General features: G+C 71.5%; 41 protein-coding genes, 1 pseudogene and 1 riboswitch. Of the genes and pseudogenes, 21 read left to right on the plus strand and 21 right to left on the minus strand.

The window, feature by feature from the left end; all coding sequences use genetic code 11:
- Positions 1–260 precede the first annotated feature (260 nt).
- The gene (locus tag ABGB06_RS37770; protein WP_347599633.1) at positions 261–899 is read right to left on the minus strand and encodes a hypothetical protein; all 639 of its coding nucleotides are present in this window, start codon (positions 897–899) and stop codon (positions 261–263) included.
- Between the two features lie 802 nt (positions 900–1,701).
- Between ABGB06_RS37770 and ABGB06_RS37775 the strand changes: the two genes are divergently transcribed.
- The 3 genes from ABGB06_RS37775 (at position 1,702) to ABGB06_RS37785 (ending at position 3,456) form a co-directional block, all read left to right on the plus strand.
- Positions 1,702–2,493: a hypothetical protein gene (locus tag ABGB06_RS37775; RefSeq protein ID WP_347599636.1), complete on the plus strand. Its 792-nt coding sequence runs from the start codon at positions 1,702–1,704 to the stop codon at positions 2,491–2,493.
- Positions 2,494–2,809: 316 nt separating this feature from the next.
- On the plus strand, positions 2,810–3,202 hold the full coding sequence (locus ABGB06_RS37780) for a hypothetical protein (RefSeq protein ID WP_347599639.1): 393 nt from the start codon (positions 2,810–2,812) through the stop codon (positions 3,200–3,202).
- Positions 3,199–3,456, plus strand: coding sequence for a hypothetical protein (locus ABGB06_RS37785; protein WP_347599641.1), 258 nt, complete (start codon positions 3,199–3,201; stop codon positions 3,454–3,456). Before ABGB06_RS37780 ends, ABGB06_RS37785 begins: the two co-directional genes overlap by 4 nt.
- Positions 3,457–3,703: 247 nt before the next feature.
- Here ABGB06_RS37785 and ABGB06_RS37790 read toward each other — a convergent pair whose 3' ends face one another.
- Positions 3,704–4,231 (minus strand): DUF6233 domain-containing protein, encoded by a 528-nt coding sequence (locus ABGB06_RS37790; RefSeq protein WP_347599643.1) that lies wholly within the window; start codon positions 4,229–4,231, stop codon positions 3,704–3,706.
- Positions 4,232–4,542: 311 nt separating this feature from the next.
- Between ABGB06_RS37790 and ABGB06_RS37795 the strand changes: the two genes are divergently transcribed.
- Positions 4,543–4,932 (plus strand): hypothetical protein, encoded by a 390-nt coding sequence (locus tag ABGB06_RS37795; RefSeq protein ID WP_347599646.1) that lies wholly within the window; start codon positions 4,543–4,545, stop codon positions 4,930–4,932.
- Positions 4,933–5,796: 864 nt separating this feature from the next.
- On the opposite strand, the gene ABGB06_RS37800 is transcribed toward ABGB06_RS37795, so the two are convergent.
- The 7 genes from ABGB06_RS37800 to ABGB06_RS37830 form a co-directional block, all read right to left on the minus strand.
- On the minus strand, positions 5,797–6,405 hold the full coding sequence (locus ABGB06_RS37800; RefSeq protein WP_347599649.1) for a hypothetical protein: 609 nt from the start codon (positions 6,403–6,405) through the stop codon (positions 5,797–5,799).
- On the minus strand, positions 6,384–6,773 hold the full coding sequence (locus tag ABGB06_RS37805) for an ATP-binding protein (protein ID WP_347599651.1): 390 nt from the start codon (positions 6,771–6,773) through the stop codon (positions 6,384–6,386). Before ABGB06_RS37805 ends, ABGB06_RS37800 begins: the two co-directional genes overlap by 22 nt.
- Before the next feature lie 288 nt (positions 6,774–7,061).
- Positions 7,062–8,426 carry a Mu transposase C-terminal domain-containing protein gene (locus ABGB06_RS37810; RefSeq protein WP_347599654.1) on the minus strand — a complete coding sequence of 455 codons (1,365 nt, stop codon included), beginning with the start codon at positions 8,424–8,426 and terminating at the stop codon, positions 7,062–7,064.
- Between the two features lie 134 nt (positions 8,427–8,560).
- A complete protein-coding gene (locus ABGB06_RS37815) occupies positions 8,561–9,850 on the minus strand; it encodes an ATP-binding protein (RefSeq protein ID WP_347599657.1) in 1,290 nt (429 codons plus the stop codon).
- Between the two features lie 927 nt (positions 9,851–10,777).
- A complete protein-coding gene (locus ABGB06_RS37820; protein ID WP_347599660.1) occupies positions 10,778–12,652 on the minus strand; it encodes a condensation domain-containing protein in 1,875 nt (624 codons plus the stop codon).
- A gap of 788 nt (positions 12,653–13,440) precedes the next feature.
- Positions 13,441–14,472: an ATP-dependent DNA ligase gene (locus ABGB06_RS37825; protein WP_347599663.1), complete on the minus strand. Its 1,032-nt coding sequence runs from the start codon at positions 14,470–14,472 to the stop codon at positions 13,441–13,443.
- 543 nt (positions 14,473–15,015) lie between these two features.
- A complete protein-coding gene (locus ABGB06_RS37830; RefSeq protein ID WP_347599666.1) occupies positions 15,016–17,322 on the minus strand; it encodes a hypothetical protein in 2,307 nt (768 codons plus the stop codon).
- Positions 17,323–17,710: 388 nt separating this feature from the next.
- Between ABGB06_RS37830 and ABGB06_RS37835 the strand changes: the two genes are divergently transcribed.
- Both ABGB06_RS37835 and ABGB06_RS37840 read left to right on the plus strand, forming a co-directional pair.
- Positions 17,711–19,528, plus strand: a complete 1,818-nt coding sequence (locus tag ABGB06_RS37835; protein WP_347599669.1) for a C2 family cysteine protease — start codon at positions 17,711–17,713, stop codon at positions 19,526–19,528.
- Positions 19,444–19,845 (plus strand): hypothetical protein, encoded by a 402-nt coding sequence (locus ABGB06_RS37840; RefSeq protein WP_347599672.1) that lies wholly within the window; start codon positions 19,444–19,446, stop codon positions 19,843–19,845. Before ABGB06_RS37835 ends, ABGB06_RS37840 begins: the two co-directional genes overlap by 85 nt.
- Before the next feature lie 71 nt (positions 19,846–19,916).
- On the opposite strand, the gene ABGB06_RS37845 is transcribed toward ABGB06_RS37840, so the two are convergent.
- Positions 19,917–20,660 carry a LysR substrate-binding domain-containing protein gene (locus tag ABGB06_RS37845; protein ID WP_347599675.1) on the minus strand — a complete coding sequence of 248 codons (744 nt, stop codon included), beginning with the start codon at positions 20,658–20,660 and terminating at the stop codon, positions 19,917–19,919.
- 60 nt (positions 20,661–20,720) lie between these two features.
- Between ABGB06_RS37845 and ABGB06_RS37850 the strand changes: the two genes are divergently transcribed.
- A complete protein-coding gene (locus ABGB06_RS37850; RefSeq protein WP_347599678.1) occupies positions 20,721–21,149 on the plus strand; it encodes a DUF5997 family protein in 429 nt (142 codons plus the stop codon).
- Positions 21,150–21,372: 223 nt separating this feature from the next.
- Here the strand turns inward: ABGB06_RS37850 and ABGB06_RS37855 are convergent, their stop codons facing one another.
- On the minus strand, positions 21,373–22,410 hold the full coding sequence (locus tag ABGB06_RS37855) for a WYL domain-containing protein (protein WP_347599681.1): 1,038 nt from the start codon (positions 22,408–22,410) through the stop codon (positions 21,373–21,375).
- A 96-nt stretch (positions 22,411–22,506) separates the two neighbouring features.
- Here ABGB06_RS37855 and ABGB06_RS37860 point away from each other — a divergent pair, with 96 nt between their 5' ends.
- From ABGB06_RS37860 to ABGB06_RS37880, 5 genes and pseudogenes are all read left to right on the plus strand, one after another.
- On the plus strand, positions 22,507–22,908 hold the full coding sequence (locus ABGB06_RS37860; RefSeq protein ID WP_347599747.1) for a Rid family hydrolase: 402 nt from the start codon (positions 22,507–22,509) through the stop codon (positions 22,906–22,908).
- Positions 22,909–23,094: 186 nt separating this feature from the next.
- Positions 23,095–23,643 carry a GNAT family protein gene (locus ABGB06_RS37865; protein ID WP_347599684.1) on the plus strand — a complete coding sequence of 183 codons (549 nt, stop codon included), beginning with the start codon at positions 23,095–23,097 and terminating at the stop codon, positions 23,641–23,643.
- A gap of 674 nt (positions 23,644–24,317) precedes the next feature.
- Entirely contained in the window at positions 24,318–24,533 is a 216-nt protein-coding gene (locus ABGB06_RS37870) for a hypothetical protein (protein ID WP_347599687.1), read from the plus strand.
- A gap of 974 nt (positions 24,534–25,507) precedes the next feature.
- Positions 25,508–25,657, plus strand: a pseudogene (locus ABGB06_RS37875) (GNAT family N-acetyltransferase); the annotation flags it as partial.
- A 281-nt stretch (positions 25,658–25,938) separates the two neighbouring features.
- Positions 25,939–26,001: riboswitch (guanidine-III (ykkC-III) riboswitch) on the plus strand.
- Between the two features lie 9 nt (positions 26,002–26,010).
- Complete coding sequence (locus ABGB06_RS37880; protein ID WP_347599690.1) at positions 26,011–26,325, plus strand: multidrug efflux SMR transporter; 315 nt, start codon at positions 26,011–26,013, stop codon at positions 26,323–26,325.
- A gap of 32 nt (positions 26,326–26,357) precedes the next feature.
- Here the strand turns inward: ABGB06_RS37880 and ABGB06_RS37885 are convergent, their stop codons facing one another.
- The 3 genes from ABGB06_RS37885 to ABGB06_RS37895 form a co-directional block, all read right to left on the minus strand.
- Positions 26,358–27,194: an SAM-dependent methyltransferase gene (locus ABGB06_RS37885; RefSeq protein ID WP_347599693.1), complete on the minus strand. Its 837-nt coding sequence runs from the start codon at positions 27,192–27,194 to the stop codon at positions 26,358–26,360.
- A 267-nt stretch (positions 27,195–27,461) separates the two neighbouring features.
- Positions 27,462–28,265, minus strand: coding sequence for an SAM-dependent methyltransferase (locus ABGB06_RS37890; protein ID WP_347599696.1), 804 nt, complete (start codon positions 28,263–28,265; stop codon positions 27,462–27,464).
- Positions 28,266–28,405: 140 nt separating this feature from the next.
- Positions 28,406–29,881, minus strand: coding sequence for a hypothetical protein (locus ABGB06_RS37895; protein ID WP_347599699.1), 1,476 nt, complete (start codon positions 29,879–29,881; stop codon positions 28,406–28,408).
- Positions 29,882–30,030: 149 nt separating this feature from the next.
- Between ABGB06_RS37895 and ABGB06_RS37900 the strand changes: the two genes are divergently transcribed.
- The 5 genes from ABGB06_RS37900 to ABGB06_RS37920 all read left to right on the plus strand — a co-directional run bounded on the left by ABGB06_RS37900 (position 30,031) and on the right by ABGB06_RS37920 (position 34,512).
- Complete coding sequence (locus ABGB06_RS37900; protein ID WP_347599702.1) at positions 30,031–31,095, plus strand: LacI family DNA-binding transcriptional regulator; 1,065 nt, start codon at positions 30,031–30,033, stop codon at positions 31,093–31,095.
- A 365-nt stretch (positions 31,096–31,460) separates the two neighbouring features.
- Positions 31,461–32,312, plus strand: a complete 852-nt coding sequence (locus tag ABGB06_RS37905) for a caspase family protein (RefSeq protein ID WP_347599705.1) — start codon at positions 31,461–31,463, stop codon at positions 32,310–32,312.
- A 250-nt stretch (positions 32,313–32,562) separates the two neighbouring features.
- Entirely contained in the window at positions 32,563–33,405 is an 843-nt protein-coding gene (locus ABGB06_RS37910; RefSeq protein WP_347599708.1) for an endo alpha-1,4 polygalactosaminidase, read from the plus strand.
- A 298-nt stretch (positions 33,406–33,703) separates the two neighbouring features.
- The gene (locus ABGB06_RS37915) at positions 33,704–33,937 is read left to right on the plus strand and encodes a hypothetical protein (RefSeq protein WP_347599711.1); all 234 of its coding nucleotides are present in this window, start codon (positions 33,704–33,706) and stop codon (positions 33,935–33,937) included.
- Positions 33,938–33,996: 59 nt separating this feature from the next.
- Positions 33,997–34,512: a hemerythrin domain-containing protein gene (locus ABGB06_RS37920; RefSeq protein WP_347599714.1), complete on the plus strand. Its 516-nt coding sequence runs from the start codon at positions 33,997–33,999 to the stop codon at positions 34,510–34,512.
- 59 nt (positions 34,513–34,571) lie between these two features.
- On the opposite strand, the gene ABGB06_RS37925 is transcribed toward ABGB06_RS37920, so the two are convergent.
- On the minus strand, positions 34,572–34,766 hold the full coding sequence (locus ABGB06_RS37925; RefSeq protein ID WP_347599717.1) for a hypothetical protein: 195 nt from the start codon (positions 34,764–34,766) through the stop codon (positions 34,572–34,574).
- A 486-nt stretch (positions 34,767–35,252) separates the two neighbouring features.
- Between ABGB06_RS37925 and ABGB06_RS37930 the strand changes: the two genes are divergently transcribed.
- Both ABGB06_RS37930 and ABGB06_RS37935 read left to right on the plus strand, forming a co-directional pair.
- Positions 35,253–35,396: a hypothetical protein gene (locus ABGB06_RS37930; RefSeq protein ID WP_347599720.1), complete on the plus strand. Its 144-nt coding sequence runs from the start codon at positions 35,253–35,255 to the stop codon at positions 35,394–35,396.
- A gap of 167 nt (positions 35,397–35,563) precedes the next feature.
- Positions 35,564–35,794: a DUF5133 domain-containing protein gene (locus ABGB06_RS37935; protein WP_347599723.1), complete on the plus strand. Its 231-nt coding sequence runs from the start codon at positions 35,564–35,566 to the stop codon at positions 35,792–35,794.
- 468 nt (positions 35,795–36,262) lie between these two features.
- Here the strand turns inward: ABGB06_RS37935 and ABGB06_RS37940 are convergent, their stop codons facing one another.
- The 5 genes from ABGB06_RS37940 to ABGB06_RS37960 form a co-directional block, all read right to left on the minus strand.
- Complete coding sequence (locus ABGB06_RS37940) at positions 36,263–36,847, minus strand: transcriptional regulator (RefSeq protein ID WP_347599726.1); 585 nt, start codon at positions 36,845–36,847, stop codon at positions 36,263–36,265.
- Entirely contained in the window at positions 36,847–38,370 is a 1,524-nt protein-coding gene (locus ABGB06_RS37945) for a hypothetical protein (RefSeq protein WP_347599729.1), read from the minus strand. The genes ABGB06_RS37940 and ABGB06_RS37945 overlap by 1 nt, the downstream gene beginning before the upstream one ends.
- A gap of 232 nt (positions 38,371–38,602) precedes the next feature.
- A complete protein-coding gene (locus ABGB06_RS37950) occupies positions 38,603–39,568 on the minus strand; it encodes a cytochrome c oxidase assembly protein (protein ID WP_347599732.1) in 966 nt (321 codons plus the stop codon).
- Positions 39,569–39,616: 48 nt separating this feature from the next.
- Positions 39,617–40,354, minus strand: a complete 738-nt coding sequence (locus tag ABGB06_RS37955; protein ID WP_347599735.1) for a glutamine amidotransferase — start codon at positions 40,352–40,354, stop codon at positions 39,617–39,619.
- Between the two features lie 31 nt (positions 40,355–40,385).
- Complete coding sequence (locus tag ABGB06_RS37960) at positions 40,386–41,624, minus strand: MurT ligase domain-containing protein (RefSeq protein ID WP_347599738.1); 1,239 nt, start codon at positions 41,622–41,624, stop codon at positions 40,386–40,388.
- Positions 41,625–41,831: 207 nt separating this feature from the next.
- On the opposite strand from ABGB06_RS37960, the gene ABGB06_RS37965 reads away from it, so the two are divergent.
- Positions 41,832–42,026 (plus strand): hypothetical protein, encoded by a 195-nt coding sequence (locus tag ABGB06_RS37965; RefSeq protein ID WP_347599741.1) that lies wholly within the window; start codon positions 41,832–41,834, stop codon positions 42,024–42,026.
- Positions 42,027–42,070: 44 nt separating this feature from the next.
- Here the strand turns inward: ABGB06_RS37965 and ABGB06_RS37970 are convergent, their stop codons facing one another.
- On the minus strand, positions 42,071–43,276 hold the full coding sequence (locus ABGB06_RS37970; RefSeq protein ID WP_347599744.1) for an ROK family protein: 1,206 nt from the start codon (positions 43,274–43,276) through the stop codon (positions 42,071–42,073).
- Between the two features lie 98 nt (positions 43,277–43,374).
- Between ABGB06_RS37970 and ABGB06_RS37975 the strand changes: the two genes are divergently transcribed.
- The gene (locus ABGB06_RS37975) at positions 43,375–44,601 is read left to right on the plus strand and encodes an MFS transporter (protein ID WP_347599750.1); all 1,227 of its coding nucleotides are present in this window, start codon (positions 43,375–43,377) and stop codon (positions 44,599–44,601) included.
- Positions 44,602–44,724: the final 123 nt, after the last annotated feature.

Here is a 44,724-nt window from a genome sequence, read left to right on the forward strand (position 1 = left end):
GTCTCCTCCGGAGACACGACGCGCCGCCCCTACGGGGCGGAGAGCCGCCGGCCGCTCCGCGGCCCGGCTCGGGCGGGCCCGTTCGCTCCGCTCACGGGCGGTGCTCGGTTGGGAGGGCCGGCCTCCGGCCTGGCCCTCCTCGCTGGAGGCCGTGCGGGGTGCCAACTTCGGTGTTGAGCTGGGGCTTTCGGTGGTGGTGCGGGTCGGGCTGGTCGCGCTCCGCGCTTCCAGCCCTCGCCCGTGGTGACGGGGAGTGCTGGCTACGAGGTGGGGGTGCCCGACATGAGACCAGCGTACACCCCGTCAGGGGACGAGCACCAGAACCGACGCCACGTCAGCGCGTGGTCTGTACCTGTAGACCATTTCCAGAATAGGAAAACGCGGTGAAAAGCGATGACGCCCGAAATTGAGATTCGGCACGGAAAAACGGTGATGGAGGAAACTGGGAAGGCGCGATATTCGTGTTGGGAAATCGCCCGACCGGGTTCGCGGGAATGGTAACTGGCGCGATGAATGGTCGGAAAATCGCCGCTGGAATCCACGAGCGCGGCCCGTAGGAAGGGGGGTGATTCGACGCCGAACGCCAACTCGGATGCTACTGAGAACAACTGACGCCCCACCGCTGAAAAACCCACGCCGCCCACCACCAGGGCCACGGCCAGGACGAGGACGTCGACGACGACCAGGACCATGACGCCGGCGACGACCGTGCCGGCGCGCAGCAGCTCGCCCACCACCACGAGCACCACCAGGACGACGTCGACGGCCACCTCGTCGACGTCGTCCACGACGTCCTGGCCGACGTCGACGACCAGGAGCACGAGCACGACCCGCGGGCCGGTGGCGAGCCGGACGAGCCGGCCGGCCCCGCGGCCGCGCACCAGCCACCCGAGAACCACACCAGCCAGACACCACAGCTCCGAGGACCGGGAACCGGCCCCGAGCCCTTCTCACAGACCCTCAACAGCCCACAGCAGCCCGCAACCGCCCCCACCGGCGCCCCTGCCCACCACAGCACGCAGAACCCGCTCCAGGGTGTGCTCAGGGTCTGCTCCCAGGTATGCGCAGGGCCTGCTTCCCCAAGCACACCCCCACCCCACCCCACCCCACCAGCCACAACACCAGCCCAACGACGAGACCAACCCCAAAAACACACCCGAACGAGAAACACCTCGACAAGCACACGGCCAAACCACCCCAAACCGCACACCCACCCATCCCCCCACCCGGAACCCCACCCCACACCACCAGACCCGACGCCAAAAGTGCCAGAGGTGCCTCGGTGCCACCCACTCCGTGGAACGGAGCCAAACCCCCGCCCACCACAGACCCCCACCCAGGAAACACACCCACACCCACCAGACGGGCACAGCCACGACACCAACCACACCCACCAGACAGACCCGGCGACCGACACACAGACACCCACCAGGACAGGCCCAGCCCCGGACCACAGCGGCACCCACGGCGAGCCGACGGCCGAGCCAGCAGACACCGGGCAGACCCGAGCGCGGGCCGCGGGCTCGCGCGCCAGGGAAGCGGCCGGCGGCATGCCTGCGGCCAGGACGAGGCGGCACGGGCGGAGGCGGAGGCGGCCAGGACCGTCGAGACGAGGGCAGGCCGGCGGGGCGACGGGGACGGGCAGGCGCAACACTTGGCTGCATTTCGTGGTCAAATGTCTACAGAAAGTGAACATCTCTGGTGGAGGGAAGGTTCCAGGACACGATGTACTGCGTGTACCGGGACGACACCCAGGATGGCGAGCTGTGGTACGCGGTGAACGCGTCCGACGGCAGCGGCTGGAGCGATCCCATGCGGATCCCCAACCAATCCAGCAAAGCCGCACCGGCCATCGCGGTGTTCAACGACCGCTTGTACTGCCTCTATAAGGCCTCCGACGGCCCCGAGCTGCGCTGCATCAGCTTCGACGGCACCAGCTGGAGCAAGTCCGAGAAGATCCCCGGGCAGAAGACCAGCACCGGGCCCGGTCTGGCGGTGTTCAACGACACCCTGTACTGCGTCTACCAGGCCTCCGACATGGACCCGGAGATGTACTGGACCACCTTCGACGGCGAGTCCTGGAGCGAAGGTCATCTGATGGACGGCAAGCCGGGAAAGTACCAGAAATGCTTCCGCGAGCCCGCGCTCGCGGTCTACCGCGACGAGCTCCACTGCGTCTACCGGACCAACCAGGACTCGCGGGATCTGTACCACACGCGATTCGACGGCACGACCTGGGACGAAGGCTTCAAAATCGAGGGCAAGAACAAATCCGACGACGGCCCCGCACTGGTCGTGTACCGCGACAAGCTCCACTGCGTCTTCCGCTCGTCCGACTCAAGCGAAAACCTCTACCACATGTCCTACGAAGGCACCTGGAGCTACGCCCGGAAGCTCGACCAGGTCAGCGCCCAAGGCCCCGGCCTGATCACCCGCTACGACCCCGACACCGAGGAGGACCAGATCCTCTGCGTACACCGCGGGGGGTCGTAACCCCGACCGGCCGCCGAGGGTCCGGCGAGGCGTCACGCGGCTCGGAGGCGGCCCTCGCGGGGCGCGGCGGGGCCAACGGTGAGGTGGACGGCGGTCGGTCACGGGGGGGCTCCCAGCTGTGGTGTCGTTCGGCGACGCCCGGGCGGGCGCGGCGTGGTGGGCCGGTGGCGAGGTCGGGAGGGGCGTGTGTTGGTTCGTCGTGCTCCGAGGCGTGCACCCACGTGCGGCCCCGATACGGGGTGAGACATGGCCTCGGGGACGGCGTGGCGCGTACCGTAGACGATCCAGAGCGGCTGGAGTCGGAGGTGGTCAGGGGATGTGCGCGCAGCCCGCGGAGCCGGTACGGCCGGCGTGGCCGACCCGCTCGCCGTACCGGATCGAGCCGGACGAAGGGCCGCAGAGCATCGCGGAACTCAAGACCGCGCTGGGGCCCTGGCCCCAGGAGCTCGCGGCGTTCACCGCCCGGCTGGAGGCGGTACCGGTAGTCCAGCATCTGGAGCGGATCCGGGACCTGGTCGCGGAGTACCGCATGGTGTGGCTCTCCCGCACCCACCCCGCCATCCGCGCCGCCGAGAACGCTGCCGCCGAGCGGGACGGGCCGGACCCCGAGGGCGTGTTCTCGGACGAGGTGTGGGCCGACTACGACGACGACTTCGAGCTGCGCCCCGACGCCGTGATCCGCGCCGTTCTCGGTGACCCGACGCGGTGAGCTACAAGGTCACCTACCTCCCGGACGCCCGCCGCGGCATCGGCGCCCTCACCCAGGCGCAGCGCCACGCCGTCATGGCCGCCGAGCGGGGCGTGCTGGCCACCCGCCCCAACCAGGTGGGCGAGGTCATCGAGGGACGCGGCCCGAACGCGCTGCGCCGCCTGGTCTTGGAGAAGGCCCGGGTGTCGATCGGCTACCGCGTCTACGAGGCGGTCGTCCATGTCGAGATCGTCTGGCTGATCGGCCACCCCTGATTCGAGGTCTCCACGGAGACGCCGACGAGGGCGGCCGTCACCGTGATCATCAGCGGGCCTCCGGCCAGGGCCCGGGCCGCCGTGGTGGTAGCGGGTCCGATTCTCAACGATCCCGTATACAGTCGCACCTCGCCCGGCGTGGCGAACCTCGCTTTGACCAGCAGCGACACCGTGGCGAGGGTGGTCCGTTCTTAGTGGAACCACGGAATGGACCACCGATTCGACCACGGAATGAACCACGGAATGGTCAGCCCGGCGCGGGCGGGCGACACACCGCGCAGGCGACCACGCCGCGGGCTTCCCGGGCGCGGCGTACCTGCTCGGCGCTGGCCGGCGTCGTGCGGCCGGTCGCGGCCGCGCAGTCCCCCCGGTGGGCCACCAGCCCGCAGGCGGCGTCGAGGCGTTCCTCCAGCAGCCACGCCGGCCGCCGGCCCGGACGCTCGGTGGGCACTGCGGAGAAGTCCTCGCCACCGATCGGGGTGCAGACCTCCATCGGGACCCAGCAGCGCAGCGGCGCCGGCTCGGCAACCGTCCGGCCGGGCCCGAGCTCGGTCCTCGCGTACAGCGGGAGCTCGATCTCCACCCACCAGCCCTCCGGGAACCGCCTGCGGCGGACCAGGCCGACGTCGAGGGCCGGGCCGGCGTGGTCGTCGTCGAGGTCGTCGCGGTAGCGGGAGCCGGGCTCGGGCCGCCACCCGGTAACCGGCCGGCGCTGGGAGTCGTCGCCGGGGTCGTGGCTGATGCAGGGTCGTTCCGCGCTACGGCGGCGCACCACCTCGTCCCAGGGTTCCGGGAGTCGGTGGGCGCTTCGGCAGTCGGTGCCTCCGCAATGGTTCACGCGCGTGGCCTTTGGTGATCTGCCGCCACCCGGCGCGCGTGGAAGAGGCACGTCGTCATCCGCCGCCTTCACCACCCCATACACCAACCACCGCCCCCCTCCCGCTTCAAAAAGCCCTGCAATCTGACCCATGAATTGATTACCGAATATTCCGGACGGGTACCGATACCCGGGCACAGATGACGTGCCCCGGGCCCGCACCCAAAGTATTGGGCTAGAGACAGATCTGAGCTTAGAGGGAGAGAGCCATGCTGTATTTGGTCGTGTTCTACAACGACACGGATCAAGTGATTCAGTTCAGGAACACGGAGACCCCGGGCGACAACCAAACGGTCCAGCCACGCAGCATGTTCCGAACACAGAACCACTTTGACATCCCCGATTGCAGCGACGAGAAGTACTTCGCCAGCCATCACATGGAGATCACCAATTCGCAAGGTGATTTCCTCTTCAGCTTCTGGGGAGATGACCACAAAAACTACGACCTGTACTACTGCCCCAAACTGGATTATTCCAGTAGGGCGAAGATGCCCGGCGGGGCCGCGGAAGGCGGCAACCACAGGAACGTGGGCATCGTCCTGTCAGGCAACCCCGACGAGTACACGATTCTGGGGCGGCCCGTGCAGAACAACGTGTAGTGAGCGACAACCTCCCCATCCTCTGAGGCAACTCCCCGAAGGGGCAGGGCCCGTCCAGCGGGGCCCCCCCTCCGGGCGGCACACCACCTCGTCCCAGGGTTCCGGCAGGCGGTGGGCGGCACGGCAGTCGGTGCCTCCGCAGTGGCTCACGCGCGTGGGCCTTTCGTGGTCGGCCGCCGGCCCGGGTGCCGGGGCGGACGCCGGCGCGCTGACGCAGAAGCCGCCGATGTGCTGCGGCCGCCCCGCCGCGCGCAGCGGGGTGGGCTGCCCGCACAGCACACGCGCCGCCGCCGGCCCGCGCACCAGTTCCCCGTCGGCCGCACGGTCCGCCTCCAGCTCCACCGCCTCCGACACGGACGGGGACGGTGAGGGCGCGGCCGCGGCGGGTGCGAACGGCCCGTCAGGGGCCGCTGGCGCGCCGGAAACCGGTGCGTCGGCCCCGCGAGCCGGCGGCGCATCGACGGGCGGCTGGAGGGCGGGCTCGCGACTGCCCGGCAGGGCCTGCCGCGGCGCGGCGACCACCGGCCCTCTCGCCGGGTCTCTCGCTGGCCTGGTCGCCAGTCCGGTTTCCGGGGCCGCGGGCACGCCCGAGGCGGTCGCCGTGGTGCCCAGGTGCGCCACCGCGTGCGTCGGACCCGCGAGCAGGTCCAGCGGTCGGATCTCCCAGTGCGCGGCCAGCCGGTCCACATCGCCCAGCGTCCACTCCGCACCCTGTGTCGCGGACAACCGCCGACTGAGCTGGCCCTGACTGATGCCCAGACCCACCGCCAGCTCCCGCTGGCTCTCCCCCGTGTGCGCCCGCACCGCCGCGACCGTCAACCGCAACAACTCCGAAGTCCCCATCAGCACAGCTCTATTCTCTCATCAGTGATGAGTAATGCTCATCACTGATGCCTCCGTACGCCGTCCTCCGGGTCGCCTGGGGCATCTGGTCGGCGGGGCATCTGGTCGGCGGCGTTGAGACGCTCCAGCGGCGGTGCTGCCGTCGCGGTGGCGGGTGGCGCGCCACTCGCACGGCGTGCCGAGGGCCTGCCGGAACCGGTCGTCGCTCCGGGCGCCACGGGCGCCCGGGGGTCCGGAGGTGCCCAGCCGGCTGAAGGCCCAGCGCAGGACCTCCTGGTCGACGCGGGTGCGGCCGATGCGGTCCAGGCCGATGCGGACATGGGCCGTGATCGGGGCCCAGTTGCGGAAGTTGCCGTGGGCGGCGTGCCGGTCGGCGAAGGCGATGTCCTCAGGTTCGGCGTGTTCCCACACACCGTGGAACAGTGGGATGACCTGCAGCACCTCGTCGGGGGTGAGGCGGGAGAAGTGCTGCCAGATGAAGATCCGGGAGGAGAGCATCGGCTCGCGGCGCAGCACGGTGTGGGCGCCGTCGCCGCCGACGAAGACGATCGCGAGTCGGGTGGCGGGCTCGTCCCACAGGTAGCGGAAGTACTCGAATGTTTCCCCGTTCAGCCACTGGGCCTCATCCACGACGACGGTGCGTGGCTGCGTGCGAGAGCGGTCTTGAGTAGGTGGTCGAACTCGCTGGGGTGGCGGGGTGGTTCGCCTGGCAGGTCGAGTGCGGTGAACAGTTCGTGGCGCACTGCGCGGGCGGTGGGGCGGGAGCGGAAGGTGATGCGGCGTACCTCCTCGCCGGTGTCCTCCAGTTCGCGCAGGCTTGCGTTGACCGCCAGGGTCTTGCCCAGGCCGGTTCCTCCGTGGACGCACATCATCGCCCGGGAGGTGATGGTGTCGGTGAGGTTGTCCCGGGCGGCGAGCAGTGCGCGGGTGGCGACGATCTGGGCGCCGGGCAGCGCCAGGTACTGGTCGGCGGCGGGGGACGGGAGCGTGCCGGTCATGTGGTTCCTTCCCCAGTGTTCGGGCCGGTCCGGTGCGGCGTGCGGGTTCCCGGAAGACGGTCCGAGGCTCGGGACGGGGAGGGGTTCGGGGTGCGCCAGGTGGCGGGTGAGGGGTGGGCGGGATCAGATCGGGCAGGGCGAGCGCGGACAGATCGGCCCCCTCCTGCGCCGCCAGTTCGCTGTCCGCCTGCGCCGCGGTGAGCGCGCCCAGGCGCCTGGGCGCGCTGGGGTTGGTGGTGGCGGCGTAGCGGGGGCGGCGTAGTTTCTCGACCGCCTCCAAGTCGGCTTTCAGGCGGCGGGCCCGGGTGGCGCGGGCGCGGCGCACGGCGGTGGTCTGTTCCCCGGTGGCGGCGTCCGCGAGGTGGGCGCTGCCCAGATGGCGGCCGGTGGCCGGGTCGTGACCTCGATGGCGTGGTCGTGGTGGGGCATCCAGCGCACGCGGATCTTCCGGCCGGCCTGGCCGGTCATCCATGCCGCGGCGTAGTCGCGGCCGCGCCAGCGGATTCCGCGTGTGGTGAGTTTCCGCACCCGGCCGTCGTCCTCCAGGGTCAGCGCCCACAGGTCGTCCAGCGGGGTGGGGTCGGCCTGCCACGCCTCCAGCGGTGTGCGCCCGCCCAGGGGGACGGGCCGGTGTTCGGTGTTCCACCACTCCACCCAGCCCAGCAGGTCCGCGGTGAAGGTGGCGAAATCCATCAGCCGGGCGCGGCCCGGGTTCTTGCGGGGGCGCTTGCCCGGGGCGGGAGCGCGGACGTAGCCGGGCAGGGCAACCAGATGCATGCGCTCCACCGACCGGTTCAGCGACTCGACCGTGCCCTTCAGGTGCGGGGTGTACGCGGGAAGGTCATCCTGGGTCGCCTTCAAGGCACCCAGCGCGGCGGTGACAGTCTTCGCCAGGAAGTCTTTCCCCCGATCGATCGGCACCTGCTCGGGCAGGCCGCCAAACGGGCCGTACGGGTCCTCCCGCAACACGGCCGCCCGCAGTGCGGCCAGCACCGCATCCCGCGACGGTGTGTGCGGGGTGACGGCCACGCCCATGACCGCACGGGTCGCGCAGTCGATGAACCAGGTGATCCACGGCCGGCACGCCGTGCCGTCGACATCGACCAGGACCGGGGCCCGGACGTGGTCGCCCTCCCAGCAGGCGTTGCGCCAGCGGGCCGGGCGGGCCAGGAAGACGTCCTTCTTCCGCGCAGCCCGCTCCCCCGCCGTCAGATCCCGGCGTATCGCCCGGCGCAGCGTCGTCAGCGACGGCACACCCGAGACCGACCCGCCAGCGGCCGGCCGCGACGGTGACTCGGTGTGGCCGTCTCGGGCGTCGTTCTCCGGGGCATGCGTGCCCTCGCGGTCGGACCGGGCACGCGCGGTGAGCTCGCGATGCACAGCGGTGACATTCCCGCCCCACAGCGCCAGCAGCTGCCGCACCTCGGGAGTGACGGTGAACCGGCTCGTGTTCCGGGTGCGCGAACCCGGCTCCACCGCAGCCGTGGGGTTCTTCTCGGCAGCGGCCAGCCAGCGCCACACCGTTCGCTCCGACACCGCCAGGCACTCAGCGACCAGCCGCACCTGCCCCGTCGACAGTGGCCCGCGTTCCCGCAGCGCCAGCAACCGCCGTACCGCAGGCCCGCGCAGCGAGCGCAGCGCCAAGCCCTCCACAACCGGCACGCTGGGAGAGCCAGACGGGAAGTCAGGCGGCATGAACGAGTGAGACGACACAGGCGGCAACTCCTCGGCGTAAGCGTGAGATTGCGGGGGACGCGGTCACGGCTCCCGCAGGCAGGCACACACGGTCAGACGGATGGGGCCAGCCGGGTCAGCAGGCCAGCCAGCAAGCTCCGGTCGGCCACCGCGTGCCGGGCGTCGTGCAACGCCGTGTGCAGGTGCCAGGTCAGCGTCGACCACGTACGGAAATCCCCCCGCGCCGCCTGCTCGTCCGCCCACGCGACGTCTGCAGCGCCCACGGCTTCCCACAGCGGGTGGATCGCGGCCATCACCCCGGGGACCTCCTCGGGGCCGAGCCGGCCGACCTCCTCCCAGTCACCCACTCGGGAGGCCAGCGACGGCACCCGACGCACCGTGCGGTCACTACCCGCCCCGCACAACACCAGCGCCATCCCCGTACCGGGGTGGTCCCACAGGCTTCGCAGATACTCCAGACACGGCCCCGAAAGCCGCTGCGCCTCATCCACCGCCAGCACCCGCGGCCCGGCCAGCGCCGCCGTGATCGCTTCGTCCGCCCGCGCCGAGGCATGGGGGAACCGGCCCCGCACACCCAGGGCGTCGAAGACCGCCCGGCGCAGCTGTGCCACCGAACAGCCCACCGGCGCCACCACCCACGCGGCCCGCGCGCCCAAATCACCGGCCAGCGCGGCACGCATCGCCACCGTCTTGCCCCGCCCCGGATCCCCGAACACCACCACGATCCCGCCCATGGCCGCCGCTCCCGTCACCACGGCACGCACCCGAGCCACCGGCGCGGTCTCCACCATCCGGCCGCCCGGCGGCATCCCCTCCCCCACCACCGCGTCACCGCTGGCCACCTGCCGCACGGCACCGGCACTCGCCGGGTCATGCCGCCGCCCGCCGGCCCGCGTGCTCTCCTGCGCCGGCAGGGGCCCACCCAGGTCCTCCAGCGCCTGACGGCGCTGCCGCGCGGCCGTGGCCTGACGCACCACCCTGCGCGGCGGCAACAACCGCCCCACCGCCCGATCCCGCTTCACCGCCCGATACACCGTCTCCCGCGACGGCACCGACACCCGGTCCGAAGCGGCCCTTTCCAGATGCCGACACAGCGCCGCGACATTCCCACCCGAAGCGGCCAGCACCTCCCACGCCTCGTCCGGAATCTCAAAACGCGACCGCGACCGCGGCCCGGTACGACCCTCCGAACGAGCCGCGTCCAGCCACCGCCACACCGTCCGCACATGCACCCCCGCCAGCTCCGCCCCAGCCCGCGCATGCGCCGTCGTCAACACCCCCGAGCGGTCAAGCTCAAGGAGCCGTTCCACCAGAGCAACCCGCCCCACACCCGCAACCGCACCGGCACCGGCACCGGCTTCCCTGGCTATCCCGCCCGCCACGCCACCCCTCCACCTACAACATCACCGGCCGTACCTCACCGATCACACCGCAGCGACCCACAAACACCAAATCCACCCCCCACACGACAGCAACCCACCCCGTCACCACCGCCTCATGACAGCGAAACGCCACTGCCACGTCAGTCACCCCAGAGCCACCCCCTCCCCCGCAACCCCGAAAGAGCAGACCACCCCTGACACACCACCACTGACACACAAACGACCACCCATCACTGACATCAACCCGCCCCATCGCATACACCCCGTCAGAAACCAGGCGTCAGAACCGACGCCCCGTCAACATATGGTCTGTACCTGTAGTCATTTCCCGAATAGGAAAACGCGACGAAAAGCGATGGTGCCCGGAATTGTGATTCGACACAGAAAAACTGTGGTAGGGAAAACCCGGGAAGACGCGATATCGCGAATGGCAGGAAATATCCTAACCGGCTTCGCGGGAATGGAAACTGGCGCGATGAATGATCAGAAAACCGTCGCTGGAATTCACACGAGCGGCCGGCAGGAAGGGGCGTGATCAGATTCCATCGCCGATCCCCATACCACTGAAACCAACCGCCGAACTCCACTGAAAAATCCACGCCGTCCACCCGCCCACCGCGACGACCACCACCTCGACTAGGACGAGGTCGACGACGACCAGGAGCACGACGCGGCGCAGTACACCTGCCCTCGATGGGGCGCCGTACGGGTTGAGAGGCCGATGGTCGGAGGTGCCGCCGTAGGCGGAAACACCGACATAGCCACCCCACATCCCAAAAGACCAGCAAACCCCAAGCTCAAAACAAGATCACACAGCGACTACGGCGCTACGTCACAGTTTCCTCACTCGTCACCCCTTAGCTGTGGTACAGCATGGCCCGCGCGGCAGCCTGCTGACGGCCGCTGGTGTCCTACCTCGATCTCCTCTCACTCTTCGCCTCCTGGGCGCAAGTTCGCGGCCAGGCTGCGGAGGGGTGCCAGGCCGGCGCAGTCCCGCCAGTGCAGACCGGCGTAGCCAAGCTCGGTCAGATAGCGGAGTATCGCGGGTATCTTCAGAAAGTCCCCGCCCAATTCGGCATAGGTGGCGGACATGTCCACCGTGCTCTCGGGATGGAATCTCAGGAACGCATCGGCCAGCAGTATTTCGCGCTCGTCGGAAGGGTTCGGAGTAGGCGCTCTCGTGTCACCGGTAAACGATTGTCGGTCCAGCCACGACGAGAGTTTTTCCGGACAGGGCGGTGCCTTTGGGCAGACGATGATGCGATCAGGCGTCGCGACGGCAGCATTCCAGGAGGCTCGCATCCGGACGTGCCCGCGAACGTCGTTCACGTCCCACGCATCGGTCGTGGTCGCCACGCATGCGATCAGGTCTCCGTTGGAAACGAAGGCCCTGGCGGTGGCCACTGCCGGAGGTTGTTCCAGTATGTGACGCAGGGAGTTCAGGTTGACCCAGGAACCGTGGTGCCTGCCCCATCCGGGCCGGTGCCATGGTCGTGCCACATGCACCATCCTGGCCAGCTCCCCGACCTCGGTGCTGGGCGATTCCGCCATGGCTTTGGCGACTCGGGAGTAGGATTCCAGGAATCGGATCGCCTCGCCGCCAGAGACGAGTTTCGCCGGGGCCTTGAAACTGACTACGCATTGGGTGTCGTCAGGCTCTATGTCGATGAATGGGATGGGAATACGCCCCGCGCTGTTGCGCTGCTCAAATCTCTGGCCTGACTCCGCCGGCCGGCCCCTTCGCTCGGGGCCCGAGAGGTCGCCTCGGTAGTTGAGGTGGATCGAGCTCTCGACCAGGGCTCCCCGGGACGCGGATTCCCGGGCTCTCGTCGCCGTCAGGTCGGACCACCGGATCTCGCTCATCTCGTAGGACCGTAGGGTGGCCTTGTACGTTTGCCTGAGCAGTTCCGCGGAGGTCCAGGACCTGTCGAGGTCTAGGTAGACCTCGGTGTCCGTCGAATAGTGCCCGACGCTCCGGGCGAGCTTTTTAGAGAGCCGTCGCGCGAACGCCGACCGCACGGCGGTGTGGTCGTTCTCGGTCCAGGAAGCGACCACCACGAGCAGGGCCGCAAGGAAAACGGAGGAGACGGGCACCCGTGACGCACCCGCGGCTTCCCAGCAGGAGCGCTCCATCTCGGCGTCTTGCATGGTCGTGTCGACGGCATCGTCTTCCTCGCCGTTGGGATGGTAGACGAACGGGACCATCACACCGGGCCCGCTGGAAACGGCCTGCCGCCAGTGTTCCGAGACCTTCCGGCCCCGATCCGAGCGCGATCGTGCCAGTTCTTCCGTCGCCTGGTCGATCGGGTGCCAGTCGATCTCGGGAAGCCTGGCCTGTCGGCCTTCCAGCCGGGCGGCGAAAATTTCCGCCAGTTCGGACCTGATGATCGTGGTGGAGTAGCCGTCCGATGCTGCCTTGTGAAGGCAGATAACGGCGTCGGTCACGCGCTGTCCCGCCACGGACAGCACCACCACAGCCGAGGTCTGTGCCAGCTTCTCCGCGAGGCGCGGCATCAAGGCGGTGCCGGACGTGGCCTCGGTCGTGCCGACGACGAAGGGATCGAGGCCGGAGAACTCCAGCACCTCCTGGTAAGGGGTGCCGAACGCGTCGGAGGCGAAGCGGGTCCGCAGACTCTCATGCCGCTCCAGGAGAACGGAAAGGTCCAGCTTCATCTCCTCGACCGTCACGTCATCCGCCACGTCAAGAACGATTGTGTAATACATGGGCGGATGGAGGGCGCACACGAACCAGCGGCCCTCCTGGCTTGCGCCGAGCGGTCCACGACGCTGAACGACAGGCATGCCCGAGCTCCTTTCGGTCACGTTCGTCCATGCGATTGTGGCTGACTTGGTCCGGCTTTGGCTGTCCCTTGTTTATGGTGCCCCGTGGGGGGATGAGGGCCCCGACGGAGGTGACCGCGCGCCAGCGGGCCTGGGCGGACTCGACGAGTTTGAAGGCCATCACGAGAGCTGCGGCCGGGCTACCGGCACCGCGGGGGCCCTGGTGCGGGCATGGTCGTCGGGCACACGCCGCAGGAGATGACAAGGTAGGCGTCACGTCGGGTGGCCGGTGTCGCCGCAGGTCGGTGGGTGCGCAGGGTCTGCTCTGTGGAGTAGACCCTGCGCATACCCAGAAGCACGCCCTGCGCGTACCCCGGAGCGCTGGCTCCGGGAGTGATCCCGGATGATCGCCCCAACCGGTGCGGTAGAGGTCGAACGCGGTCCTGCACAGGTCCGTCGGGACGGTGTTCTCGACAGGTGTCGACCTCCACGAACGGTGACGGGTGCCGCGGGGTGAGGCCGGCTCGGCGAGCTCGGCCGCCTATCCGTGGCCTGACGCTTCGTAGCGGCTGGCGATCGCCCCCAACCAACCGTGACTCGACATCGCGATCCCACCGCCTACGCTTCGAGATGCTGGTTCCTAGGGTGTGAGCATCTCCGACGACGAGGAGAAGGAAGAGGGCGAGCAAGAATCTGACCCTGAGAATCCAGACGACTCCGACGACAGCTGAATCAGCCGAGGACGGGCGAGGTTCAACGGGATGCAGCCAGGAGTCCCGGGCGCGGCAGGGACGAGGGGCGGGCGAACGCTAGCCGGCCGCGGGGTGGTTGCCGGCGCCGAACACCGGCACGTCGACCGGGGCGAGGTCGGGGCGCAGTCTCTGGAGACGGACTGGGTGGCGCCAGCGGCCGGCCCTGTCCAGCGCGACGTCCGCGCTGATCTCGGCGACCAGCTGCGGGTCGACCAGCACGGCGCGCAGGGATTCGTGGCTGCCCCAGCCGACGGAGAACCTGACGCCCTGCCAGGGGTGGCCCGGCCCGGCCGGGGCCAGCACGGCAGCGAGCTGCTCGGCGAGCGACGCGTTCACGGTGGTCGTGCGGCCGGCGTACCGCAGCCGACCCACACCGCCGCTGCCGCCGTCTTGGAGGCGGCCGAGGAGCACCGAGCTGGGGCGGGTCAGAGAGCCGGTGACGGCGCCGATGACGGCCTCGGTGGTGTGCCGCACTCGGTACTTCCGCCAGCCGCGTGTACCGGGCCTGTAGGGCGCGCTGAGCGGCTTGGCCACGAGGCCTTCGACACCCACGGCCGCCCACTCCAACCACCTCCGCGCGATGGCCGGGTCCGTCGTGGACGGGCACAGCGTCCACGGCGGTCCCAGGTCGTACCCGGCGAACAGTTCCTCGAGGGCGGCGCGGCGCTCGGAGTAGGGCCGCGGGAGGTAGTCGACGCCGGCGTGGTGCAGGAGGTCGAAGACCACGAAGTGCGCCGGCACCGCCGCAGCCAACCGCCGTGCGGTGTCCGGCCGGCGTCCCAGGCGTTCCCCGAGCCGCTCGAACGCCAACCGGCCCTCCTGCCAGATGACCAGCTCACCATCCAGCACCAGATCGACATCCGGCAGCGCACCGGCCGCCGCGGCAATATCCGGGAACCCTGTCGTCAGGTCCGTACCGTGCCGCGAACGCACGACCACCCCACCACCAACTGATCGGGCCACGAATGCCCGGTAGCCATCCCACTTCGGCTCCCACGCCACACCCTCACCAACACCAGCACGCGGCAGGTCCGCCACAGGCGCAGCCAATATCGGCTCACGCGGAATCCGCACCACCACACCCACCACCCTGCCCTCAAGGTCTAGGTCACCGATTTTGAGGATGCCTACCTGTCACATTCCGAGGCGCCGCGTTGTCAGAAGGGTGAGACAGAAATGCAGCGACCCGCAAAGGGCCGTTCCTCTAGTTTCTCGGGGAGTCATCGTGACACGTACGAAGAAGTTCATCGCAGCGCTCTGCCTTGCCCTTGGCCTCGTAGGCGCCATCGCTACCCCGGCCGTGGCCGACAGGCAAAAGCCTGGTCCCGGCTCCGACGCCGAGCCCTTCGGCAACACCAAGCCGTGACATCGCAGGCCCTGATCTGAGGCTTCACGATGATTGGGTGGCGCGGCTTCGCGGAGTTGCTCGCGTGAGAGAAGGCGGTGCCCCTGCCGCGGGGCCTACAGTCGGTACTCCTGGTGATCACCCAGATGGCAGCGAATCGCCGGATAGAACCGGTGCCGCTCCGCGGCATTCGGCCCCATCGAGCACACGCTCGGCGGGGCCGAGGAGAACCTCCCCCCGAACGAACCACGGCGTCCGTCGTGCCGGGGTGCGGTCCCGGAGGCGGATCAGCCGAGGTCGCCCCAGCAGTGGACCTCGCCGCCGGTGACCACCGCGCAGGTGTGCTGCCAGCCGGCTGCCACGGCGTTCACCGGTGGGAGGCCCGGGACGAGGGTGGGTGTGTGGCGGTCAGTGGTGGTGTGGTCGCCGAGTTGACCGTGGGCGCCCGCGCCCCAGCACCGCACCCGGGCGTCCGCGCCGAGGGCGCAGGTGTGGTCGCCGCCCGCGGTCAACGAGCCGACCCCCGCGAGGCCGGTGACCGCGACCGGGGCGGGGCGCGCGGTCGTCGTGCCGTCGCCGAGCTGGCCGTGGGCGTTCACGCCCCAGCAGCGGACCTCGCCGCCGGCCACCGCCGCGCAGGTGTGGTCGGCGCCCGCGGCCGTCGCGGTGACGCCCGCCAGGCCGGTGACCGGGACGGGCTCGGGGCCTGCGCCCGCCGCGCCGTTGCCGAGCTGGCCCTCGCCGCCCCAGCCCCAGCAGCTGACCTCGCCGCCGTCGGCGGCCGTGGCGCAGGTGTGGCCGCCGCGGGTGGCGAGGGCGCCGACCGAGGTCAGCCCTGCGACGGCGACCGGCTGCGCGTGGGCGATGGCCCCGCCGCCGACGCCGCCCGGCACGCCGAGCGGGCCGCCCACGAAGTTGTGGCCCCAGCAGAAGACCTGGGCGTCCGCGCCCGCGGCGGCGCACGTGTGATGGCGGCCCGCCGAGGCGGCGGCGATGCCGGTCAGGCCCTCGACCCGGACGGGCGCGGGGCGGTCGGTCCAGGTGGCGTCGCCGAGCTGGCCGAGCTGGTTCCAGCCCCAGCACCACAGCTGCTTGTCCTGGGTGACGGCGCAGGTGTGGTCGCCGCCCGCGGTCAGGGACACGGCGGGCGGCAGCCCGGCGACCGTGACCGGCTGCTCGCGGGGCGCGAACGTGCCGTCGCCGAGCTGTCCGCGCGTGTTGTCGCCCCAGCAGCGGACCTCGCCGCCGCCCACCAGCGCGCAGGTGTGGGCCGAGCCGGCGGCGAGCGTGGTGGCGCCGGAGACGCCGGGCACCGCGCGGGGCGAGGTGACGGGGGTTCCACCACCCAGCAGAACGGGGACGGGGGTGGGGCGGATCGTGGTGGTGCCGTCGCCGAGCTGCCCCTCGTTGTTGAACCCCCAGCAGGTGACGGCGCCGCCGTCGCCCACCGCGCAGGTGTGGTCCGCTCCGCCGCTGACGCTCACCGCCCCGGCCGTGCCCGCGACCTCGACGGGCAGCGGCTGGTGCCGGTGGCTGCCGTCGCCGAGCTGGCCGAGGCCGTTGTGCCCCCAGCAGCGCAGCGGCCCGGCGGCCACCACCGCGCACATCTGGCCCGTTCCCGAGGCGGTGCTGATCGCGGTGGCGGGCGGCAGCCCCTGGACGCGCAGGGGAGTCGCGCTGTGCAGGTCGCTGAAGATGGAGCCGGGCGGCTCCTGGCCGTCGCCGAGCTGGCCGAACGCCCCCCAGCCCCAGCAGCGGACCTCGCCGCCGGCGAGCAGTGCGCAGGAGTTGCCCGCGCCCGCGACCGCGATGGCCGTGGCGCCGGTCACGCCGGCGACGGGCACCGGGGTCGCGCTGGCACGGTCGGGGTCGTGCGGCTCGTTCTGCACACCGCTGCCGAGCTGGCCGAGCTGGTCCCAGCCCCAGCAGTGCGCCGTGCCGTCCCCGCCGAGGGCGCAGGTGTGGAACGCGTCTGCCGCCTCGACCGCGGTGACGCCGTCGAGCCCGGTTACCGCGACCGGCAGGTGCCGGTCGGTCGTGGTGCCGTCGCCCAGCTGGCCCCGGTCGTTCGCGCCCCAGCAGTAGACCCTGCCGCCGGTGACCACCGCGCAGGTGTGGCCGCGGCCCGCGGCGATCGCCGTGGCGCCGTCGAGCCCGGTTACCGCGACCGGCAGGTGCCGGTCGGTCGTGGTGCCGTCGCCCAGCTGGCCCCGGTCGTTCGCGCCCCAGCAGTAGACCCGGCCCGCGGTGGTGAGGGCGCAGGAGTGGTCGCCGCCGACGCGCACCGCGACGACGTCCGACAGCCCCGGCACGGCGACCGGGGAGAGGCTGCGCGCGGTCGTGCCGTTGCCCAGCTCCCCCGAGCCGCCCGCACCCCAGCAGTAGACCTTGCCGCCGGTGACCACCGCGCAGGTGTGGCCCCGGCCGCCCGCGACGGCCGTGGCGCCCTCAAGCTGCGCCTCGCCGCCGGCGGTCGTCGCCGCCGCGCCCACGGCCCCGTTCACCGGACTCACCGGCGCGTCCGCGCTCGCGGCCCCGATCGGTCCCAGCAGCACCTGCGCCAGGATCGCCACCACCCAGACGATCCGCCTCACCTGGCACACCCGTTTCACGTGTCTCTCCATCCGTCCGACACGCCACCGCCGTTGCGGCAACGGGGGTCATTCCAGGGGCGGTTGCTGGGAGAGAGCTGTGAGGAGGCTGGGACGCCGCTGGGCGTTCGCTGGGCTCGCGGGACGCGTGAGCCGCTACGGCGCGACGACCGGCTCCTGGGCCGCCGGGTGTCGCCCGCCATGAGGGGGGCGTCGGCCAGGGTGTTCCGCTCGACCAGGACGAGGGCGATCGGGCCCAGCTCGGGGAGCTGCGCCGCACGCTGCGGGAGATGGCCGAGGCGCTGAACGCGGACGCCGGCAGGTGGGACTCCCACGCCGACGGCCTGGACGACCAGGCAGCCGGCCGCGGCAACGCGGAGGGGGCGGGCGGGTGACGTGGCGGGGGTTCGACGCCGGCCGCATTCGGGACCTGGCTGGAGAGTCGCGGGCCTGCGGGGAGTCCGCGCGCGGGCTGCACGGCCGGCTGGCCACCGTGCTCACCGACGCGGAGGCGCGCCTGGACGGTGCGCCGGCCACCACCCACCCCCAGTTGGAGAAGCTGGTGGGCACCGCCGGTGACGCCTGGTGGGAAGGCGTGCTCTTGGTGCCGACCGACCCGACCGACCTGCCGGGGTCCCTCCACGGTGAGCTGGCGGACACGGCCGATGAGATGGAGCGTCGCGTGGCCCAGCTGGAGGGCTGCCGTGAACTGGTCGAGCAGGGCTACACCATCGACCCAGCGGTGGTCTTCGCCGGCGAGGACCCTCCGGACGCGGAAGCAATCGACGACGCCGTGGAGGCCCTCGGCGCGCTCGCCGAGGTCGGATCGGAGGGCAACCGGGAAGACCTGCGCGAGCTGCAGGAGCGGCTCGACGGGCTGACCGACGCCGAGCTGGACGCCGTGATCACCGCGGTCCCGGAACCAGACCTGCGCTGCGCCGACCTGGTGGGTGCGGACTTCGAGTTCATGGGCATGGAGAGCGGCCTGCCCTACCCCGAGCGTCGCGAGCACTTCAGTGGCATCCTCGCCCGCGTGACGCCTGCCAACGTGAAAAAGCTCCGGGGTGCCTGGTTGGAGGTGGAGCCCAGTATCCTCGACAGCTCCGCCGCGGAACGGGGCGAGGTCTCGCACTGGGCGGTGCCCCCGGCCCCGCTGTTCGGGGAGGGGATCTCCGGCGACGACGTCACCCAGGGCCGGCTCGGGGACTGCTGGTTCCTCGCATCGCTGGCCGCGATGGCCGAGACAAATCCGCCGTTCGTCCGCGAGGGCATCCGGGAGAACGCCAACGGGACGTTGTCAGTGCGAATCTGGGACGAGGTGGGCAACGCGCAGTGGGTCACCGTCACCCGGGACCTGCCCGTGCGGGAGGACGGCAGCCCCATCTCCGCCATGGGCACCGACTCGTCCTGGGCGGCCTACTACGAGAAGGCGTTCTCCATGGTGTACGGCGATGACGAGTCCGGCCTGCCGGCCGGGTCCTACGGCGCCATCGAGGGGGACTATGAGGAGCAGGCCCCGCCCTACCTCACCGGGTCGACCGCCACCGAGTTGGAGGGCTATGACGCGGTGCGCGAGACGTTCGAGTCCGGTCGTCCCGTCGTGGCGGACACCCCGTCGGACGGAGAGCCCTCCTCTGACTGGCAGGGCTCCTATGCCACCAACCACGCGTACTACGTCGAGGGGATCGCCGAGAACGGCGACCTGATGATCGGCAACCCCTGGGGCCCCGAGCGCGACCTCCGCGTCACGCCGGACGAGTTCGAGCAGTACTTCGAAACCCCCCGCGCCCTGAACCTCCCGGGAGTGAACACCCGTATGCGTCCACGCGACACCTCCCTGACGACGGCCGCGGGCACCGTGCTCCTGCTAGCGACTCTTCTCGCCTGCGGCTCGGCCGGCACTCCCCCGGCCGACGCCGGCCCCGAGTGCGACGGCCAGACCAGAACGCCGGCACGCACGTGCTGTTCGGAGGTGCCATCGACCTGCCTGGCGGTGGCGCTCTCTTCTACGACCCGACCAGCACGGACGGCCAGCACCGTCAGGCCGTCGTCTTCGCCGGACGCGAGCCCAGCGACCAGCGCGAGAACGCGACCTGGACGGTCGACCCCGACGACGAGTTCACCGTGGCCGGCCACACCTACACCGTCGCCGAGGTCTGCACCTACCGCGTGGTGCTCATCGCCCCCGACGACCTCGCCGACACCCTGACGCCGACGCCGGAGGAGGGCGACAGCATGGACTGGCCACTCACCCAGGACGGGCAGTGGACGCTGCCCGCACGCATCCCCGACCGCCGCCGCGGCGACCACCCGCTCACCGTCATCGTGACGGACATCCAGACCGGCCCGACCCACGCGGACATCTCCGTCCGCGGCGCCGAGGACGCCTTCTACTCCGGAGTTCGCGAGGGCGACACCGTGGGAATCGCGGGCCGACTCTGGAAGATCGAGACGATCACCCCAGGCAATGACGAGTCCGGCGTGGACAGCGGCAGCGTCTCTCTGTCCCACATAAACCCAGCATGATCGCCGGTCGAACGCAGAGCGTCCAGTCACGCCCTCCCGCTCGCCGGAGGGCGATGGGGGTGCGGGTGGGGCTACGACCTGCGGCCGGGCCTGCCGCGCCGGCCGTTCCTGGGGCCGCCCGCGCCGCGCCGTACGCGTCTTCCCGTGGAGGTCCGCCGCCGGTCTTCCGGTTCGGAGCGCTCGCGCTTCGGCTGGGGCGGGGTCGGACGTCCCCGCCAGCTGTTGACCGTCCGCCCGCGGACGATCCCGATGAACTCCTCGACCAGGTCAGTGGTCGCGGCCTCGGGCCAGGACAGGGCGACGCGGGACTCGGGGGCGTCGGTGACCGGCCGGTAGGTGAGGTCTCTGCGGTGATGGAGTCGGGCAAGCGATTGCGGGACGACGAGCAGGCCGACCCCGGCCGCGACCAGCTCGACCGCGTCGCGCGTCGTGGCGGGTCGCTCGAGCGCGGGCCGCCCCGGGTGGCGTTCCCACGCGAGGGTGTCGTCGAGCGGCTGCAGCACGATCTCGTCGTCGAGGTCCGCTGCCGAGATCTCGTCTGCCGCGGTCGTCACGTGATCCTTGGGGACCACGACGACCGTGGTCTCGGTGTAGAGGGGGATCGCATGAAGGTCCGTGCGGTCGATCGGCAGGCGCAGGAGAGCGGCGTCGGCACCTCGGTCCCGCAGGATGCCGGGTGCCTCGGCGGCGGTCACCATGGTGAGGGTGAGGGGAATGTCGGGCAGCCGCTCGTTCCAGATGCGCACCCATTTCGTGGGCGTCACGCCGGGGACGTAGGCGAGCCGGAAGGGGTCGGGTGCTTCCTGGCCTGTCACCGTGCCAGGCTATCCGGTCGCCTGCAGCCGGACTTCCGCGTGCCCGATAGTGTGGGCATCATGAAGTCGCGCCAGACCTCCCAGACGATGAAGCCCGCGACCGCGGCGAAGAAGCTGGGTGTGTATCTCCAGGCCACCCCCGCCGCGTTCCAGGAGGGCGTCGTCTCGCGCGAGGAACTGGGCGCGATGCAGGCTGATCCACCGGAGTGGCTGCGGGAGCTACGGCGCGATGGGCCCCACCCCCGGCCGGTGGTGGCGGCGAAGCTGGGCGTGTCCATCTCCGGGCTCGCTCGCGGCGGCGTCACCGATCCACTCAGCACCGAGCAGATCGAGGCCCTGAAGCAGGAGTGTCCCGAGTGGTTGCGTCGGGAACGCGCCACCCAGGCCGAGGTCCGCAGGGAAGCCGCGCGCGTCAAGGAGAAGGACGGGGAGCAGGCCGGCGGGAAGGGTGCGGCGCGCGCCGAGCAGCCGCGCCGGTCCCGCTCCTGAGCCTCGGCCGACTCTCCCCCCGTCGCGTCTACCATTTCTGGGCTCGGTACACCTGTTGTGTTGGCGAGTGTGGGGTCTCCCGTGGGCGCGTCGGCCACCACGGTCGTCGGCACCGGGAACGCTGCACACGACGCCAGGTGCGTCCACGACGGATTCCCGCTGACCTCCCGGTCAGAAGCGGGTCACGCCCGGGCCGTGGGGGGTGGCCGTGGGTTCGGCGGGGTCAGTCGAGCCGTTCGGACACGTGTCGTGGTAGGTCGGACCCGGCGAGGTCGGCCGGCTCCCCGCGGGAGGACGCTCCGTAGCTGCTGGCGATCGCGGCGGCGCGGTTGTGCAGGGAGTCACGCAACCACTGCGGGGCCAGGGCTTCCGCGTTCGTGGCGAGCTGCCACAGTGCCCATTCGGCGTGTCTCGGATCCTGGAAGGTCGCCTCAAGCCGCAGCCAGCCGTCTGCGTCGGTTTCTTCGGCGCGGATGGCCAGCGCGGTGTCCGCCAGGTCCTCTCTCCGCGCCGGGTCCACCCGCACCAGCACGGTGACCTGGTCGCCGCCGGTCCGAAACCGCGTGCTGCGTTCCTGCCAGGCCCGGTCCAGATCCACCCGGTCCGGCCGCTGTGCCGGTTCGGCGAGTTCCTCGGCCGCCTGGATTCGGGACAGCCGGTAGGTGCGGTCCGCACCAGACCTCATGGCCAGCAGGTAGCCCTGGCCGCGTGCGGTGACCAGGCCGATCGGGTCCACCGTGCGCCATTTCGGGGGCTGGTCGACGGCCGCGTAGTGGATGCGCAGTTTGTGGCCGGCGAACACCGCGCGCCGGACCGCGGTCACGATGGCGTCGGGCAGTTCCTCGGCGACGAGCCGTCGTGAGAGGAGGTCGGTCTCCGGGTCGATGAGCAGTCGCTGAGCCGCGCCGGCGGCCGTGGCCCGGTAGCTCTCGGGCAATGCGTCGACCACCTTGCGCATGGCCGAGGCGAGCGCCGAGCCGAGGCCGAACGCCTGCGCGCCGCGCCGGGATCCGGCGACCAGCAGGGCGAGCGCCTCGTCGTGGTTCAGGCCGGTGAGCTCGGTCCGGAGCCCGGGCAGCAACGCGAACCCACCGTGCCGACCGCGTTCGGCGTAGACCGGGACCCCGGCCGCGGACAGCGCCTCAATGTCGCGCAGCACGGTGCGGGTGGACACCTCCAGTTCGCGGGCCAGCACGGCCGCGGACAGCCGGCCGTGCTGCCGCAGCAGCAAGACCAGCGATACCAACCGGTCGGCGCGCATACGCGAACCCTACCGAATACATGACACTCGGTGTCGTGATTCGTTGGGAGGCTTACTCGCAGCACACAGACCCATCGCATGCGAGAGGTGATCCACATAGCACACGCCATTGTCAACCCGGATGGTTTGCACGACCCGGTCCCGCTGGGCTACAGCCACACCGCCGCTGTCCCCGCGGGTACGGATCTGGTGCTCGTCGCGGGTCAGTACGGATCCGGCCCGGACGGCGCAGTGAAGTCGACCGACTTCGCCGAGCAGGTGGAGCAGGCATTCCGCAACGTCGGCGTCGCTCTTGCCGCCCATGGGCTCGACCTCAGCCACGTCGTCCAGCTCAGGACGTACGTGGTGAACCATGACGTCAGCAAGCTTGGGCCGATCGCCGGGGCCGTGCGGGAGGTCTGGGGTACGAAACCGCCCACGCAGACCCTCATCGGTGTCGCGAGCCTGGCCACGCCCGACCTGCTGTTCGAGGTCGAGGCACTCGCCGCCCGGCCGTAACTCGCCGCCGCCCGCGTCCGGGCTGTGCAACCCGGCGCGGGCGGCGGTCTCTGACGGGGTTGGCGTCGCAGTGTGAACGGCGCCCCATCCGGCACGGGGGTCCTGGCAACACGCCGCTCTGGCGAGGGACCGCCACCAGGTCCTATGGGTTTGCCGCCGTCCAGCCCGGTCGGATAGGAAGCCTGCATGCTGAAGGGCGACAAGGTCGGGCTCAGGGCCCGGCACGAGGACGACATCCCGATCCTGCGGGCCGAGCTCTACGACGACGTGGTCAACGCCTCGCGGGCCGAAGGCGGGCGGCCGTGGCGGCCGATCACGCCCGGCTCGAAGGATCCGCGGCTCGTGGTGGATGACAAGGAGCAGGGACACGTTCCGTTCTCCGTGGTGGAGTTGGACGGCGGCGGCGCCCTGGTCGGCACTGCGACGCTGTGGAACATCGACAACCACAACCGGTCCGCGCACATCGGGCTCGGTCTGTTGCCGTCGGCCCGAGGCAAGGGTTACGGCACCGACGTGGTCGCGGTGCTGTGCCACTACGGTTTCGTCGTGCGCGGCCTGCAGCGGCTGCAGATCGAGACGCTGTCGGACAACGCCGCGATGTTGCGTTCCGCCGAGCGCAACGGCTTCGTCAGGGAGGGCCTGCTGCGCTCGTCGGCCTGGGTGATGGGTGAGTTTCTGGACGAGGTGCTGCTCGGGCTCCTCGTACAGGACTGGAAGCCGCACTCGCGGGGCTAGGCAACTCGCCCGACGGTCGGGGCGGACCGCGGAGCCCAGGTGCGTGGCCATCGGGACGACCGCGCACCGCCCGGCGACCGCGCGTCCAGGTTGGTGGTGCGGCCGGCCTGGTGGCGTTACCTGCGCCGCCGGGATCAGACACCGACCAGCTCTGCCGCTCTCGTGCGGGCTCCGGGTGGGTCGTCGACGCGCACCGCGTCCACTCACCGAACCAAGCGTCGCGTCGAGGCCGGGCTGGCGGTTCCGCTCGCAGGGGCGAATGCGGTCATCGTGGAGCACGTCGCAGGCTGAGAAGACGGGCGCGTCCATGATGGGCGCGGTGCGGGGTGGCCAGGTGCCAACGGCGCCGGTCGGCTGCGTCAGGGATCTTGGAGCACGGTGCGGCATCTCCGAAGACGCACGAGCAGCCGGTTGGAACACGACCGACGCTCCACGCACCTGTCACCGGCTCGCCGGTGTGCCTCACGCCGGGCCCGTGCCGGTGTCCCGGTCACGATCGGCCTACTGATCGACCGCGGCAGAACCGATTCGGCGTACTCCGTTGGGTGCGGGCTGGGCGTGGCCGGGATGCGTTGTCGTGAGGTTCGCCCGCACGCTGGTTACCCATGGCGTCGAACGCGAGCGTGTGCGCTCGCCGCCGTCCGGCCGCGTCTCGGGAGTATCAGGAGAAGACGATGGATCTTGCGTTCTTCCTCGAACAACTCAGTCCGGAGAATCGGCGATGGATGGAGAGCCAATCGCAGGAGGTGCAGCAGGGCGTGGCGAACCGGTGGGGGCAGTCGCTGGGGGGAACTCTGGAGACGGCCGTCGGGCTTCACACCCCGGATGTGGGAGAGAACGCCTCCTCGGCCGACGACCTGGTGGCCAGCGAGCGTGCCGCGGACGCCTGACGCGGTTGGTGGCGCGCTGTCCCGGTGCGCCGTGCAGGCCGGATGCCGATAGCGCCCCGGGCGGAGTTGGTCCGTCGTCGCGGGGGCGTAGGAGTGGTCGCGTGCGGGTGGGGTGGCGATCCACTGGTGGGGTAGTTCCGCGTGGGGCGTTCCGGCGGCGTGGGCGAGGGCGTGGCCGAGCAGTTCGAACCCGAGGTTGGGGTGGCGGGCCGCGGCTTGTCCGGCGGCACGTGTCGGGCCTGATGGAGGAGTTCGCCCAGGGGCGTCAGGGCCGATCTTGCCTGGTGCGAGCGAGTCGGCGTACAGCAGCCCGGTGACGCCAGCAGCCCGGCGACGCACTCGGCGACCGAGCCGTCAGGCGCGTCAGCCAGGGTTGACGCGCTGTTCGAGGAGCGTGAGTGCCTGTTGCCCGCCGACGGATACCCTCGACAGCATGTGCCCATGCGGCGTCATGACCTCGCCGCGAGCCATGCTGGACCTGGCCGTGCGGATCTTCCCCGAGACCGGTTACCGGCACGTCGACGACCTCACGTGGACCTGGTCTCTTCTCCGCGACCGGAACGACGAGCACCCCACGGCCTTCTGGGCCCATCAGGACCGGACCGTCGCCTGGGCCTGGCTCGACCGATCCGACAACCTCCTGCTCCAAGTCGATCCGGCCTTCCCCGATCTGGTCGACGAGGTGCTCGACTGGGCTCTGCTGACGGCCTCCGGGCCGGTGAGGGTCGATGTCGCCGGGACGGAGCGCCACCTGGTGGCCGCTCTCGGGCGCCGCGCCCACCTACCGCTGTTGAGCACACCTTCGTGGTCGCGATGGGTCGCGGGTTCACGGGTCTGCCGAACATGCCGTCGCTGCCCCGGGCTACACGATGCGAATCCAGCAGGCGCACGGCGACATCGCTGGGCGAGTCGCGGCACACGGCGCGGCGTTCGGCTCCACTCGTATGACCACCGAACGCTATGCCCGCATGACGATGAACTGGCCCTACCAGCCGGAGTTCGACCTTGTCGTCACCTCCTCCCGCGGTGATGCCGTCGCCTACTGCCAGGGCTGGTACGACGAGACCAACCGCGCCGGAGGGTTCGAGCCGGTCGGCACCCATCCCGAGCACCGTGGGCGCGGCCCGGCACGGGCCGTCTGCACCGCGGCGCTGCACGCCTTCGCTCGCGCCGGGGGGCGGCGTCCCGTCGTCTGCTGCCGAGGCGACGCCGCCTACCCCGTCCCCAGGGGGCTTCTATGCGTCCATGGGATTCGTCCCCTACGCACGCACCCACACCTACCGCGTGACCTCGTAGGCCGAGGCCCCTGCCGATTACCGATCTGCGGGAAGAGCGGTCACGGGGCGTCAACGGCGCGAATGCGAGAGGTCACGGCCTGTTATGCGTGGACGTGCGAGGATGGTGGGCAGAGCCCGAACGGCTCCTGGACGAGGCGCGCCGTACCCAGCCCACGACAAGACGGCGCGAGGGGTTTGTCATGGCATGGATCGTTCTGGTGCTGTCCGGGGTGCTCGAGGCGGTGTGGGCCACGGCCCTGGGCAAGACGCAGGGCTTCAGCCGCCCCCTGCCGACCGCGGTGTTCGTCGTCGGCCTCGCAGCGAGCATGGCGGGGCTGGCCTACGCCCTGCGCACGCTTCCCGTGGGGACCGGCTACGCGATCTGGGTGGGCATCGGCGCGGTGCTCACCGCCGCCTACGGAATGATCTTCGAGGAGGAGCCTGTCAGCGTGCTGAAGGTGCTGCTCCTGGCGGGACTCATCGGCTGCATCGCGGGCTTGAAACTGGCGCACTGACCCGCCTTCTCCCATCTCCAGGGGCCGACGGCTCATCCGCGCCGCGGTCGGCCGCGCAGCTGAGGCCGCTTCACGCCCACGCCGGCCCACATGGCGATCTGGGCGTCGAGGTCGGGGGCGCGCTGGGGAGTGTCGGTGGGGTCGGGACACCAGCGGTGGGGTGCCTCGATGCCGGGCGGGGTCACCAACGTCAGGCCCGTGAAGAAGCGGGACAGCTCGGTCCAGGAGCGGGCCTGGGTGGCGATTCCGCTGTTGCGGTAGACGGCCGCGACCCGGCGCATCACCTCGGGGTCGAAGTCCTCGGTACCGTGGGAGATCACCAGAGCGGAGCCCGGGGGCAGCGGCGCGAGGAGGCGCGCGACGATGCCGTGCGCGTCGTGGTCGTCCGGAACGAAGTGGAGTAGCGCGATCAGGGACACTGCCACCGGTTGGCCGAAGTCGAGGAAGTCGGCGGCCTCGGTGAGAATCCGGTCGACGTCCGTGGTGATGTCCGCCTCGACGTAGCCGGTGCGGCCTTCGGGGGTGCTGCGCATCCAGGCGTCGGCGTGAGCGAGGACGAGGGGGTCCTTGTCCACGTAGACGACGCGAGCCTTCGGGGCTGTCTGCTGGGCGATCTGGTGCAGGTTCGGCTCCGTGGGGATGCCGGTGCCGATGTCGAGGAACTGGTGGACGCCGGCCTGGGCCAGGATGCGCACCGCCCGGTGCATGAACGCCCGGTTGGCGCGGGCCGCCTGCCGGGCACCCGGCCACACGGCCAGGACCTGGTCGCCGGCCGCGCGGTCGATGGCGTAGTTGGTCTTGCCGCCCAGGAAGTGGTCGTAGACGCGGGCGGGATGCGCGGTCTCGAACGCGGAGCCGGTCAGGGCCACGGGGGTTTCTCCAGGCGTGCGGGGCGGTGATCGCAGGTCGCGAGACATCAGGATGCGACATGATCAACCGCCGCGGCCCGGCCGTCTCCCAGTCGTGCCGAAACCGTTCCCTGCCCCGCCCGGGGCGCCGATCGGCGCGGAGGAACCTGGCGACGATCAGCGGTGGTTCGGCACGCCGCCCCGGGGCCGGTGGTCGCGACCGCCGCACGCAAGCGGCTGCTCCCCCGGTGCTCCGGGGGAGGGTGGCGGTCGGTCGTTTCGTGGGGCTCAGGGTTTACGTGCGACGAAGCCCCACTGGGGTGGCTCGGTGTCCGGGTCGGCGTCGGCCGGGATCTCGTCGGTCGGCTGCCAGAGGCTGACGGGCAGGAAGCCGTTGCCGAGCAGTTCCAGGCCCTCCGTCCGGACCGGGGCCTGGATCTCGTCGAGAGTGCGGGCGATGTACGGATCGGCCTCCGAGGCGGCGTACGACTCCTGCATCTCGACCGACGCGGCGGTGTGGCGGGTGTCGCACAGGGCGAGCCAGCTGCCGCTCGGGAGCCTGTGGACGTAGGCGCGGACCACGTCGTTGGCCACGTCCCAGAGGTGTCCGAGCATCGACATCAGCGTGAGGCCCACCGGCCGGGAGAGGTCCAGCGTCTCGCCGGCCCTGGCCAGGACGGCGTCCACGTCGCGGACGTCCTCGTGGACGTAGGCGGCGGCTCCCTGGGGGGTGGAGACGGACAGCTCCCGGTGGTGGGCGAGGACGGCGTCGTCGTTGTCCACGTAGACGACTCGCGTGTCCGGCGCGATCGCCTGTGCCAGTTCGTGCGTGTTGTGCCCGGGCAGGGGCATGCCGACGCCGATGTCGAGGATCTGCCGGAGGCCGGACGTCGCCATGTGCCGTACCACCCGCTCGTGGAACGCCCGGGCCGCGCGGGCCAGTTCCGGGATCACCGGGTACTGCTCCGCGATCAGCCGACCGGCGACCCGGTCCGCCTCCAGGGCGTATCCCTCGTTGCCCAGCCACCAGCCCCAGATGCGGGCGGAGTTCGGCCGTGCCCCGGGCTCCTCCGAGTCCCTGGGTTGGTCCATGCTGCTCGCCTCCGGCGTGGGGTGAGGGAGAAGAAGCGTCGACGCGACCGTGGTGGGGTGCGGCCGCGACAGGTAACTGCTGCCCGTCGCGTGCGGTGCGCACGCGTGCCGCACGCGACGGGCCTCGGCGGTGTTCGTCCTCAGTCCGCGACCTCCGCGGTCGCCTGGCCTCCTGCCGGGATCGTGGCGACGGCCTGGGACAGGGTCCGGCCCGACTCGTCGGTGACGATCGTGCTGGGCAGCAGCCGTCCGTTCACCCGGACCGAGGGGTGTTCGCCGGCGAACCGTGCCGTCCACTTGAGGGCTCGTGGCCCGGCGTGGTGGGTGACGGTGCTGCTGGCCGCACCGTCGTGCCGGACGGCGAGGTCGTGCCCGCCGAGCGGGATGTGGTCCATCTCCAGCCACGGCACGGCGGATGGCAGGTTCGGCAGGGTCGACAGGGCGGCGGCGGGGGCGTTGGGGCGGATGCCGAGCAGTCCTTCGGCGATGTTGCCGATGACCGTGTAGGACACCTCGGGGTAGCCGGCCCTGCTGTCCGCCACGTAGCGCAGCCACTTCCATGCCTGGTCGAGCCGCCCCCAGCGGAAGAACGTCTCGGGGAGGTAGGTGTACGCCTCGATGTTGAACGGCGGCAGGGCGGTGACGGAGTCGTCGACGAAGTCGAGGTAGTCGTCGGTGCGCGGGCCTGGCGCGGTGATGCCCTTCATGGGCATGAACCAGGAGTTCTCCTTGCCGAAGTCGGTCAGTGGCCCGGTCGCGTTGAAGCCACGGATGTACCGCCCGGCGGACGCGGACCACCAGGTCGCCTCGAAGTGCGAGCGCAGGTCTGCCGCCCGCTGCAGGGTTGCGGCGGCTCCGGCGGGGTCGTTGCGCGCCTTCTGGGCGGTGGCGTAGGCCAGCAGCGCCTGGTACTGGGAACCGATGGCGTCGCCCGCCTCGAGCAGCTTCTCGCCGCCCTCGTTGTAGGTGGCGACGCCCTGGAAGATGTTGCCCGTTCCGGCCTCGTCGGCGACGCCGTTGCCGTTGCGGTCGTGGGAGGTGACGAAGGCGTCGAGCGAGTTGGTGTAGTACGCCCACAGTGTCGGGTCGTCGACGTACGCCCGGTCGCCGGTCCACAGGTACTGTTCCACGCCCTTCTGGGTGAGCTCGAAGACGGCGGGGATCTCGCGGACGAAGTTGGTGTCGCCGCGGTAGTCGAGCCGGTAGATGCTGCCGTCGAAGGCGAACGACCACAGCGGGTACCAGAGCCGCGCCTCCGTTGCGGAGGCGGCGAAGGTGGCGAGCATGCTGCGGTTCTCCAGGTCCAGCCCCAGCAGGTGCGCGCCGAGCGCCTGGTGCGCGACGTCGCGGGAGTAGAAGGCGGGACGGTTCGTCAGTCCGGCCCAGTAGGAGGGGATGTAGGAGGGGTCCTTGCCGGTCTGCACCCAGGCCAGGGCCTGGTCCCGCGCCCAGGCGAAGTCGGCGACCAGGTCGGCGTTCGCCGACGTCACGGCCAGTGCGGGGGCGGCGGACTGGGCGCGCGCGGTGCGCGTGGCCAGCGCACCGGCGGCCAGTCCGCCGGCCGTGGCCATCAGCAGCGCGCGACGAGACAGGGCAGGGGCAGCGGTCCGTCCCATGGGTGAACTCCTTCGGCTGGCGGGCCTGACGAGCCTGACGACTCCCAGCTAACCGTGGAGTGAAGCGAATCACCATAGGTGTCCAGCGATTTCTGGCCCTCTTCGCGAGAGAATGGTGAAGCGCTTCACTCACTGGCTACCATGTCCGCGTGGCAGTCTCCATGGCCGACATCGCGGCCCGCGCCGGCGTCTCCGCGACGACCGTGTCGTACGCGTTGAGTGGCAAGAAGTCAGTCTCCGTCGAGGCCCGCCGGCGCGTCATGCAGGCCGTCCAGGAGCTGGGCTACCGCCCCCATGCCGCTGCCCGGGCTCTGGCCAGCCGCCGCAGCCGGACCATCGCGCTGGTCGTACCGCCCCTCGGGCGCGGTCTGGTGGCGACGCAGCTGGAGTTCGTCTCCGCCGTCGCCGAGGAGGCGAGCCAGCACGACCACGACCTGCTGCTCGCGGTCAGCGGCGACGGCACGGAGAACATGACCCGGTTGATCCAGGAGGGCGTGGTCGACGGCCTCATCGTGATGGAGGTCCTCCTGGAGGACCCCCGCGTCGAACTCCTCCGCCGTCAGGACGTGCCGTTCGTCCTGGTCGGCCGGCCCGCCGACACCGCCGGGCTGCGCTACGTGGACGCCGACACCGACGCGATGGTCCACCGTGCGGTCCGCCATCTGGTCGACCTGGGCCACCGCGACGTCGCCCTGGTCAACCTCCCCGATCACCTCCTGGAGATCGGCTACGCCCCGGCCGTACGCGCCCTGAACGCGTACCGCAGTGCCTGCGCCACCCACGGCCTCACTCCCTGGGCGGCCGGCTGCGACACCACCCTGGACGCCACCGCCGCATGTGTGGACCTCCTCCTCAGCCAACGCCCCGCCACCACCGCCCTCCTCACCAACAACGACGACGCCGTCGCGGGCCTGATCTCCGCCCTCCACGCCACCGGTCGCGGTGTCCCCGACGATGTCTCACTGGTCGCGGTCATCGGCCCCACCCGTGCCGCCCAACTCACCCGGCCGCCCGTGACCGTCATCGAGCTGCCCACCCACGATCTCGCCACCACCGCGACGCGCCACCTGATCACGGCGCTGAACGCCACCCCCACGCACCAGCCCGCCAGTCCGCCCGCCGGCATCCTGTTCGATCCGCCGCTGACGCCCGGCCACACCACCACGTACCCGCCCGCGAGGCCGGAGCGGGCGTCCGACGACGCGGCCGGGTAGCCGGGCGGTGCGGTGCCCTCCGGAGGGTCGAGTCCACGGGGCGCGGATCGCGTTGTTCCGGGCCGGTGAACGGCCGGGGCGCGGGCGTTCACGAGAGTCTGTGGTGGGCCGCGGCTGACGCGCCTCGCGACGGGGTATTCGATCCCTAAGGGGTTAATTCCGAAAGTTATCCGTCGCCGGAATCATGCTTGTGGGGGGTTTATGAAAGGCGACGCGGCATTCAGGTGAGCCCGGGGTACGGAGTTGAGGGCATCACCCATCACGACGCACGCGCACCAGGCGCCACCTCGGGACGCCTGCCGCGATCCGTCCGCCCCAGAACTTTCCGGTCACACGCGTCGTCCGCAGGGGACAAGGAGCCCACCATGGCCAAAGGCATCTCCATTCACATCGGCCTCAACGAAATCGACGAGAGCAAGTACGGCACGAAAGGCGAGCTGAAGAACTGCGAGAACGACGCCAGGGCGATGGCCTCGCTCGCGGAGTCGGCGTCCTTCTCGGTGGTGTCGACTCTTCTCACCAGCGAGGCGACGAGCCAGAAGGTGACCGAACTGCTGGGCCAGGCGGCGACCGAGCTGACCGACGGCGACATCCTGCTGCTGACCTACGCCGGGCACGGTGCGCAGGTGACCGACCGGAACAGCGACGAACTCGACCGTAAGGACGAGACCTGGGTCCTCTATGACCGGCAGTTCGTCGACGACGAGCTGTACAACCTCTATTCCCAGTTCGCCGGCGGCGTGCGCATCCTGGTCCTCTCCGACAGCTGCCACAGCGGCACGGTCGCCCGAGAGATCCCCCTGCTGCTGGACTCCTCGGAGCTGCAGCGGTCGTTCGACAGCAGCGATCCCGCCGACGTGCGGCTCCGGGTCAGGACCCTGCCGAGCCAGTACCAGCTGTTGAACTACCAGCGGGATCAGGACGTCTACGACGGCATCCAGCGCGATCTGCCCTCGGGAGACCAGCAGGAGATCGCCGCCAGCGTCCTGCTGGTCTCGGGCTGCCAGGACAACCAGACCTCGAGCGACGGCAGCGGGGTCAACGGGCTGTTCACCGAAACGCTGCTGAAGACGTGGAGGAGCGGCGGCTTCCAGGGGTCGTACACCACGCTGCACCGTCAGATCGTCGACCAGATGCCGCCGTACCAGACGCCCAACCTCTTCCAGGTCGGCGCCAACGGAACCGCGTTCGCCGGCCAACAGCCGTTCACTATCTGACAGGCTCGCATTCGGCCGACCGGGTCGCGGTACCGGTCGCGTCCGAGCCACGGGTACACCAGAACTGATCACTTGACATACCGGCACCGATTCGTTTGACTCCGGAAATCGCCAGGGCCGAGCACCCTGCGCCAGAGGTGCGCCCAGCCGGTATGCGGCGGTCAGTCGTCGCGAGTCCGGACCGAGTCGCCAGGACCGCTTCTCAGCGGCTTCCGAGGCGGGGACGCGCCCCCTTCTCCGGAGCGCGATGATGCCCATCACTCGAGACCGCTCTCGCTGGCGGCTGGCCGCCGTCGCGGCCGCCGCGGCGGCGGTGATCGCCTCGCTGCTCGTCATCGCCACGGCGGGTGCCTCGCCCGAGGCGGTGTCCCCTCCCCCGACCGGCGCCGGGTTCGACTACCAGATCGGCGGCGCGTACGCCCTGCCCGAGGGCGCCACGGTCGTCAGCCGCGACCGCGAGGATCCCCCGGCCGAGCCCGGGGAGCCGCAGGGCGCGGACGTGTACAGCATCTGCTACGTCAACGCCTTCCAGGTCCAGCCCGGCGAGCTGGCGGACTGGGACGACGACCTGCTGCTCAGGGACGGGAACGGCGAGGTCATCATCGACGAGGAGTGGCAGGAGGCGCTCCTCGACATCAGCACCGCGGACAGGCGCGAGCGGATCGCGGCCACCGTGAACGGCTGGATCGACGGCTGTGCCGAGGCGGGCTACCAGGCCGTCGAGCCGGACAACTTCGACAGCTTCACCCGCTCGGGCGGGCGGTTCGACGACGAGGCGGCCATGGCGTACATCGCGCTGCTCTCCGAGCACGCCCACGCCCAGGGGCTGGCCATCGCCCAGAAGAACACCTCCGAGCTGTCCGGGGAGCGCGCGCGCACCGGGCTGGACTTCGCGATCGCCGAGGAGTGCGGCGAGCAGGGCAACTGTCACGAGTTCACGGCGGCGTACGGCGACGACGTGATCGTCATCGAGTACACCCCCGAGGGGCTGGCGGCGGCCTGCCGGGAGTACGGGGACCGGCTGAGCATCGTGCGACGGGACTCGCTCGTCGTCACCCCCGACGAGGACGGGTACGTCCGCGAGACCTGCTGAGGCGCGTCAGCGTCCCCTTCCCGCCCTCACCTGCGTCACCGGGACCGGCGGAGCGGACGCGCGGCGCGCCGAGGCGCGGGCCCGCCTCGCGGGTCACCGAACCGGGCTGCCGTTTCCCGTGGCGGTGCCGTCCTGATCGGGGACGAGGGCCAGGCCGCCGGCGCCGATCGGGCCGCTCGGGACCTGGGACGTCGTGACCCGGTCACTCGTGGGCGGGTCCGGGCCGCACCGGGGCGTTTGGGCTCGGGCCGGCCCGGGGACCCGGAGGATCCGAGGTGACAGCTCCGAGGTGATAGTGATGCCCGAACCGGGGAGCAAGAAGTACGACATCCACCGCGCCCACGGGCGGAAGCGTGCGGAGAACCAGGGCGTCCCGGACCAGCAGGCCAACGAGCGGGCCAAGCGCGAGCTGCGGCGGGATCCCCACTGGCGCTCCCGCGGCCCGCGCACCGAGCGGGGCTACGGCCCCAAGGGCGAGCGTGGCGGGGAGGGCGGTGGCGGTCGTACCCGGCGGAGGCCGGAGACCGGCTGAGCGCCCTCCCCGGCCGGGGCCCTCCTGGGGCGCCGCGGCCCGAGTCGTAGCATGATCCCATGAGCATCCCCGACGGTCCGGGAGAGCGGCTCGCGGCCCTCGGCGACGAGTTGATCGAGATCCACACCTGGCTTCGGGAGGAACTGGCCGGGCTGCGCGCGGACGTCGAACGCCAGCTCGACGGGCGTGGTGAGCGGCCGCGCCGGTTGAAGGCGCACTGCCTGTCGTTCTGCTCGGCGTTGACCCGACACCACACCGGCGAGGACGGCGGCGCGTTTCCGGCACTGGCCGGCAGCTTCCCCGAGTTGGCGCCCACCATCGCCAAGCTGGAGGAGGACCACGAGCTGATCAGCGTCGTCCAGCACGATCTGGAGCGCCTGCTCGAAGGCATGGCGGCCGAGCCCGACGCGGCCGAGGTCGCGCGGGTGCTGAGCGCTCTCGACGGGCTGACCGCCATCCTCGAGTCGCATTTCGCCTTCGAGGAGCGCCGCATCGTCACGGCGCTGAACGCGCTGTCCGCCGAGGCGGGAACCGCGGAGAGTCTGCTGGGCCTCCCGGCCCCGAACGGAGCCTGACCGAGGACACCGCTGGGTCGGGGGCGCGCGGCGTGGGCGGCGAGCGGCCACGGGAGGGCTCAGGCACCTCGCCGGTCGGCGGTCGCCGTGTCCACCAGCATCGGGAACGCCGCGTGCAACTCCCGCTCCCAGTAGGGCCAGGTGTGGCGGCCCGCGCCGTGGAGGCGGCTGGTGACGTCGCCGCCCGGCGCCCGCACCCGTTCCACGAGCCGTTCGCTCATCGGCTCGCACAGCGGCTCGACGTCGGGATCCACCGGGCTGCCCGCCGGGTCCAGGAACGGGCGGCCGCCAGCCCGGCGGCTCCGGTCAGGACGGCACGGCGGGTGGCGCCGGGCATCGTCGCCTCCGGGAGATCGGCCACGGGGGGAATCGCCGGAAGGCGAACAGGGTGGCGGCACGGGGGATATGGGCTGAGCAGGAAGGCGTCCGATCAGGAGTGGACGATGTATGGCCCGAAACGGCCATGATCGATCGGGCGCCCGCGTGTTGCGCCCGATTGCGCGTCGGCGCCTTCAACGGCGGTGCTGTCGGGGCGGCGAGGGATCGCGCCGGGTACCGCCGGCGGTCGGCCGAGTGGCCCGCCGCCGGTGGCCGACGCGGGAGGTGCAACGACCTCCACGAGAGTGATGCCGCTTCGCCGGCCGGGCGCGTCGCACCCACCGTGCCGGCCCGGCGGCGAAGTATGAGCGCGCCGCCGGACACCGACGTCCGGGGCTGCCTCAAGCAATCGGGAGATATCGATGCGCATCCGCATGGCCATTGCCACTCTTTCCTTCGCCGCCCTGGGGGCCTTCGGCTTCGCCGGCACCGCACACGCCACCGACGAAGGCGAGCACGAAGTCATCATCTGTGCCACGCATTCCGCCTGCATCATCGAGGACTGAGACACGGCGGGTGCCCGGAGGTCGCACGTGGCCGCCGGGCACCCGCTCGTGACCTGGCCGCCGTGCGGCTCCCGGGGATCGCCTCCGGGTGGGGCATGGGCTCAACCGGAGGGGGTACTTCCCGAGACCCCGGCTCGGTGACCGGGCAGGTCGAGAGGAGCACGACGATGCTGATGGCCCATCCCGCGGTGCTGTCGAGACTGGTCGAGCAGTACGAGACGCTGGAGTTGCTCCACGCCGAGCAGGGCACCAGGGAGGCGCGGCAGCGGATGGAGGACGTCGTCTACACGCTGTGCGTGTCCACGGGCACGCGGGATGTCGGAGCCGCGTTGGCCACCGCCCGGCAACAGCTGGCCGCGGCCGGCAGTTCCGTGGACGCTCCGGTGGTCGGTCCCTGACCGGCACGGCACCGGCACCCGGCCGGCCCCGCCCCTCCCCCGTTCAGGGTGTGGGTGGCGGGGCCGCCGCACGACGGTGCCCTCTGGTGGGGTTCAGTAGCTCTCGGTGTCCCGCACGTCCCGGACGAAGGCGTTGGCGGAGGCGCCCTCGTCCACCAGATCGGGATGAAGTCGACGGAGCTGAGTGCGGACGACGCCTTCCCCTCCGTGCCGTGCCACTGCTCGGCGAGGGCCTGCTGCTTGTCCTGGGGGTACTCCAGCCACCGTCGGTTGTCCGGATCGAGCTGCCGGAGGACGTGGCCGCGCAGGTTCGTGGTCATGACGGTCCTCCTGACGTGAGGCGTCGAGTCGTGACAGGGTCGGCCTGCGCGAGACGCCGGTCGAATGGGGCGGAACGCGACAGGTGTCTCACCGGCCGGGTGCCCGCGACGAGGCGGCGCCGGTGGCCGGTGGCCGGCCGGTGGGCCGTCAGATGCCGAAGCCGACGCTGGAGACGTAGGAGTAGGCGTCGTAGTCGGAGCCGAGGTCGGTGATGATCTCGTCCCAGATGACGTCGAGAAGCTCGACGTTCTCGACGATCCAGGCGTCGATGATGTCGTCCCAGATGCGGTGGCCGCGGACCGTGATGCGGCGCACGGCCAACTCCCGGACGCGGCCGGGATGATCCCGCTGCACCTGACGCTGGTCGACGGGATGGATCTCGATGCGGGCGCCGCGGTCCCTGAGGCGCCGTTTCCATTCGGCCCCGAGATTGCGGCGGCGCAGGTCCCAGTAAGCGTCGTCGATGCGCTCCAGGTTGCGCCGGCTGGGGATGCGGTCCTCCGCGAGCCAGGCGAAGAGGGTTCTCCGGCTCACGCTGATGCCGGCGCGTTCCATGGCGGCGTAGCCGGCGGCCGAGGCGGTGAGGTACCGCAGCCGGGCGGCGAGGCCGCGTTCGGTGTCCACGGGCGAGGCCACGCCGGTGACCTGACGGTCCATCTCCCGGCCGAGGGCGGCCCAGCCGGGGACGCCGCGGGCACTGTAGAGGCCGAACCGCGTCCAGCGTCCGGCCATCAGTCACCGCCGCCGACGGTGTACTCGTCCTTGAGCTTCACCTCGGTCAGCCGCCGGCCCTCGGGGAAGACCCGGCGCCAGTCGCCGATGACGTGCAGTTCGTCGGTGCCCATCATCCGGACCAGGGTCAGACCGGCCTCGTGGGCCTTCCACGCCTTCCACCAGAGGTTGGTGAACGCCTGCGAGCGGATGATGTGCATCCAGTCGGGGCGGCGCATCTCGCGGTTGGCGGAGGACTCCCCGATCGTCGAGACGAACTTGCTGTACATGGCCTTGACGTACTCGAAGGTGACGGCGTCGCCGTCCTCGACGGCCTGATCCCTGGCGGCGGCCAGCTCCCGGCGGAACCGCTCCAGCAGGGCCTCGCTGGAGCCCGAGGTCCAGGACTCGTGGATGACGGGTGCCTCGCACAGCCGGTGCTTGGGGCCGGCCAGGCGCAGCAGGAGGCGCAGCGTGGGGTCGGTGATCCACAGCGGGCCGGCCTGTTCCCGGTTGCCGAGGGGGTTCGGCAGGTCGTCGTGGGGCCATTCCGGCGGGGTGACCAGGTACAGGCCCGAGCGTTTCCTGTCGTACTCGCCGCTGTCGGAATGGCGGGGCCTGCCGATCGGCAGGTGTGTCTTGAGTGCGCTCAGGTAGGCGCCGTTGACGTCCAGGGCGGTGACCGTGTGTCGGGGTCCGCTTCGTCCGATCCGGGGGTTGATCCACTTGGGGCGGCCCTCCCAGATCTGGTCGGCCCCGTCGCGGCTGGGCTTCCTCAGGATGGTGACGTCGTCGGTGTCGACGTAGTGGGTGAAGTCGTATGTGGAGCCGACCCGGGTCGCGTTGAGGAGGGCCATGCCGTCCGGGATGGCGCGTCTGACGAGGACGGTGGTCGCGGCCTCGGGGTCGTCGTCGTTGTCGGCGAGTGCCTGGGCGACGGCGCGGGCGATCGGGGTGGAGGTGTCGCGCCGTTCGGGTGCGGCGGGCGGGCGTGGGGCCGGGGTGCTGGGCTCCGGCGTCGCCGTGGTGGTGGGGCTGGTCGCCGGGGCCGTGGTGGTGCAGAAGCCGCCCATGTGCTGGGGGTGGCCGCCCGCCCGCAGCGGGGTGGGTTGTCCGCAGAGGACGCACGGGGCCGGCTCGCTCCGGAGGAGTTCGCCGTCCGGGCCCCGGTCCGCCTCGGCCGCCGGCGGCGGTGCGGGGTCAGGGCTGGGGTTGGGGTTGGGGTGTGCGGGGGGCGGCGGTGGCGGGGCTGCGGGGCGCGGGGGCGGGATGTCGGCCTCGGGGACGCCGCTCGCGGTGGCGGACGTGCCGAGGTGCGCGACGGCGTGGGAGGGACCGGCGAGGACGTCGAGGGGGCGCATGCCCCAGTGGGCGGCGAGCCGGTCGACGTCTCCGAGGTTCCACTCGACACCCCGCGCTGAGGAGAGGCGGCGGCTGAGCTGCCCCGGGGTGAGCCCCAGGCCGGCCGCGAGGTCGCGCTGGCTCTCGCCGGTGTGCGCCCGTACGGCCGCGATCGTCAGCCGCAGCAGCTCGCCCGTTCCCATCTCCACTCCACCCGTCTCAGGAATGGCCCTGGTCCCTCTCGCGGTGTCCGGCGCCGGGGGCGCGCGGGAGGGGGCGGGCCGGCGGAACGCCACCCAGGACGATAGCGGTGACGTGCTCGGGGGTGCGGTCGGCCCTCGGGCGGGGGTGCCGGGCCCGCGGCCCGCGGTGGGGTGCGTCGGGTCGGTGTCGGTGGTCGGGTGGGTCGCCGAGCACTCGGGGTCCTGGTCGTCGTCAGCGGTTGCCGCGCCCGGGGGCGGGGTCGCGGGATTCGAGGGAGGCGAGGAAGGCGTTGTAGGCGGCGAGCTCGCGGTCGCCGTCCCGGTTGGCGGCGCGGTCGCGACGGCGTGCCTGGCGCTGTTCGGACAGGTACCACTGGACCAGCAGGGCGACCAGCACGATGACGGTGGGGATCTCGCTGAAGGCCCAGGCCAGGCCGCCGGCGGCGGACTGCTCGGCGAGCGCCTCGACGCCCAGGGAGTCGGGCGGGTCGGCGAAGGTGTCGACCATGGGTTCGGTGGCCATCATCAGCGCGATGCCGAAGAAGGCGTGGAAGGGCATGGTGGCGAAGAGCTCCAGCATGCGCAGGGGGTAGCCGGTGCGGTGCGGGCCGGGGTCGACGCCCATGATCGGCCAGAAGAAGACCAGCCCGACGACGAGGAAGTGGCACATCATCGCGAGGTGTCCGGCGCGGGTCTCCATCAGCGTGTCGAACAGGGGGGTGAAGTAGAGGCCGTAGAGGCTGGCGATGAACAGGGGGATGGTGAACAGCGGGCTGGTCACGATCCGCACGTACCGGGAGTGCAGCGCGGCGACCAGCAGTTCGCGCGGTCCGCGGCGGCCGCCTCCGGCGGGGCGCAGGGCGCGCAGCAGCAGGGTCACCGGCGCGCCGAGCAGCAGTGCCACGGGCGTGAGCATGCTGAGCACCATGTGCTGGATCATGTGGGCGCTGAACAGGACCATGCCGTAGTCGTGGACGCCGGTGCAGGTGACCAGGGCGATGGAGAGCACGCCGAGGCCGAAGGAGACGGTCCGTCCGGTGCCCCAGCGGTCGCCGCGGCGGACGAGTCGGGCGACGCCCCACCCGTACAGGAGGCACAGGGCGACGCAGAGGATCAGGAAGACGGGGTCTCCGCCGAACTCCAGTGCGCGGCCCACCGTGAAGGGGGGCAGCTCATCGCCGTGGTCGTGCTGGCCCATGTCGTGCTCGCTTTCTCGCCCGCCGCTCGCCGGTGCCGCCGTCGGGGCTCAGGCCTCGCGGGTGGCGGCGGCGATCCGCTCGGTGCGGAGGGCGTCGAACCACTGGTCGTTCAGGGGGGACAGGGCGCCGGCGCCCAGGGCGAGCCGCAGCAGGAGGTCGGCGATCTGCGGGTTGCGGGCGAGCACCGGGCCGTGCATGTAGGTGCCGAAGACCCTGTCGCGCCAGGCGCCCTCGGTGCCGTCTCCGGTGCCGTTGCCGTTGCCCATCCGGACGCGGGCGAAGGGGCGGACGCCGGGTCCGAGGTGGGTGACGCCCTGGTGGTTCTCGAAGCCGGTCAGCTGGGGCAGGCCGAGGTGGTCGTCGACGTCGGCGAGCACGTCGCCGACGCAGCGTTCGGCGCCGCCGCGGACGCTGGTGACGTCCAGCAGGCCGAGGCCGGCCTCGCGCTGGCCGAGGTCGTTGACGAACTCGTGGCCGAGGATCTGGTAGCCGGCGCACACGGAGAAGATGACGGCGCCGTTGTTCGCGGCGTGGGTCAGGCCGCCGTCGCGGCGCAGCCGCTCGGCGGCGAGCCGCTGTGGGCGGTCCTCGCCGCCGCCGATCAGGTAGATGTGCCCGGTGGCGGGGATGGGCTGGTCGGAGCGGACGTCCTGGCGCTCCACGTGCAGGCCGCGCTGTTCGGCGCGGCGCTTGACCACCAGGACGTTGCCCTGGTCGCCGTAGGTGCTGAGGAGGTCGGGGTAGACCCAGATCAGCCGCAGTCCTGAGGTCTGGGGGTTAGTCATGCGTGCCGTCCTTGAGCGTGCTGGCGGGCCTTCAGTTGCCGACGACGCGGCGCAGGTCCTGGAAGGCGGTGTAGTTGGCGATGGCTTCGATGCGGCCGGGTGGGAGGCCGGCGACGGCCTGACGGAGGTCGGGGTGGACGCGGAAGTCGAGGCCGGCGACCTCCAGGCGCACCGCGAGGTCGAGGCGGCGGTCGCCGACCACGGCGATGGGGTGGCCGGCCAGCCGGGTGTAGTCCACGTCCCACAGCCAGGAGGTGTCGGTGCCGTCCGCGCTGCGGGCGTTGACGGACAGGACCACGGGGGTGGGGGGCGGGTCGATGAGGGAGAACGTCTCCAGCCAGCCGGCTGGGTTCTTCGCCAGCAGCAGGCGGATCGCGCGTCCGTCGTACTGGACGACGTCGTACCGGCCGGCGACGGCGGCGACGGACTGCATGCGCTGTAGTGCCAGCTGCGGGGCGATCCCGAACACGGCGGCGGTGGCGGTGGCGGTGGCGGCGTTGGCCTTGTTGGCCCGCCCGGGGAGCTGCAGCTGGATGGGCCAGGCGGAGCCGTGCGGGTCGAGCACGTGGTCCCCGGACAGCACCCAGGTGGGGGTGGGGCGGGCGAAGCCGCAGCTGCCGCACTGCCAGCTGTCGTCGGGGCGTTGGAGGACGCCTCCGCAGGAGGGGCAGGACCAGGCGTCGTCCTTCCACTCCTGTCCGGCGGCCACCCAGACGACGTTGCCGGCGGAGGCCGCGGCCCACACGATCAGCGGGTCGTCGGCGTTGGCGATGACGGTGGCCTTGGTGCCCTCCAGGCCCTCGCGCCAGCGCTCGGCGAGCATGCGGGTCTCGGCGGCGCGGTCGAGCTGGTCGCGCGAGAGGTTGAGCAGGGCGATGGCCTTGGGCGAGACGGCACGGGCGACGCCGGTGAGGTACTTCTCGTCGACCTCGAGCACTCCGTAGCGGGCGTTGGCGCCGCCGGACAGGGCGGAGGTGATGCCGGCCGGCATGTTGGCGCCGAGCGCGTTGGAGACGACCTCGCCGCCGGCGCGCAGGGCCTCGGCGACCAGGCGGGTGGTCGTGGTCTTGCCGTTGGTGGCGGAGATCAGGACCACGTCCAGGTGGCCGGCCAGCCGGGACAGCAGGTCGGGGTCGAGCTTGAGGGCGACCCGCCCGCCGATCACGGATCCGCTGCCGCGTCCCGCCGCCCGCGACACCGCCGCGGCCGCGCGTCCGGCGGTCACGGCCAGCTTGGCGCGCGCGGACAGCGGTTGCGTGCTGTCTGCCATCGTGTGTGTTCCTCCTTGCCCCGGGCCCGTCGTGGCCGGGGACCAGCCTATCGAGGTCCGACGGGGTGTCCGTCGCGTCACCCCGGGTGTGGGTCGTGGGCGACCGGGTGGCCGCGGTCACCCGAATGCCCGCATCCCGTGTCGGTCACCGTTTGTCAGACTTAGAGTACCCAGAGTGAAGATCGGGGGGCGTCGTCGGGAGTGCTCATGGTCTTGTCGGTCTCCGGGCTCCTGCTGCTGGGAGTCATCGTGTTCCTGTTCTTCCGGAAGGACGGGTTGAAGATCTCGCACGCGGTGGTGTGCGGCCTGTTCGGGTTCTATCTCGCGGGCACGGCGGTGGCCCCGAGCATCCAGGCGAGCGGGGAGAGCCTGGCGCGGTTGCTGGACGGCATCCCGTTCTGACTGTCCGCCGGTCGCTGGTGGGCGGTCTGGACCGGTGGCCGGGGTCAGGCGGCCAGGACGGCCAGCGGATCGTCGAGCACCGGCTGCCAGGCGAGTTCGCCGGCGCCGACCAGGCTGTCGTGGTCGAGGGTGCAGGGCAGGACGGGGACGCTGCCGCTTCTCCCCCACAGGCTGTGCCGTTCGACGGTGGCGCGGAGCCGGTCGGGGTCGGCCGCCAGCAGGTGGCGGTGCAGGCCGCCGAGGATGATGCGGTCGGGGTTGAGGATGTTCACCAGGCCGGCGAGGCCGAGGCCGAGGCGGTCGATGACGGTGCCGGTGGCGGCGCGGACGGCCGGGTCGGTCGCGTGTTCGGTGCGCAGCATCTCCCCGGCCTGGTGCAGCAGCGAGCCCTCCGGGCCCGGTCGGCGGCCGGCGGCGGCGAGCAGGGCGAGGGGGTCGGTCTCGACGTCGAGGCAGCCGCGGCCGCCGCAGTGGCACGGGCGGCCCTGGGGGTCCACGGTGAGGTGGCCGACCTCCAGGGCGAGGCCGGCGCTGCCGGTGTGCAGCCGGCCGTCCAGGACCAGGGCGCCGCCGACGCCGCGGTGGCCGGTGGCGACGCACAGCAGGTGGGGTGAGCCCTGGCCGGCTCCGTGGCGGTGCTCGGCGAGCGCGGCGAGGTTGATGTCGTTGCCGCAGAAGCCGGGGACGTCGAGGCCGGCCGCGGCGAGGCAGTCGGTGAAGATGTCGCGTACGGGCGCGCCGGCGGGCCAGGCGAGGTGGAGCGGGTTGAGTGCGGTGCCCTCGGGTTCGGCCACGGCGGAGGGCACGGCGAGGCCGGCGCCGACGCACTGCCGCCCGGTGTCGCGGAGCAGTTGCGCGCCGGCGTCGACGACCTGGCGGAGCACCCGGGCGGGGTCGGCGGGCACGGTCACGCAGCCGGGCGCGGTGGCCACGATGCGGCCGCCGAGTCCGACGAGGGCGGCGCGGAATCCGTCGGCGTGCACCTGGGCGGCGAGGGCGACGGGGCCGTTGTCGGCGATGGCGAGGCGGTGGGAGGGGCGGCCCTGGCTGCCCGCGGCGGCGGGCCGGGCGTCCACGGTGATGAGGCCGAGGGTCTGGAGCTCCGCCGCGACCGCGCCCGCGGTGGCCCGGGTGACGCCGAGTTCGGTGGTGAGGACGGCGCGGGTGGGGGCGCGGCCGGTGTGGACGAGTTCGAGCGCGGGTCCGAGGGCGTTCCGGCCTCTCTCGAGCCTGGTACGGGTGCGGGTCACACCCCTATTCTTCCTTTGTGCCACCGATAAACAAACTCCGGGCGGGGCGGGTTCCGAGTCCGCGGCGTGGCGGGGCGCGAGCCCCGACCGCGGACGGGCTGCGTCGGCTCCGCGTCGCCATCACCGCCTTCTTCGCGCTGGACGGCTTCGTCTTCGCGGGCTGGGTGGTGCGCATTCCGGCGGTCAAGGAGCAGACCGGCGCCTCGCCGAGCGCGCTGGGGCTGGCGCTGCTGGGAGTCTCGGCGGGGGCCGTGGTGACCATGGTGGTGACCGGCAGGCTGTGTCAGCGGTTCGGGAACCATCCGGTGACGGTGGTCTCCGGGGTGCTGCTGGCGCTGAGCGTCTCGTTGCCGCCGCACGCCGACTCGGCGCTGGTGCTCGGCGGGATGCTGCTGGTGTTCGGGACGGCGTTCGGCGCGGTCAACGTGTCGGCCAACAGCGCCGCGGTGGACCTGATCGCGGCGCTGGGACGGCCGGTGATGCCGAGCTTCCACGCGGCGTTCAGCCTGGGCGGGATGCTCGGGGCGGGGCTGGGTGGACTGGTGGCGGGCCGGCTGAGCGCGGCGTGGCATCTGGCGGGGCTGTGCGTGGTGGGTCTGGTGGTGGCGGCGGTCGCCGGGCGTGCGCTGCTGGGCTCCCCGGTCCCGCCCCGGGAGGCGGCGGGCGCGGCGCGGGACGCGGCGGACCCCGAGGCGCCGGGCGCGGACGGCGCGGGGTCACCGGAGCGCGAGCCGGGTGAGGGCGGGGCGGCCGCGGCCGGTCCGGGACGGCGACGGGCGCGTTGGCTGGTGGCCGTGCTCGGCTTCGTCGCGCTGTGCACGGCGTACGGGGAGGGTGCGCTGGCGGACTGGAGCGCGCTGCACCTGCGCGAGACGCTCGACGCGAGCCCGGGGGTGGCGGCCTCCGGCTACTCGGTGTTCGCGCTGGCCATGACCGTGGGCCGGCTCACCGGCTCGACGGTGCTGGAACGGGTGGGCCAGACCCCCGCGTTGGTCGCCGGCGGGGCGACGGCGGCGGTCGGCATGCTGGTGGCCTCGCTGGCGCCCGTGCTGTGGCTGGCGCTCGTGGGGTTCGCGGTGACGGGCCTGGGACTGGCCAACATCTTCCCCGTCGCGATCGGCCAGGCCGGCGCGCTCGCGGGTGCCCCGGGGGTGGCCGCGGCGTCCACCCTCGGCTACGGCGGGATGCTCGTCGGGCCCGTGGCGATCGGCTTCCTGGCGGAGTGGTGGTCGCTGGCCACGGCGCTGACCACGGTCGCGGCGCTGTCCGCGGCGGCGGCGGTGACGGCGTACGCGACCCGGCACGCGGTGCGGGCGCCGGGCTGAGAGACATCTCACGTGCCTAAGAAGTCAAGCCGCGACGGCTGGAACTGCTGAGAAGGAGGTGAATGCGCGATGCTCGTCGAAGTGCTGCCGGGTTTGCAGGCAGTGGTAGAGCTGGCCGAGCAG

This window comes from Streptomyces sp. B6B3, assembly GCF_039871525.1.
Classification (GTDB): Bacteria; Actinomycetota; Actinomycetes; order Streptomycetales; family Streptomycetaceae; genus Streptomyces.

What these genes read in the sequence shown, in the direction of transcription:
- ABGB06_RS37780 (WP_347599639.1), top strand. Translation starts at nt 2,810, where the DNA reads ATGTGCGCGCAGCCCGCGGAGCCGGTACGGCCGGCGTGGCCGACCCGC.
- ABGB06_RS37795 (WP_347599646.1), top strand. Translation starts at nt 4,543, where the DNA reads ATGCTGTATTTGGTCGTGTTCTACAACGACACGGATCAAGTGATTCAG.
- ABGB06_RS37805 (WP_347599651.1), bottom strand. Translation starts at nt 6,773, where the DNA reads ATGACCGGCACGCTCCCGTCCCCCGCCGCCGACCAGTACCTGGCGCTG.
- ABGB06_RS37820 (WP_347599660.1), bottom strand. Translation starts at nt 12,652, where the DNA reads ATGCCTGTCGTTCAGCGTCGTGGACCGCTCGGCGCAAGCCAGGAGGGC.
- ABGB06_RS37850 (WP_347599678.1), top strand. Translation starts at nt 20,721, where the DNA reads ATGAAGTCGCGCCAGACCTCCCAGACGATGAAGCCCGCGACCGCGGCG.
- ABGB06_RS37855 (WP_347599681.1), bottom strand. Translation starts at nt 22,410, where the DNA reads ATGCGCGCCGACCGGTTGGTATCGCTGGTCTTGCTGCTGCGGCAGCAC.
- ABGB06_RS37865 (WP_347599684.1), top strand. Translation starts at nt 23,095, where the DNA reads ATGCTGAAGGGCGACAAGGTCGGGCTCAGGGCCCGGCACGAGGACGAC.
- ABGB06_RS37870 (WP_347599687.1), top strand. Translation starts at nt 24,318, where the DNA reads ATGGATCTTGCGTTCTTCCTCGAACAACTCAGTCCGGAGAATCGGCGA.
- ABGB06_RS37880 (WP_347599690.1), top strand. Translation starts at nt 26,011, where the DNA reads ATGGCATGGATCGTTCTGGTGCTGTCCGGGGTGCTCGAGGCGGTGTGG.
- ABGB06_RS37890 (WP_347599696.1), bottom strand. Translation starts at nt 28,265, where the DNA reads ATGGACCAACCCAGGGACTCGGAGGAGCCCGGGGCACGGCCGAACTCC.
- ABGB06_RS37895 (WP_347599699.1), bottom strand. Translation starts at nt 29,881, where the DNA reads ATGGGACGGACCGCTGCCCCTGCCCTGTCTCGTCGCGCGCTGCTGATG.
- ABGB06_RS37905 (WP_347599705.1), top strand. Translation starts at nt 31,461, where the DNA reads ATGGCCAAAGGCATCTCCATTCACATCGGCCTCAACGAAATCGACGAG.
- ABGB06_RS37910 (WP_347599708.1), top strand. Translation starts at nt 32,563, where the DNA reads ATGCCCATCACTCGAGACCGCTCTCGCTGGCGGCTGGCCGCCGTCGCG.
- ABGB06_RS37915 (WP_347599711.1), top strand. Translation starts at nt 33,704, where the DNA reads ATGCCCGAACCGGGGAGCAAGAAGTACGACATCCACCGCGCCCACGGG.
- ABGB06_RS37920 (WP_347599714.1), top strand. Translation starts at nt 33,997, where the DNA reads ATGAGCATCCCCGACGGTCCGGGAGAGCGGCTCGCGGCCCTCGGCGAC.
- ABGB06_RS37930 (WP_347599720.1), top strand. Translation starts at nt 35,253, where the DNA reads ATGCGCATCCGCATGGCCATTGCCACTCTTTCCTTCGCCGCCCTGGGG.
- ABGB06_RS37935 (WP_347599723.1), top strand. Translation starts at nt 35,564, where the DNA reads ATGCTGATGGCCCATCCCGCGGTGCTGTCGAGACTGGTCGAGCAGTAC.
- ABGB06_RS37940 (WP_347599726.1), bottom strand. Translation starts at nt 36,847, where the DNA reads ATGGCCGGACGCTGGACGCGGTTCGGCCTCTACAGTGCCCGCGGCGTC.
- ABGB06_RS37945 (WP_347599729.1), bottom strand. Translation starts at nt 38,370, where the DNA reads ATGGGAACGGGCGAGCTGCTGCGGCTGACGATCGCGGCCGTACGGGCG.
- ABGB06_RS37950 (WP_347599732.1), bottom strand. Translation starts at nt 39,568, where the DNA reads ATGGGCCAGCACGACCACGGCGATGAGCTGCCCCCCTTCACGGTGGGC.
- ABGB06_RS37955 (WP_347599735.1), bottom strand. Translation starts at nt 40,354, where the DNA reads ATGACTAACCCCCAGACCTCAGGACTGCGGCTGATCTGGGTCTACCCC.
- ABGB06_RS37960 (WP_347599738.1), bottom strand. Translation starts at nt 41,624, where the DNA reads ATGGCAGACAGCACGCAACCGCTGTCCGCGCGCGCCAAGCTGGCCGTG.
- ABGB06_RS37965 (WP_347599741.1), top strand. Translation starts at nt 41,832, where the DNA reads ATGGTCTTGTCGGTCTCCGGGCTCCTGCTGCTGGGAGTCATCGTGTTC.